Origin of the sequence: Halobacillus massiliensis, assembly GCF_900166625.1 — a bacterium.
Lineage (GTDB): Bacteria > Bacillota > Bacilli > Bacillales > Halobacillaceae > Halobacillus_A > Halobacillus_A massiliensis.
The window spans coordinates 3602884-3660554 of the sequence record NZ_LT800499.1; the positions used below are offsets into that span (position 1 = coordinate 3602884).

General features: G+C 40.1%; 51 protein-coding genes, 2 pseudogenes and 1 riboswitch (1 of these 54 running past the window's edge). Of the genes and pseudogenes, 18 read left to right on the forward strand and 35 right to left on the reverse strand.

The features are described from left to right. Window positions 1-98: 98 nt before the first annotated feature. Entirely contained in the window at window positions 99-1175 is a 1077-nt protein-coding gene (locus B7E06_RS17865; protein WP_143414520.1) for a hypothetical protein, read from the forward strand. A 146-nt stretch (window positions 1176-1321) separates the two neighbouring features. Here B7E06_RS17865 and B7E06_RS17870 read toward each other — a convergent pair whose 3' ends face one another. Further along, window positions 1322-2260, reverse strand: a complete 939-nt coding sequence (locus B7E06_RS17870; RefSeq protein WP_179134087.1) for a CsxC family protein — start codon at window positions 2258-2260, stop codon at window positions 1322-1324. A gap of 251 nt (window positions 2261-2511) precedes the next feature. Next, window positions 2512-2745: a hypothetical protein gene (locus B7E06_RS17875; protein ID WP_082235292.1), complete on the reverse strand. Its 234-nt coding sequence runs from the start codon at window positions 2743-2745 to the stop codon at window positions 2512-2514. A gap of 233 nt (window positions 2746-2978) precedes the next feature. Between B7E06_RS17875 and B7E06_RS17880 the strand changes: the two genes are divergently transcribed. The 3 genes from B7E06_RS17880 (at window position 2979) to B7E06_RS17885 (ending at window position 4633) form a co-directional block, all read left to right on the forward strand. Then, a complete protein-coding gene (locus tag B7E06_RS17880; protein ID WP_082235293.1) occupies window positions 2979-3221 on the forward strand; it encodes a hypothetical protein in 243 nt (80 codons plus the stop codon). Window positions 3222-3279: 58 nt separating this feature from the next. Next, the gene (locus tag B7E06_RS21945) at window positions 3280-3441 is read left to right on the forward strand and encodes a hypothetical protein (protein WP_179133904.1); all 162 of its coding nucleotides are present in this window, start codon (window positions 3280-3282) and stop codon (window positions 3439-3441) included. A gap of 205 nt (window positions 3442-3646) precedes the next feature. Further along, the gene (locus B7E06_RS17885; protein WP_082235294.1) at window positions 3647-4633 is read left to right on the forward strand and encodes a LacI family DNA-binding transcriptional regulator; all 987 of its coding nucleotides are present in this window, start codon (window positions 3647-3649) and stop codon (window positions 4631-4633) included. 41 nt (window positions 4634-4674) lie between these two features. Here B7E06_RS17885 and B7E06_RS17890 read toward each other — a convergent pair whose 3' ends face one another. From B7E06_RS17890 to B7E06_RS17905, 4 genes are read right to left on the reverse strand one after another with little or no spacing between them, the layout of a single operon-like run. Next, the gene (locus B7E06_RS17890; protein WP_082235295.1) at window positions 4675-6165 is read right to left on the reverse strand and encodes a glycoside hydrolase family 32 protein; all 1491 of its coding nucleotides are present in this window, start codon (window positions 6163-6165) and stop codon (window positions 4675-4677) included. 31 nt (window positions 6166-6196) lie between these two features. Beyond that, on the reverse strand, window positions 6197-7036 hold the full coding sequence (locus B7E06_RS17895; protein WP_082235296.1) for a carbohydrate ABC transporter permease: 840 nt from the start codon (window positions 7034-7036) through the stop codon (window positions 6197-6199). Window position 7037: 1 nt separating this feature from the next. Next, a complete protein-coding gene (locus tag B7E06_RS17900) occupies window positions 7038-7952 on the reverse strand; it encodes a carbohydrate ABC transporter permease (RefSeq protein WP_082235297.1) in 915 nt (304 codons plus the stop codon). Next, on the reverse strand, window positions 7952-9241 hold the full coding sequence (locus B7E06_RS17905; protein ID WP_082235298.1) for an ABC transporter substrate-binding protein: 1290 nt from the start codon (window positions 9239-9241) through the stop codon (window positions 7952-7954). Before B7E06_RS17905 ends, B7E06_RS17900 begins: the two co-directional genes overlap by 1 nt. Window positions 9242-9607: 366 nt before the next feature. On the opposite strand from B7E06_RS17905, the gene B7E06_RS17910 reads away from it, so the two are divergent. Genes B7E06_RS17910 through B7E06_RS17925 form a run of 4 tightly spaced genes read left to right on the forward strand, consistent with a single transcriptional unit; the run spans window position 9608 to window position 13759 of the window. After that, complete coding sequence (locus tag B7E06_RS17910) at window positions 9608-11050, forward strand: amidase (RefSeq protein ID WP_082235299.1); 1443 nt, start codon at window positions 9608-9610, stop codon at window positions 11048-11050. Window positions 11051-11076: 26 nt separating this feature from the next. Beyond that, window positions 11077-12291 carry a M20 metallopeptidase family protein gene (locus tag B7E06_RS17915; protein ID WP_082235300.1) on the forward strand — a complete coding sequence of 405 codons (1215 nt, stop codon included), beginning with the start codon at window positions 11077-11079 and terminating at the stop codon, window positions 12289-12291. 17 nt (window positions 12292-12308) lie between these two features. Continuing rightward, a complete protein-coding gene (locus B7E06_RS17920) occupies window positions 12309-13019 on the forward strand; it encodes a DUF5058 family protein (protein WP_245807768.1) in 711 nt (236 codons plus the stop codon). 32 nt (window positions 13020-13051) lie between these two features. After that, on the forward strand, window positions 13052-13759 hold the full coding sequence (locus tag B7E06_RS17925) for a small-conductance mechanosensitive channel (RefSeq protein ID WP_082235301.1): 708 nt from the start codon (window positions 13052-13054) through the stop codon (window positions 13757-13759). Between the two features lie 249 nt (window positions 13760-14008). Here the strand turns inward: B7E06_RS17925 and B7E06_RS17935 are convergent, their stop codons facing one another. The 7 genes from B7E06_RS17935 to B7E06_RS17965 all read right to left on the reverse strand — a co-directional run bounded on the left by B7E06_RS17935 (window position 14009) and on the right by B7E06_RS17965 (window position 20872). After that, the gene (locus B7E06_RS17935) at window positions 14009-14656 is read right to left on the reverse strand and encodes a malonate decarboxylase holo-ACP synthase (protein WP_082235303.1); all 648 of its coding nucleotides are present in this window, start codon (window positions 14654-14656) and stop codon (window positions 14009-14011) included. After that, entirely contained in the window at window positions 14647-16326 is a 1680-nt protein-coding gene (locus B7E06_RS17940; protein ID WP_082235304.1) for a biotin-independent malonate decarboxylase subunit beta, read from the reverse strand. Before B7E06_RS17940 ends, B7E06_RS17935 begins: the two co-directional genes overlap by 10 nt. Next, a complete protein-coding gene (locus B7E06_RS17945; protein WP_082235305.1) occupies window positions 16313-16618 on the reverse strand; it encodes a malonate decarboxylase subunit delta in 306 nt (101 codons plus the stop codon). The genes B7E06_RS17940 and B7E06_RS17945 overlap by 14 nt, the downstream gene beginning before the upstream one ends. A 14-nt stretch (window positions 16619-16632) precedes the next feature. Continuing rightward, window positions 16633-17502: a triphosphoribosyl-dephospho-CoA synthase gene (locus tag B7E06_RS17950; RefSeq protein WP_082235306.1), complete on the reverse strand. Its 870-nt coding sequence runs from the start codon at window positions 17500-17502 to the stop codon at window positions 16633-16635. 12 nt (window positions 17503-17514) lie between these two features. Further along, the gene (gene mdcA / locus B7E06_RS17955) at window positions 17515-19176 is read right to left on the reverse strand and encodes a malonate decarboxylase subunit alpha (RefSeq protein ID WP_179134088.1); all 1662 of its coding nucleotides are present in this window, start codon (window positions 19174-19176) and stop codon (window positions 17515-17517) included. Between the two features lie 19 nt (window positions 19177-19195). Beyond that, window positions 19196-20122: an ACP S-malonyltransferase gene (locus B7E06_RS17960; protein WP_082235307.1), complete on the reverse strand. Its 927-nt coding sequence runs from the start codon at window positions 20120-20122 to the stop codon at window positions 19196-19198. Window positions 20123-20191: 69 nt separating this feature from the next. Beyond that, window positions 20192-20872: a GntR family transcriptional regulator gene (locus tag B7E06_RS17965; protein ID WP_082235308.1), complete on the reverse strand. Its 681-nt coding sequence runs from the start codon at window positions 20870-20872 to the stop codon at window positions 20192-20194. A gap of 350 nt (window positions 20873-21222) precedes the next feature. On the opposite strand from B7E06_RS17965, the gene madL reads away from it, so the two are divergent. Both madL and madM read left to right on the forward strand, forming a co-directional pair. Next, the gene (gene madL / locus B7E06_RS17970; RefSeq protein WP_082235309.1) at window positions 21223-21636 is read left to right on the forward strand and encodes a malonate transporter subunit MadL; all 414 of its coding nucleotides are present in this window, start codon (window positions 21223-21225) and stop codon (window positions 21634-21636) included. Continuing rightward, window positions 21617-22378 carry a malonate transporter subunit MadM gene (gene madM / locus B7E06_RS17975; RefSeq protein ID WP_082235310.1) on the forward strand — a complete coding sequence of 254 codons (762 nt, stop codon included), beginning with the start codon at window positions 21617-21619 and terminating at the stop codon, window positions 22376-22378. Before madL ends, madM begins: the two co-directional genes overlap by 20 nt. A gap of 68 nt (window positions 22379-22446) precedes the next feature. Here the strand turns inward: madM and B7E06_RS17980 are convergent, their stop codons facing one another. The 10 genes from B7E06_RS17980 to B7E06_RS18025 form a co-directional block, all read right to left on the reverse strand. Next, window positions 22447-22743 carry a phospholipase gene (locus tag B7E06_RS17980; protein WP_082235311.1) on the reverse strand — a complete coding sequence of 99 codons (297 nt, stop codon included), beginning with the start codon at window positions 22741-22743 and terminating at the stop codon, window positions 22447-22449. 81 nt (window positions 22744-22824) lie between these two features. Continuing rightward, window positions 22825-23589 carry a fumarylacetoacetate hydrolase family protein gene (locus B7E06_RS17985; RefSeq protein WP_082235312.1) on the reverse strand — a complete coding sequence of 255 codons (765 nt, stop codon included), beginning with the start codon at window positions 23587-23589 and terminating at the stop codon, window positions 22825-22827. Between the two features lie 118 nt (window positions 23590-23707). Continuing rightward, a complete protein-coding gene (locus tag B7E06_RS17990; protein WP_082235313.1) occupies window positions 23708-24262 on the reverse strand; it encodes a carbonic anhydrase in 555 nt (184 codons plus the stop codon). A 164-nt stretch (window positions 24263-24426) separates the two neighbouring features. After that, entirely contained in the window at window positions 24427-25476 is a 1050-nt protein-coding gene (locus B7E06_RS17995) for a Gfo/Idh/MocA family protein (protein WP_082235314.1), read from the reverse strand. Between the two features lie 26 nt (window positions 25477-25502). Further along, on the reverse strand, window positions 25503-26591 hold the full coding sequence (locus B7E06_RS18000; RefSeq protein ID WP_082235315.1) for a Gfo/Idh/MocA family protein: 1089 nt from the start codon (window positions 26589-26591) through the stop codon (window positions 25503-25505). 12 nt (window positions 26592-26603) lie between these two features. Further along, window positions 26604-27425 (reverse strand): carbohydrate ABC transporter permease, encoded by an 822-nt coding sequence (locus B7E06_RS18005; RefSeq protein WP_082235316.1) that lies wholly within the window; start codon window positions 27423-27425, stop codon window positions 26604-26606. After that, entirely contained in the window at window positions 27422-28369 is a 948-nt protein-coding gene (locus tag B7E06_RS18010; RefSeq protein ID WP_082235317.1) for a carbohydrate ABC transporter permease, read from the reverse strand. The genes B7E06_RS18005 and B7E06_RS18010 overlap by 4 nt, the downstream gene beginning before the upstream one ends. Before the next feature lie 54 nt (window positions 28370-28423). Next, complete coding sequence (locus tag B7E06_RS18015) at window positions 28424-29695, reverse strand: extracellular solute-binding protein (protein WP_245807769.1); 1272 nt, start codon at window positions 29693-29695, stop codon at window positions 28424-28426. 17 nt (window positions 29696-29712) lie between these two features. Then, window positions 29713-30483, reverse strand: coding sequence for a sugar phosphate isomerase/epimerase family protein (locus B7E06_RS18020; protein WP_082235319.1), 771 nt, complete (start codon window positions 30481-30483; stop codon window positions 29713-29715). A gap of 119 nt (window positions 30484-30602) precedes the next feature. Beyond that, window positions 30603-31622 (reverse strand): LacI family DNA-binding transcriptional regulator, encoded by a 1020-nt coding sequence (locus tag B7E06_RS18025; RefSeq protein WP_082235320.1) that lies wholly within the window; start codon window positions 31620-31622, stop codon window positions 30603-30605. A gap of 387 nt (window positions 31623-32009) precedes the next feature. On the opposite strand from B7E06_RS18025, the gene B7E06_RS18030 reads away from it, so the two are divergent. Next, window positions 32010-33200, forward strand: coding sequence for an MFS transporter (locus B7E06_RS18030; RefSeq protein WP_082235321.1), 1191 nt, complete (start codon window positions 32010-32012; stop codon window positions 33198-33200). 138 nt (window positions 33201-33338) lie between these two features. Further along, window positions 33339-34037 (forward strand): YetF domain-containing protein, encoded by a 699-nt coding sequence (locus tag B7E06_RS18035; protein WP_082235322.1) that lies wholly within the window; start codon window positions 33339-33341, stop codon window positions 34035-34037. Between the two features lie 80 nt (window positions 34038-34117). Here B7E06_RS18035 and B7E06_RS18040 read toward each other — a convergent pair whose 3' ends face one another. The 5 genes and pseudogenes from B7E06_RS18040 to B7E06_RS18055 all read right to left on the reverse strand — a co-directional run bounded on the left by B7E06_RS18040 (window position 34118) and on the right by B7E06_RS18055 (window position 41337). Next, on the reverse strand, window positions 34118-36670 hold the full coding sequence (locus B7E06_RS18040) for a GH32 C-terminal domain-containing protein (protein WP_425432232.1): 2553 nt from the start codon (window positions 36668-36670) through the stop codon (window positions 34118-34120). A gap of 3 nt (window positions 36671-36673) precedes the next feature. Beyond that, window positions 36674-37672, reverse strand: a pseudogene (locus B7E06_RS22450) (glycoside hydrolase family 32 protein); the annotation flags it as partial. A gap of 82 nt (window positions 37673-37754) precedes the next feature. Beyond that, window positions 37755-38747, reverse strand: coding sequence for an ABC transporter permease subunit (locus B7E06_RS18045; RefSeq protein WP_082235324.1), 993 nt, complete (start codon window positions 38745-38747; stop codon window positions 37755-37757). Between the two features lies 1 nt (window position 38748). Next, on the reverse strand, window positions 38749-40299 hold the full coding sequence (locus B7E06_RS18050; RefSeq protein WP_342743656.1) for a sugar ABC transporter ATP-binding protein: 1551 nt from the start codon (window positions 40297-40299) through the stop codon (window positions 38749-38751). Between the two features lie 78 nt (window positions 40300-40377). Continuing rightward, window positions 40378-41337 (reverse strand): substrate-binding domain-containing protein, encoded by a 960-nt coding sequence (locus B7E06_RS18055; RefSeq protein WP_143414521.1) that lies wholly within the window; start codon window positions 41335-41337, stop codon window positions 40378-40380. Window positions 41338-41787: 450 nt separating this feature from the next. On the opposite strand from B7E06_RS18055, the gene B7E06_RS18060 reads away from it, so the two are divergent. Next, on the forward strand, window positions 41788-42558 hold the full coding sequence (locus B7E06_RS18060; protein WP_082235325.1) for a DeoR/GlpR family DNA-binding transcription regulator: 771 nt from the start codon (window positions 41788-41790) through the stop codon (window positions 42556-42558). A 41-nt stretch (window positions 42559-42599) separates the two neighbouring features. Here B7E06_RS18060 and B7E06_RS18065 read toward each other — a convergent pair whose 3' ends face one another. Genes B7E06_RS18065 through mmuP form a run of 3 tightly spaced genes read right to left on the reverse strand, consistent with a single transcriptional unit; the run spans window position 42600 to window position 45276 of the window. Next, a complete protein-coding gene (locus B7E06_RS18065) occupies window positions 42600-42938 on the reverse strand; it encodes an avidin-fold protein (protein ID WP_179134089.1) in 339 nt (112 codons plus the stop codon). Between the two features lie 6 nt (window positions 42939-42944). Then, the gene (gene mmuM / locus B7E06_RS18070) at window positions 42945-43898 is read right to left on the reverse strand and encodes a homocysteine S-methyltransferase (protein WP_082235326.1); all 954 of its coding nucleotides are present in this window, start codon (window positions 43896-43898) and stop codon (window positions 42945-42947) included. Then, window positions 43861-45276: an S-methylmethionine permease gene (gene mmuP, locus B7E06_RS18075; protein WP_082235327.1), complete on the reverse strand. Its 1416-nt coding sequence runs from the start codon at window positions 45274-45276 to the stop codon at window positions 43861-43863. The genes mmuM and mmuP overlap by 38 nt, the downstream gene beginning before the upstream one ends. A 129-nt stretch (window positions 45277-45405) precedes the next feature. Then, window positions 45406-45508, reverse strand: a riboswitch (SAM riboswitch). Window positions 45509-45867: 359 nt separating this feature from the next. Here mmuP and B7E06_RS18080 point away from each other — a divergent pair. The 5 genes from B7E06_RS18080 to B7E06_RS18100 all read left to right on the forward strand — a co-directional run bounded on the left by B7E06_RS18080 (window position 45868) and on the right by B7E06_RS18100 (window position 53359). After that, window positions 45868-47643, forward strand: coding sequence for a cache domain-containing sensor histidine kinase (locus B7E06_RS18080; protein ID WP_082235328.1), 1776 nt, complete (start codon window positions 45868-45870; stop codon window positions 47641-47643). Then, entirely contained in the window at window positions 47640-48809 is a 1170-nt protein-coding gene (locus tag B7E06_RS18085) for a response regulator transcription factor (RefSeq protein WP_082235329.1), read from the forward strand. The genes B7E06_RS18080 and B7E06_RS18085 overlap by 4 nt, the downstream gene beginning before the upstream one ends. Window positions 48810-48813: 4 nt before the next feature. Then, window positions 48814-50076 carry an ABC transporter substrate-binding protein gene (locus B7E06_RS18090; protein WP_082235330.1) on the forward strand — a complete coding sequence of 421 codons (1263 nt, stop codon included), beginning with the start codon at window positions 48814-48816 and terminating at the stop codon, window positions 50074-50076. Window positions 50077-50259: 183 nt separating this feature from the next. Continuing rightward, window positions 50260-51720 (forward strand): glycoside hydrolase family 68 protein, encoded by a 1461-nt coding sequence (locus tag B7E06_RS18095; RefSeq protein WP_082235331.1) that lies wholly within the window; start codon window positions 50260-50262, stop codon window positions 51718-51720. A gap of 64 nt (window positions 51721-51784) precedes the next feature. Continuing rightward, window positions 51785-53359: a glycoside hydrolase family 32 protein gene (locus B7E06_RS18100; protein WP_082235332.1), complete on the forward strand. Its 1575-nt coding sequence runs from the start codon at window positions 51785-51787 to the stop codon at window positions 53357-53359. An 89-nt stretch (window positions 53360-53448) separates the two neighbouring features. Here the strand turns inward: B7E06_RS18100 and B7E06_RS18105 are convergent, their stop codons facing one another. The 4 genes and pseudogenes from B7E06_RS18105 to B7E06_RS18120 all read right to left on the reverse strand — a co-directional run. Then, window positions 53449-54108 (reverse strand): hypothetical protein, encoded by a 660-nt coding sequence (locus tag B7E06_RS18105; protein ID WP_082235333.1) that lies wholly within the window; start codon window positions 54106-54108, stop codon window positions 53449-53451. Window positions 54109-54402: 294 nt separating this feature from the next. Next, the gene (locus B7E06_RS18110) at window positions 54403-55059 is read right to left on the reverse strand and encodes a DUF4396 domain-containing protein (RefSeq protein WP_082235334.1); all 657 of its coding nucleotides are present in this window, start codon (window positions 55057-55059) and stop codon (window positions 54403-54405) included. Window positions 55060-55184: 125 nt separating this feature from the next. Next, window positions 55185-56441 (reverse strand): ergothioneine biosynthesis protein EgtB, encoded by a 1257-nt coding sequence (gene egtB / locus B7E06_RS18115; protein WP_342743638.1) that lies wholly within the window; start codon window positions 56439-56441, stop codon window positions 55185-55187. Between the two features lie 84 nt (window positions 56442-56525). Further along, window positions 56526-57671, reverse strand: a pseudogene (locus B7E06_RS18120) (BCCT family transporter); it runs 471 nt beyond the window's last position.

Consider the following 57671-nt stretch of genomic DNA (forward strand, 5'->3'; position numbering starts at 1 on the left):
AAATAGAAGATAGAACTAACGAAAAAGAAAATAGGACTAATGAAAAAGAACTAAAATCTTCCCGCCTAAAAGAAAGGATAGAAAATGAGCGTTCACTAATGAATGATTATCTATTTAAATTAGTGGATGCTCCCTTAACGGCGAAAGATATATTTATTCCAAGTAACAACATAAGAACTGACCTGGAAGAGAAAAGAGATGATTTCTTTCATGAAGAGAAGCTTTCGATTTTAAGAGATGTGGTTTCATCTATGGAAGGCGAATCATCGGAAGAAAGTTTTAAGGATTATTACTTTTCCCAAAAAGAAATGACAGATTTTACAGAGAAAGTATCTTCTCCCCTTCATTCACCAGAAGAAGATAGTCCTTTTACAAACGAAAAAGATCAGTCATTATACGACGAGTTCTTTTCCATGTTAAGTGAGTCTTCAAATACAGATAACCACAGTGACCATTATGAACGAATGGGTGACGATACTTTAGATGAATCATCCAGCTCTTCTTCTGAGCAGAACCTTCATTATAACAGTGAATGCCAAACACTGGCTGATGAGTTCTCTAAAATACTGGAAAATTCATCAACTATTGATGAGGAGTCTAAAGAGGAAAGGACAGAAAGTTTAAAGGTTAATCACCAAATCGTTAAAGAACATACCTATATTGTTAAAGCTCCCGTATTGTTGTCCCATGTTACTCTTAATCTAGACGTAATGGACTCATTCCATGTTACAGATGATATAGTTGAAATTTTAAACATCGACTGGTCTCTCGACTCCGCTGAAGCTAAAGTACTTTTACCCTCTTCCCAGGTTTTCTTTAGCGGCGTGCTGATGGCCGACATAGATTATATTAGTACTTCAGAATTAAATACTATCCATTCTGTTAAAATACCCATTCACTGGAGCAAAACGGTAAACGTCAAGTGGCAGACCGCTCCTATACTTTCGACCTCTGACGAAAAAGAATATACGTTTTCATCTCATGACAAACAGCAGGAAATTACCCACTATGAATTTTATCAGCAATTTGCAAACCCACTGGAGGATCAAGTAAAGAGCATTCAATTCACATGGCATAATTCTTCTTATCCTAAAAATAAAGACCAAAAAATTTCTCTTCAAGGAACAGCCGAAGTATGTATTGACCTATTTCAAAACCAATATGTCTATTATTAAAGTAAAACAAGGCATATAAATACAGATAAAAGATGGCCATTGGGTCATCTTTTTAGTTCCTTCGTATCGATTTTTTATATAATAACCCCGAACAAGGCACTATTTTATTAGTATCCTTAGCTCGGAGTATAGTACAACTGCCTTTTTTACCTTCCAAATCTTTGGAATAAAGTTTTAGCGGATGTCATATTAGCGGCAGGAGCCGAATCTAAAGGACATACTTTTTTTTCCTTAGGACATTTAGGAGGCTGTGGACAATAACCACCACCAGGCGGTGTGTCTCCATTCATTGGAGGATATTTACCATCCATAGGAGGGTGGTTTCCTTTTGCTGGCGGACACCCTCCATTTGGAGGCGTTCCCCATCCATTCTCATGCTTTTTCTTTTTCTTCTTTTTCTTTTTCTTCTTCTGTTGCAATTGAGACAGTTTAATAACAAGGGTAATATCCATTTTTTCTGTTACCTTGTTAAAACGTCCGCATCTATCGAAATTCTTAACAATATCGATTTCGTTTATAGCAGAAGCAAGAAGCTTACAGTGAATTTTTTCATTGTAAAGCTCGTAAGTTAGAGAACCAAATTCACAGCGGTCCGCTCCCATTCCATCCTTGGCAAGTTCTCTATATTGAAGAACATTATCTTTAATGCTGTAGCCTCCAAGATCAAATGGAAAGTCTACCGGATTAGCAAGTTTGACTTTGTCATATGCTTTAAATGGAATATCAATACTGTAGTCTTTAACTACTCCGTATGAATCTTCCACATATTGAATATTTTTGTGTACATATCCCTCAACAAACAATTTTACATACTTCGGATTATCTACAACAGGAATAGCTTTACACTGAGTCAAATAAACATTTTTCTCAATGTTTTTAATAGCTGTTGCGTAAGTTGGAAGATAGAAATCAGCTTCAGTTAATGACTGAATATAAACATCCCCAAGCACGACATTAACTTCCTCCATGCCTTTATGTGCTAATTGTTCTGTTTCCGTAAACAAGCTCCTGGATTTCGCCTCATCGTTCGGCGGAAGTGGCGGGCATTTATCATGACCATAGCCGCATCCTGTATTTCTCTTCATATTGTTCACTCCTTTATAAAATATTGTCAAAAAGTCAGACTCACTATTACTTCTTGACTCAGTATTAATATATGTATGGTATTTAAAATGGAATGGACGGGTGTCAGTATGCTTTTCATTCTATTAACATTTTATAGGAATTTGGGCTTATATAAGAGACACCACCTAATAAAAAGCAAAAAAAACAAGCAGTCCAGCTATGCCAGACTGCCCAATCCCTCCCCCCTGCTATTTTACATCCCTGGCCCTTTTCAATCTTGTAAAACTTCATCTAATATTTCCAGGGATTGATGTACTTGTTCCTCCAGTTCTTCTTTTTCCTTTTTCAAATCCTGAAAGGCCGATTTTAACTCCTTATTCTTTAGCATCATTTCTTCAAATTCTGCTTTTTCAGCATTTAGTTCAGCTTTCAATCGATCAACTAAATTCACAGCCTCATCGTAGGTCATTTCTTGTATGGAAGGAAAACTCACTCTTTTTTTCATATGCTGACCTCCTTAAATTTAAACCTGATGTATAAATCTTTCTGTTTCAAACTCCTGAATCCCGGGTTAAAAATCCACCTGCGCACCATACAACTATCTTATGATCAAAATTGCTGTACTGCTATTACTTAAGTAAAAGTACTGCCCCACTTTTTTACAACTGAAAAATGAGTATTTAAATAAAAAATACACATATTAAAAAAGTGGAATCTTATAGAAAAGGAGGACAAGACATGAAAAAGAAATGGACCATGATCACATTGTCCCTTGCTCTTTCTACCGGAGTACTGGCAGCGTGCAATTTAGATAACAATGATAGAAATGAAGGACCTGCTGATGTGAATTATAACCCTACTCGTTATAACGATAACTATCCTGATAATCTTGATGAGCGTGACAGACCTTTTATAGATGAACAGGATATTGCTCCTGGCGACGAAGGACCTGTACAGCGACGTGACCGCTATGTTCAATAATTTTATAAAGTAAGAGCAGGTCATCCTGCTCTTTTACTTTTAATGGAGGACCTCAGTGATGGAAAAAAATAAAAGAAAACAAAAAGAGTCCGAATTTAAAGAAGCTCCCACTTCTAATGACGCTGATTTGTTTGGTAAAGATGCTTCAGAAGAAGAAATTAGAGAGGGAGAATCCACGAAGGTTACGAAATTGGTTTATGATGAGTATGATCCAAGCTAGAATACAAAAAAGGCTGCTCTTGTGGCAGCCCTTTTAATTCACCTTAAATTCAGTTTAAGTTATTGCCGATGAACCTTGAAATAATAATAACTCAATCAGACGTTTACTAATATAAACATGCGTGTTGAATCCATATCTTTACGTCGATAATATATTGTATACTAGAATGGATTAAATACTTTAATAATAAAGGAGAAACACACTAATGAAGCCGAAGATCCAAGACGTGGCAAAAGCGGCAGGAGTCTCTCCAACTACCGTTTCACGGGTATTGAATAACCGTGGATACATAAGTGAAGAAATGAAGAAAAAAGTATACACGGCAATGGAAGAGATTAATTATATTCCAAATGATTTGGCCCGATCACTCTATAATAAAAAGACTTATATTATAGGATTAATCGTCCCAACCACTAAGAATCCTTTTTTTGGCGAGTTAACAGCAGATATTGAAAATTACTGCTCGCAGAGGGGATATAAAGCCTTGATCTGCAACAGTTTAAACAATGCAGAAAAGGAGAAACAGTACTGGGAGATGTTAAGAAGAAATCAAGTGGATGGTGTAATTGTATGTACATATAACCGAGGCCTGCTGGACTATAATCAACACCAACTGCCGACGGTGGCCATCGACCATTATTTATCAAAATCCATCCCTGTAGTAGGCTCAAACAATTACCAGGGAGGTGAAATGGCGGTTCAGAAACTGTTAAAAGCTGGCTGTAGAAAAATCATACACTTAAATGGTCCTAAAGAATTGCAGACACCTGCAAACTTTCGCAGGAAGGCATACGAAGATATCATGATAGAGAACGGCCTTTCCCCTATTACTTATGAAATCCCGGAAGATTTTGTGGAAGCAGGGGAAAAAGTAAAAATCATCAACAAAATGTTTGATGAGCATTCTAATATTGAAGGCGTATTTGCCAGTGATGATATGATCGCATTAGCTGTGATTAGAGAAGCTGAGAAAAGACATATACAAATTCCTGAACAGTTAAAAGTTGTGGGCTATGATGGCACAGAAACCATTCGCACCATCTTCCCCGCATTATCTACGGTGAAACAGCCCATCAGCGATATTGCCGAATCTGCTGTATCACTTTTGATTCAGCAAATGGAAGGAACAAAACCTGTGAGCAAGGATGAGATTAGACTTAACGCCACTTTCCATAGCGGAAAAACAATATAAAAAGACCAGATGCTGAAACAGCATCTGGTCTTTTTATTGATTTAATCGATGACTTTTCTCAATGTCCACATATTAATATCTTTAAATATCGCATAAGCATTCTCCGTAAACGTGTAAATTCCTGTACTTTCTTTTGATGGGTAAATTCTTGAAGTAATCCACGTTCTTCCGTCATCCGTTAAAACCTCTAAAGAACAGGTGTCCATAAACAGCCTTAGAGTCAAACAATCTCCAGGATTCTCTACTTTAGCCCTGCTCACTGTAGGGTTTGTCTTCCCACCCGCTAATGTCGTATCTACCACTAATTCCTGCTCGTTTATATCATAATAAACTTTTGCTTTTGCTTTTCCATCTGCTGAGATTCGAAGATATAGTCCCGCACTCCCTGTTTTACCTGTATTTCTTAAATCAATAGTAACTTTCATTTCGTAACTGTCCTTAAATGTATTCTGAGTATTTATATCAACTGTTTCATTAGGAGAGAGCTTTATTTTCTTATATGTTGTCAATTCTTCCCTAAGATTCTTCAGTTCATCTACAGGCAGGAATTTCACTTCCCCGTTCTCTAATATAATCTCCCTCGGGATTGTCATAGCTCCTGCCCATCCTTCACTTTTTGTCGGAAAGTCTGTCTGCCACGTATCCATCCAGGCAATTAAAATTCGTCTTCCTTTTTCATCTACAAAGGTCTGGGCTGCATAGAAGTCATCTCCTTCGTCAATTTCTTTTACTGATTCAGGAGTAAATCGACCATTTTCATAATCCATTTCCCCTGCCATAATAATATTTTTACCATTGTCCATATTCATTGGAGATACAATAAGCAAATGCTTATTTCCAATAGGAAATAAGTCAGGACATTCCCACATGTCCCCCTGGGTTCCATCTCCTGTTAAAGCAGGGCCCATATAACTCCATTGAAGTAAATTTTCAGATTTAAATAAAGGAACAGCACCATTTCCATCAATGCTAGAGCCAATTACCATATACCAGGTATCACCCTTTTTCCACACTTTTGGATCACGAAAATCTTTACTTACGCCTGCGGGCGGAAGAATCACAGGGTTTTTTTCTGATTTTCTAAAATTAAGTCCATCTTTTGAAAAAGCTACAGCCTGAACTTCTTTAGGTGACTTTCCTATGACATGGCCCGTATAGATTAAAGCTATCTCTTCACCAACCGAAACAGCGCTTCCTGAAAAACATCCAATATCTTCATTTCCTTGCTGAAAATCATAACTTTCAGATGGAGCAAGCGCAATCTCTTCATGTTTCCAATTGATTAAGTCAGTGCTGACAGCATGTCCCCAGTGCATCGGTCCCCAGTTTACACTGTAGGGATGGTGCTGATAAAACATATGATAAGTTCCATTATGCTGAATTAATCCGTTTGGGTCATTCATCCAGTTCACTGGTGCCATAAAATGATAATTTAAGCGATACTGTGCATTTACTACATTCTTTTTTGAAGTTTCTAGAGCATCCATTGCTTTGTTGATTTGTTCTTTATGTGTCACATTCGTAATTGTCATATATTTATTTTTCCCTCCAGTTTAATTAGCCTTACTTAGATCCTGATCCTGTACTCCCCAACCCTTGAAGTAAGTACTTTTGTGCCACAATATAAACGATGATCAGTGGTATAGTTGAAATGGTCAAAATGGCCATAATTTGGTTAGTAAATACCGGCTCGGTTGAATTAATATTCGTGATCGCTACTTGGAGAGGAAATTTCTCCCCATCTGTTAAAATCATCAGCGGCCAAATATAATCATTCCAGCTGGCTATGAAAGACAGCGTCCCAACAGTTGCAACTGCTGGTTTCGACATTGGCATCATAATTCTCCAAAAGATTTTCCAATTACCCGCTCCTTCCAGCTTTGCTGATTCTATCACTGAATCAGGTACAGCGATAAAGAAGTTCCTAAAAAGATAAATAAAGAAGGCATTGGCAAGCAACGGTAATACAACAGCCAAACGACTATTCACCAGACCTAAATTATGAATGATTGTAAATTGAGTAATGATTATTGTTTCTACCGGCACAATTAACATGGCTAGAAGAAGGCTGAACAAAAGGTTTTTTCCGAAGAAGCTGAACTTAGCAAATGCATAGCCCGCCATCCCATTAATAATGATCGAACCTACTGTTACAATCGCTGCATAAAGCACACTATTAAATAGGTAATTAAAAATATCAAAGCGCTCAAATAACTGCTGGTAAGAATTCAGCCATTCAGCTAATTGAAAAGAAGGAAGAAGCGCTTGAATGCTGTTTAAATCCTGATAAATATTTTCCTCAGACTTCAACGAAGAGGACACCATCCATATAAGAGGAAATATAAAAAAGAAAGCAAGCAGTATCAGCAGTGCATACTTTATAGTTTTGATTAACCCTTTCATTTTAAATTTCCTCCTTCGCTAATTTCCTCTGCATAAAGCTTACTATCGCAATCAGCACTCCAAACACTACCGTCATGGCGCTCGCGTAACCAACTAAACGATCAGTAAAACCAGTCTGATAGATATAATAAATTGGGGTCATCGTTGCATTTAACGGCCCTCCCTGTGTCATAATCATTGGCTGAATAATTAATTTGAAAGCAGCAATTAATGTAGTGAACATAATTAAAGTAGTCGTAGGTCTTAACAACGGCAGGGTAATATGAAGAAAGCTCTGCCACTTATTTGCCCCATCAATTTTAGCCGCTTCATAAACTTCTTTTGTTATATTCTGCAGGCCAGCCAAAAAAATCAGCATTTGATAACCTGCTCCCTGCCAGGCTGATACGAAAACAATAGCGAAAATAGCCTGGTTTGGACTTGTTAGAAATGGTTGAGCATCAATTCCAATTCCTTGAAGAAAAGAATTTATAAGACCGTCCGATGGATTTAATAAATAAAGCCACAAGACAGAAATAACGACTAATGACATTACAACTGGAGAAAAAAAAGCTACTTTTAAGAATAAACCGCCTTTACTCTTGTTGTTATTAATTAGTAAAGCGAGCCCAAGAGCAGCGCCTACTTGTACTACAATAATACAGACTACAAACACGGAGATATTTTGAAAGCTTGTTAAAAAAACAGGATCACTGAATAACTGTACGAAGTTACTGAAACCTACAAATTGGCGCTGATCGGGTGTTAATAAATAATAATCTGTAAACGCATAGTAAATAGTCAGCAAAGAAGGCAGAAATAAAAATATCCCTAGTAAAAGCAAAGCCGGAAGTAAGAAGTAAAGAGGCTGGAAGTGGAATTTGATAGTATCCAGGCTCCTCGACTTTCTTCTTGAATAACCCACTGTATTCTCCATTATTTATTCCTCCTGTCTATTGCTGTCTGCATCTCCTGAGCTTTCTCATCTAGCAATTCCTTTAACTCTTTCTCATTTTCATAGAAAGATAGGCCGGCAACCGTCTGCTGGAATGCCCTTGTCACTTGAGGGTAAGCTGGTAGGACAGGACGCGCTTTCCCAGAAGCCTGGTTTTGTTCAATTAAGGTATTCATCTGTGGTGTAACCAGGTCCTTTAACTCGTCTGCCGCTGAATATCTTGCAGGAAGAACGCTATTTCCAAGGCTTATATCTACCATCGCTTCAGTGCTTGTCATAAAATTTATTAATGCACCGGAAGCTTCCTTATTTCTGGCGTTTGTTGTCATTGCATACTGCCAGCTCCCTGTCGGGGAAACAAGCTCATTTGTTTCAGGAGAAACAGGATAAGGCAGGATCCCATAATCGATATCCTGATAATTTGTCTCCAACTGTTGAATTGACCATGAACCACTCATCATCATGGGATATTTCCCAGTTTCAAATCCGCTTTCAGAGGGAGAAATGGTAGTATATTTTTTATTTTGCATCTCTTGAATAAATGCCATCGCTTTTAAACCATCTTCATTATTGAAGTAACCTTTAGCTTTTTCCCCGTTATCTGAAACGACCTGCCCTCCTTGCGACCAAAGAAAAGGAGTAAATGCATACATCAGCCATTCACTTTTGTCATCCAGTCCCATGTCTATCGCAGGTTCCTTGAAAGTTTCCGTAAGCTTTTTCGATATGTCCATAAATTGATTCCAATCCCACGGTTCTTCAATAGTGGGCAGATTCTCTAAATCTATGCCGGCCTTCCGAAACATCTCTTTGTTATAATAGATTCCTACTCCAGATTCAGAATATCCTACAGCAAAAAGCTCTCCATCATATGTACCCTGATCAATAATGCTTGGTAAAAGGTCTTCCCTATCTGTAATGTACGACCCTACCGGTGCAATAATTTCAGCTTCTGCATAAGCAGCTGTATTCGGCCCGTCTAATGTTAGAACATCTGGCAGCGTATCTGTAGACACAGCTGCATTGACTTTATCTTCATAACCGCCTCCTCCCCCGCCCCGTGGAATAAATTCAATATTAGCCTCATACCTGCCTTCAAATTCTTCATTAAACTCTTGGACTGTTTCATACATTACCTGTCCTTCGGCACTTTCTTTAGAAGTTTGAACCCAAAGCTCGATGATTTCTTCGCCATCGATCACACTAGCTGGCTCTTCATTACATCCCGAAAGAACGAGGGTGCAGATTAATGCTAAAAATACAACTCTCATACAGAGGATCCTCCTTTTATGAAAACGATTTATTTGTATGGATTGTACTCCCGAATCAATTCTATGTCAACCGGATGACATACAATTTCTCATTTATTTTTCACTCATCAAAATATTTTAAATAGTTTGACTTTTAAGTGACATACATGTATTCTAACTTTTAAATAACTTTATTAATATAACTATCATTGAATGACAACCTCAAAGATTCTCTTAAACAAACTGTTCACTCTTATCATCTTGTTTCCAAACTCCTCTGTTGTAATAAAACTTCCCAGCTTAAATTCAAATTAGTCCCAATTATTTATTTTTGTAAAGTCGACAAACGACTAATGGCCTAACTAATTAAATAAAGGAGCCAAAAGTATGAGTGATGTCAATTGCTTTTCTTCTGCACGCCATCTTTCTCAGTCGATTCACACGAAAGAAGTTTCCGTTCGTGAGGTAATGGAATTTCATTTAAACCAAATTAGAAAAATAAATCCAAAGGTTAATGCTATTGTTTCGCTGGATGAAGACTATGCCTATAAAATGGCAGATCAAGCGGATAGTACTCTGTCATCAGGCCTTAAAATAGGGCCTTTACACGGACTGCCTATTGCTATAAAGGATACTCATAATGCTAAAGGGTTCCCAACAACTAGTGGTTCTCTTGCATTACGGGACAATCTTTCACAAGAGGATGACTTAATTGTTGAACGGCTTAAGCAAGCAGGTGCAATAGTTATTGGCAAAACAAACGTTCCGGAGTTTGCAGCAGGTGCCCATACTTTCAATGAAGTATTTGGTATTACTAGAAACCCTTATAACTTATCCTATACAGCAGGCGGAAGCAGCGGGGGTGCAGCAGCTGCTGTTACTTGTGGAATGCTGCCTTTTGCAGATGGAAGCGATATGGGAGGCTCCTGTCGTTATCCCGCCGCTTTTAATAATGTGGTCGGAATGAGAACTTCACCAGGACGTGTTCCTACATATCCGAAACCTGCTCTTTATTCACCTCTGGCTGTCCAGGGACCTGTTGCAAGAAATGTAGAAGATGCGTCTTTCATGATGTCCGTAATTTCCGGCCCAGATTCCAAGTCCCCTCTATCCATTGATGAATCTGGTTCGTTATTTAATCAGCCTTTTTCTAATAAACTTTCAGGTCTACGAATAGCCTGGTCTGCAGATTTAGGAGGCCTATTACCTGTAGAGGAGTCCATAAGGTCCAATGTAGAGCAACAAGCAAAAATTTTTGAGAAGTTAGGATTTGAGGTGGAAGAAGCTTGTCCTGCTTTGTCTGAAGCTGATGAAGTCTTTCATACTCTTAGAGCCTGGGAAATGGAAATGTCACACAGAGAGCTGTACGAAAAATTTAAAAGTGTTATGAAGAACAGTTTTAAATGGAATCTCGAGAAAGGACGAGGGCTCAGTGGAATAAATATTGGAAGAGCTGAACTATTAAGAAATGAGCTATTTCACAGAATGAGGGGATTTTTTGATAAATACGATGCTCTCATCCTGCCAGTTAGCCAAGTTCCCCCTTTTCCTGCTGATATTGAATATCCCGAACAAATTAATGGAGTAAAAATGGAATCATATATCGATTGGATGAAGTCCAGCTATTATATTTCTGCTGTGGGTAATCCTGCTTTGTCTGTACCGAGCGGGTTCACTTCCGATGGGCTGCCATTAGGAATTCAAATAGTTGGCCCTCACCGCGCGGATTATGAGGTATTGCAGCTTGGCTACATATTCGAACAAGCAACTAAATATGGCGAAAAAAGACCGGAGATTTCAACACTTTCTAAAATTGCTGATTATAAATAAAAAATATAAAAGGAGAGAGATTTTTTATGAAAGAAAAATTGTTTTCCAGATTAGAAGAAGTGTATCCAGAGTTAGTTGATATCCGTAGAGATCTTCATATGCACCCGGAACTCTCCCACAAAGAAATTCACACACCTAAAAAAGTCGCCAAATTTCTAACAAACTTAGGATTGGAAGTTAAAACAGATGTAGGCGGGCGCGGCGTGGTCGGTATTTTGAGAGGCCATAAGCCTGGAAGAACGGTTGCTTTGCGGGCAGACTTTGATGCTCTTCCCATTCAGGACGAAAAAGATGTAGAGTACAAATCTACCGTCCCTGGTGTAATGCATGCTTGCGGTCATGACATTCATACAGCTGGATTGCTAGGTGTTGCAAAAGTATTAAGTGAAAATAAAGAGGCAATTGAAGGTAACATTGTATTTATTCATCAATTTGCGGAAGAGGTCATTCCCGGAGGAGCCAAGTTCATGATTCAGGATGGCTGTCTTGATGGAGTTGATGTTATTTATGGAGCCCATGTCAGCTCTCGTGATCCTTTAGGAGTGGTTGGGGTTAATAAAGGATATTCCATGGCCAATGGGGACACCTTTGATATTGAGGTTTCAGGAAAAGGAGTCCATGCTGCTACACCACACCTTGGTGTCGACCCTCTTATCATCGGGAGTCAGCTGATGTTAAACCTTCAGCAAATTGTTAGCCGGCAGGTTGATCCGCTTAAGTCGGCGGTTGTGACTGTAGCTTCGTTTAATGGAGGAGACAGTTACAATGTTATTCCTGACAAAGTGAATATTCGGGGAACCGTCCGAACATTCGATGAAGAAGTGCGTGATTGGGTGGAAGAATCAATCGGCAGAATAGCACATTCAACATGCAGCGGATTGGGGGCTTCCGTTAAGTATGAATACGTTAGAGGATACCCTGCCGTTGTAAATGATGAGAAGGAAACTGACAGAGTTCGTGAAATTGCCTCGGACTTATTCGGCAAAGAAATGGTCCAGGAACTTCCCCCTCAGATGGGAATGGAAGATTTCGCTTATTATTTAAAAGAGGTCCCAGGAACATTTTTCTGGGTTGGCGGTGCGTTAGAAAACGATGCTGAAGTTTATCCTCATCACCATCCCATGTTCAATGTTCAGGAAAAAGCGATGTTATATATAGCGAAACTTTTTATCGCTTCTGCTTTTGATTATCTGGCAAGTAATAATCCATCTGTAGCCCCAAAAAAAGAATCGATTAGATAATTAAGGGAGGAATTTTCTTGAGAAGTGAGGTAATGAATCTTGCTAACAGTGCTCCTCTATGGATTATGGCTTTTATCTTCGTTGGTATTGTTATCTTCCAAGCGATCATGTTTTTGATGATAGCCAAAAAAACAGCACCCGAGATTGGTATGACGCCTTATGAAGTAAAAACTTCGATAAGAACAGGATTTATAAGTTCAATAGGTCCTTCTTTCGCCATAGCTATTGTCCTTGTTTCACTTATTGCCATTCTCGGTGCTCCGTTAACCTTAATGAGAATTGCTATTATTGGTTCAGCCGCAACTGAATCAGCGGCAGCAGGAGTAGGGGCTCAAGCGTTTGGAGTAGAATTAACCTCCGACAACTTTTCAACTCAGGCTTTTACTACAGTTGTCTGGACAATGTGCCTGGGCGGGATGGGATGGCTTCTCTTTACTGCTTTTTTCACCAAATCCTTAGGAAATACGCAGAAAAAAATCGAAAAACGAAATCCAAAAGCCATGAGAATTATATCAACAGCAGCTATGCTAGGGGCTTTCGGATACCTTGCCAGTGACCAGATGGTATTGAGTCTGAACCATTTGGTTGCAGGTGTGACTGCTCTCGTTTCTATGGTTATGATTATGATAATTGCTGATAAAAGAAATACCGCTTGGTTAAAAGAATGGGCCCTTGGAATTGCCATGGTTATTGGTATGGTAAGTGCTTATGTTTCTACACTCGTTTAACTATTCATAAAAATTCACAAGGAGGAAAATGAATGAGTCTTAGCCAGGAGAAGATTATTTCACAAAATGCCGAGAATGAATCCAGAGCCGATCATTCGATGGAAGCCTTTCATAATAGCGCACATTTTTGGGGTCGTCTAACTCTTTTTGTACTGATATTTATGAGTCTCGTTCCTCCCCTGTATATGTCCTTTATCGTTGGTGCCCATCCAGGATGGGGAGCTGTTTTTACAGGGCTTGCAGGTTATGCGGGATTCATCGGGATTATGTGGGTGCTTGAACCGATCACATACTACCCTACTCTAGGTGTGGCCGGGACTTACTTAGCTTTCTTAACAGGAAACATCGCCAACATGTGTTTACCTTGTTCTGTTGCTGCACAAAAAGCTATAGGAGCAGAGAGTGGTTCGAAAAAAGCTGAAATTGCCGGAGTCTTCGGCATCGCCGTTGCTTCCTTAGTGAATGTCGTTGTCATTGTTTTTATAATAATCGGAGGTACATACGTTATCTCTCTTATCCCCCCTTCCGTAGAGAGTGCTTTTAATTTTGTACTGCCTGCCATTTTCGGCGGGGTACTTGGTCAGTTTGCCTATAAAACACCTGTCTATGGATTAGTTGCTGTAATCGTTGGAATGGCTGTCCTTTTTTCTCCCATCTTCGGATTGATTAAAATTGCTTTATGTGTTGCCCTTACCATTACTATTATATTATTCCTTGAAAAGCAGAAAACTAAATCTTAGAGATCCTAAGCAGGCCTTTGATGAGTAACCACATGCACAAACCAGTTCCAGTTCCTTTTCTTAATTTGAAGAGCCAAGGTGAGAGTCGCGAGTAAAACTAGCTCCCAGCTTCGTTCCTTTTTATACAGTAAAAGGAATAGCTTTTTCTCTTCTCCAAAATGAGAAAGAGTATGGAAAACCGTGGAAAGCTTCCATATATAACTAGGAACCATAAACACTTTAAGGACAGCAGGTCTGCTGTCCTTTTTATTAGTCATATGAACTCTCAAGGATTACTTGATTCCACGGATCTTTTACCAAAACTGCCCCTGCTTTTGTTTTCAATAATAAGGGGAGTGTTCCTCTTACATACTCTTTAAGGGAAAAAGCACCATAAGGGGTCTCAACCTGTACGTCTATAGATATACTCAGCAGATTTTCTAAACGATACATCAAGTCTGACGCTTCAACTAATGAAATAGCTTTTTCTGAATAAATGATGATATCTAAGTCACTCGACTCTTTAACTGCCGGATGTCCGGTTACCAGTTCAAAACCTACACTTCCCCCGGGTCCCCACATCAGATTGAATTCTTCCATTATTTTTTGAACATCCTCCAAGGCTATTACAGCCGGGAGAGGACTGGAAGTCTTTATTAGTTCCCATATCTCTTTAAGTACAATATCAGGAGGGGCAATACGTTCTAAAATTGCTTTTGAATCAATATATGCCCCAAACCGTTGGGTCCTGTCTTTCCCGCGGACTCCTATGGGAACTTTTCCATTCATAATAGGAGCTCGCCGGACAACAACAAAAGGAGCTTCCCGTAAAGATTGATAAACCCAATTAGGGATAGAAGAAGCCTCTAGATCGACCGTTTTATTAACTCTTAAAAGGTCATGAGGAGTCAATTCCATAAATCTGCTAGCCTCTGTCGAACTTCAATCGAAGCTTTTCGGCTGCTTTTAGCTTTATCTGCTTCCAACCTGTTTCTTAAATCCTTTTTTCCGCTTCTTGCAGATTGTATTGCTTCTTTTATTTTACTTTCTAACATTTGTATATCATTACTATCCGGATGGTCTGCATCTATTCCATCAATTAGTTCATATAGTGCGCCTAATTCAGCAAAAGAAGTTACATCATAAGCCATCGCAGGTGTCTTCTTCGTAGCCTCTTCAAGTTCATGAATCGTACGGCGTGTAATACGAGCGGCAGACTGTTTTGACATAACATGGACGTTTACCCCTTGGTCATTTAAAGCTAAAAGAATATTAGACTGGAGCCCATGAGTAAGAAAACCGCCTGAAATCGCATTACCTACGATTAATGTAATAATTGGATGACCGGCCCGCCGTGCTTTAGCATAAGCATCAACCGCTGCTGCTCCCGCTTGATGTAATCCGAAAAATTCTTCATTATACCCATAGGCCTGACTTGGTACATCCACAATGGCGACAATGGCTCTTCGCTTCCCATCTTTATCCTGCTCCATGGCTTCCTGTACATAATGAGCAATGGCCCATCCTTCCTCTAAGCCTACTTCCCCTTTTCTCGCACGTGGAAATCTACTGTTTGGGTTTGGTACAACAGAGATAAAACGAATCATTTCACCATCTGATTCTTTATCCGTACATAGTACAGATGGTGTTTCTTTATTTTCTGATTCTCCAGTCAATGAAGAAAACCATGTTCTTCCTCTGCTTTCCACATGACTGGTTTCAATAGAAGAAAGAATGCTTGTCTCAGATTGAGCAGCATCTATATGATTCCAATTTTTCTTTGTTTTACTTATATTCTCTGGTTGTGACGGATCAATAGACTTTAAGCGGGTACGATATAAATCCACTTGTTCACTTCGAAAAAGTGTTGCATGATCCTGCTTTATTTCTTTCTTAACTATTTCTCGTACTGCCATTAAGTCATCCTCAACTAAATGATCTACAAACCCCATGGAAAATCGCTGTTCTCCCCCTATTGTGTTCCATATCAACCTTCTGTTTTTGGAATCAAATTCCTCGATCCCTGCTTCCTGTTCGATAACTTCCGGCCCATTAAGTGTAAGTCTTCCCTCTTTGGTCATAATTAGAGAACTGCATAATGCGGCTGTTAAAGACATACCACCAAAGCATCCGATTTTACCTGGGATAATGCCGATTACTGGTGTATATTCACGAAGTGCAGAGATCGCCGCACCAATTTCAGCGATCGCTAACAGGCCATAATTAGCTTCCTGAAGTCTAACTCCGCCTGTATCGTATAGAATAACAACCTTTGTGGGAAGACCATTCCTATTATCCTGTAGGGCTAATTCCAGCGTTCCAGCTATTTTCGCTCCAGAAACTTCCCCAATTCCTCCGCCTTGAAAGCTCCCTTCAATAGCGATTATCACGGCAGGCTCCTGATTGAATTCACCTTTACCTACGACCACTCCGTCATCGCTTTGAGGTACGATTCCCTGTGTTTCTAAATGGGGGGATTCCACTCCTTCAAAGGGATCTAACAGTTCCCGAAACGTCCCCTCATCTAATAAGGCTTTTGCTCTCTTTCTCGCAGTTAATTCTGCAAAACTCGTTTTAAGCATCTTCATAGCTATTACTCACCTCCAAAGCCTGAACAAGTCGTAAGGACACTACACCTGGAGTGGCACCAAAATCATTAACTTGAAAGTCTGCCCGCACCCCATGCTGATCACAAAAACGTTCAATTACTTTCTTCCAGGTATCATTGAAACCCGTCATCCCAGTTCTTACTTTAATTTGAATACGCGGTTCTTTGGCAGGAGTTACGAGCACTTCTAAATCTCCAGACCCTACCACCCCTACATGGGCTTTTTTAGCAATTTTCTTTTCAGCAGGATATTCAAAAATCATAGTTTCCACCTTTTTATCCTCCCTTAATTTACAGCCATCGTTCGATCTTTAAGAGAACTATGACTGTTTAATCGATCCAGAAATAAAGCAGCAGCAAGTAAATCAGCACTTCCACCAGGGGAACTATTGTATTGCAGCAGTAAATGATTCAAATCATTTAACTCCATCCTGCCTTCCGGCTTAGAAACCCCACCGTTTTGTAATACTCGCCGGGCTTTTTCCTGAATTAAACGCAATGCCAATATTCCACTGCGATGAAGAATGCAAGTATCTTCTAAACATGCGATTAAAGCTACTAAAGTATCGAGTCTTGCCGAAGATTCAGAACTTCCTTTTCTCCTCGATTCACTAAGCTGAGGTAAAGCTACATTTATTAAGCGAGGAAATCCCGAAGCTGCCTCTCCTCTCGCTCCCTTTACACCAAGTTTCTTATAAAGCTTATAACCATTGGTGGAAATTTCAGGCGCAAAACGATCTGGAAAACGTGATATGAAAGAAGCTGTCTCAACAACTTTTTTAATATTCGTTCCTGGTGTATTTACAGCAGCTCCGGAAGTTAAAAGACCAATCCCCCAAATAGCACCTTTGTGAGTATTTACACCACCTGTAGCTTTCATCATCTTTCTTTCGCCCTCACGGCCAATCTCAGCAATTTGTTCACGAAGTTCCTGGCTTGGCTCCCTCTTGTAAGAAATCTCGGCTATATTTGCAAACGTTTCTTTTAGAGACAAAGATGATTTAATCATTAATTCAAAGTTCATATCTTCATGGGCCCCTTGATCTTGTGGATCTACAAGTCCTGGCTTAGGAGCGAGCTCCGCTTCTTGTACCAATGAGTCAACCGCCCAATCACTTAATATTTTCCTGCACTCTTTAGCACTGCTCCAATTCATTGGTTATCCTCCTTACCAACTTTGAAATTTCTGAGGAGGCTGATAAAGACCCCCTGACCATTCCACAAGTTCTTCCACATTTTTTGCGGCCAGCAGAGATCTGGTTGCTTCAGAACGACGGACTCCAATGTCCTCTGGAAAGGCCACGATTCCTTCTTCTCGTAGACGATTCGTTAATCTGCTGGAATGGTTTAGGCCAACTGGAGTAACTCCCGCTATCGCAGCTAATGCCTGGCGGCGTTCTTCTAAACTTTTAGCTTTATACAAATAAGCGATTCCTTCCTCTGTTACTATGTGAGTAACGTCATCGCCATAAATCATAATGGGAGCCGTAGCTAAGCCTGCCTCATTTTTCACATCAATGGCATCCAGTGATTCAACAAAAACTGGCGCATTCCCTGTTTGATGAGTCTCTACTACTTGTACCACCAGCTTTTTCCCCCGTGCAAGAGGGTCATCTGAATTTATCATATTTAACCATGCCGGGGTCGAGTGCCGTCTTCCTCTAGGATCATGTCCCATATTAGGGGCTCCCCCAAACCCTGCCAATCTCCCTTTCGTTACTGTAGACGAATTTCCATTGGCATCGATTTGCAAGCTGGAGCCTACAAATAAATCAACTGCATACTGCCCAGCCAGCTGTGAAAGGGTGCGGTTCGATCGAAGGCTTCCATCCGGTCCTGTAAAAAAAACATCAGGGCGTTGGGATGTGTAGTTTTCCATTCCAACTTCTCCGCCAAAGCAATGTATACTTTCCACCCAGCCTGATTCGATAGACGGGATCATAGTAGGATGAGGATTTAAAGCCCAATGCTTGCATATCTTCCCTTTTAAACCTAGTGATTCTCCATAAGTAGGAAGCAGGAGCTCAATAGCTGCTGTATTATAGCCCACCCCGTGATTAAGAGACTGGACGTTATGTTTCTCGTAAACACCACGAATGGTCATCATAGCTAATAGAACCTGGATATCGGTAATATGTCTTGGATCTCTCGTAAATAAAGGCTCAAGCTGATAAGGCTCATCTGCTTCCACTACAAAATCTACCCAGGAACCTGGAATATCTACACGTGGGAGGTCATCTGTTATTTCGTTCACTTGAGCTATGACAATCCCATCACGAAAGGCCGCCGATTCTACCAGTGTAGGAGTTTCTTCCGTGTTGGCTCCTGTATACAAGTTTCCATCCTTATCTGCTTTATCCGCAGCAACCAGAGCTACCGAAGGTATTAAATCTATAAAAAGACGTCCATATAATTCAATATAAGTGTGTATTTCCCCCATAGTTAATTCTTTATCTTCAATCATTTGTGCAATCCTCAAGCTTTGCGGCCCTGCATAAGCAAAATCTACTTTACTAGCAATTCCTTGTTCAAAAATGTCCAGATGCTCCGGTCTTGAAATGCTTGAGAGAATCATATGTAAATCATGAACCTTATCAGCATTTACCTGGGCAAGTGCTTGTGATAGAAAGGAAGCCTGTTTCTGATTATTCCCTTCCAGTACCACCCGGTCTCCAGGTAAAATAACACTTTCTAAAACTTCTACAATTTTGTCAGTTGGAATAATTCTTCCGTCTGTAACCATATTCACTTGATCAATTCGTTTCTTTTTAGCATCTCTTCTAGTCGTCCAGCTTCTATCTTTATTCTCTGTCACAATATTAATTGTCATTTTCTTCTCTCCTTTTCGGTTAATTGTTCAACCTATGAGCAAGCACTGCAGCTGTATGCGGCCCGCTGTCTGAGATAGACAGCCCTCTTGCTGCAGAAAAAGACTGATTTACTAAGCCTGTAAGGACATTACCAGGCGGCATTTCTATAAACAAACGCACACCCAGTTCGTATAATAAAGATGTCGCTTCGTGCCATTTAACAGATTGGGATACATTCCAGGCCAAATCTCTTTTGATTGCTTCGCTTGTTCTTAATATTCGTCCTCTCCTATTTCCAGCAAAAGGAATGGCAGGCTTTCTCAGAGCAAGCTTTTCCAGCTCAGCTTCCAAGCTTATAGATACATCAAGAAGCAGTGGACAATGAGAGGGAACACTGACTTCAAGAAGTTCTGCTTTCTGTGCCTTGTTTTCCAGAGCCAGTTTCGTAAATTGCTTTAATTCATTAAGAGAGCCTGCGACCGTAATTTGTCGAGGACAATTAATATTTGCCAGATAAACAGATTTATTTTTATTGGTAAAATCCATTAGAAGATCTCTCACCTCGAATTCCGTTAATCCCAGGATAACAGCCATTCCATACCCTATTGGAAAAGCACTTTCCATCAGTTCCCCTCGCTTACGTACCAGACGAACGGCATCTTTAAAATCTAAGACGCCTGAAACAACAGCTGCTCCGAATGTCCCTACAGAGTGACCTGCTACAAAGTCAGGTACAGCTCCTTCCTTTAGCATCATCCGTGCAGAAGCTACCCCCGAAGTCAGCAAACATACTTGAGCCGCAACCGTAGACTCTAACTTAATAGGATCACCCCAATGGTAAACGCTTTCATTTAAAGCTTCACTCGCCTCATTCAAAGTTTTCCTAACTTCTGCGTGTTCTGGTAAATTGTTCAGCATGGAAGGCTGTTGTGAGCCTTGTCCTGGAAAAAGAAAAGCAGTTGACATAGAATCCCCCTCTCGATTGACATTTAGTCGTCAGTCGACCAAATACAATATAAAGAAAAAGGGATTGTATTACCCTTCTTTTTCTTTATATTGTATTTGATTATCAAATAGCTGAGATTGGATGCTGGAAATAACGTCATAGTTATGCTGCTGTAGTATTTCTGCAGCTTCTTCAACCTTATTTTCATTTAGAAGATCTACTAAAATTTTATGCTCCCTCACGGACTTTTTAATATTTCCTTCGCCTCCAAAAGAAATATTCTGTACCCGTAGTAAAGGCAATTCCAAACGGGAGTACATTTTTTTTATGGTTTCACTTTTACTCATATTAATTAAGCTTAAGTGAAAGGCATGATTTAGTTCTGTATAATGAGTGGTGTCTTTTTCCGAAATCATTTTCTCATAAAGAGCTTCCATTTCATTTAAAATTTTATGATCTACACCTTTTTCTTGAATTCGTTTCATTGCCAAAGCTTCGAGCATAATTCTTACTTCCAGCAAATCGTTAATTTCGTTTTCAGTATGCTCTTTAACTATTGCCCCTTTTCTGGGAATCCTTTCTACTAAACCTTCAATTGTGAGCAGATATATAGCTTCCCTAACCGGGGCACGGCTTGTTCCATACTCTGTAGCATATACATTTTCTACTATTTTCTCTCCCGGTTTTAATTCCCCTGAAATAATTTGTTCACTAATACGCTCAGCAATTTGATTAGATAGAGCATTATGATTAAGACTCGATTGACTCATAGGGAACCTCCTTCAGCTGTCGACTGTCGATTAAATTGTACAACAAATAGTTTAATGATTCAATATTTTTAGAAAATTTGTAAAAAAGGTTTGCATTTCCATTCATCTTTATCTATGATGAGGAATATGAAACGGTCGACAGTTGATCATCGGCTAAAATGTAAACGCTTTCTAAAAAGGAGGGATAGTCTTAAGAATCTTTTTAGCACCGCAATAAATTTCAAAAACCTTTAGGACACCCTGAGAATTACTTTATCTGCTGTTTGTGTTGTTGAATTTATGAATTTTAAATTGTTGGTTGAAATCAGGAACACGTGGATAAAAAAAATTCAAAGATGAGGTGAAATAACTTGGTTATTTACGGAGTGGCTCTATTAGCCATTTGTATGTTGCTTGGTGTAGTTTCCGGAGAGTTATTAGGAGTAGCTATTGGTATTGATGCTAATGTTGGCGGTGTAGGTATTGCAATGCTGATTCTTGTTCTATTAATAGACTATCTTAGGAAAAATAATAAATTAAATATTAAATCCCAAGAAGGCATGTCTTTTTGGGGAGCGATGTATATTCCAATTGTCATCGCTATGGCTGCCAATCAAAATGTAGTAGCAGCTCTTGATGGAGGACCATTGGCTGCAGTCGCTGGAATAACTGCTGTTATTGCAAGCTGGGCCATGGTCCCATTACTTAGCAGCATTGGGAAAGAAGAATCCACTTTTTCGAATGAAGAGCTAGGAGGAGCAGACAATGTTAGAAATATTAAGTAATACATTTTCAGAAAATGGACTTATTGTTTCCTTTGCCGTTGTTGGAATTACAATCTATATTTCCTATTACCTGTCAGACAAGCTTACTCGCGGCAGAATTCATGGGTCTGCCATCGCTATTATAGTGGGGCTTGTTCTCGCATATATCGGTGGAATTAGCACCGGTGGCGAAAAAGGGCTTGCCGATATTGGGATCTTTACTGGTATCGGTTTAATGGGCGGAGGAATGCTAAGAGATTTTGCTATTGTCGCTACTGCTTTTGGAGCCAACCTGGATGAAATAAAAAAGGCAGGATTGCCAGGAATTATTTCTTTAGTAGTGGGAGTCCTATTGTCATTTATAGTTGGTGTAATTATAGCTTTTTTGTTTGGATATACAGACGCAGTGAGTCTGACTACAATTGGTGCGGGGACAGCCACCTACATAGTTGGACCTGTGACCGGAACAGCTCTGGGAGCAAGTTCAGAAGTCATAGCTTTAAGTATTGCAGCTGGTTTGATTAAATCTATTCTCACAATGATTGGTACTCCTTTTATTGCTAAATATATTGGGTTAAATAATCCTAGATCAGCTATTGTTTACGGTGGGCTTATGGGAACTACTAGCGGTGTAGCAGGAGGATTGGCAGCAACTGATCCAAAACTTGTGCCTTACGGAGCCATGACAGCGACTTTCTATACAGGGCTTGGATGCCTGTTAGCTCCATCTGTGTTGTTCTTAATAACTAGAACCATTTTTTGATCGTTTATATACAAAAGGGCGCTTCCTTTTAAGAAACGCCTTTTTGTATGAAGTAATTTCAAACTTTATTAGAAACCACATGTAAAGAAACGCTGTATCTTCATATAACGCAGCATCGTTCTTGCATGTCTTCCCTCTATTGTATAAGGATTTTGCAGATAAGACAGCCTGTAAATAAACTGTTCATCACACAAACAATAATTTCTCGTTGTTAGATAACATTCATCGTGCTCCTTACATGCTGCATCGACTTCGTTAAGCGGCACACCTGGTCCGCTGCATCCCGGGCCACAATATTTATAGCTGGGGAACACACAGAAACCTGGTTTAAAACCTCTCCTTAGACCGCTGTCATCATATTTCACTAGCTTGCACCTCCCTGCCGGACAGCCTTAGGATATTACATTATATGGCCAATAAGGCAGGAGAGTGTGGTCGTGCATTTACTAGCTTTTTTCTTTTACGTGATTTTGTAAAATTCCAATACCGCCAACCTCTGCTTCAACAACATCTCCAGGGGAGAGTGGTCCCACGCCTGATGGTGTACCTGTATAAATCACATCACCCGGCTTTAGTGTCATGACTTCAGTGACTTTTTCAATTAAGCCAGCAATATCGTGAATGAGATCATTGGTGTTGGACTCCTGTTTAACTTCTCCATTCAGCTTCAGCTTTATAGGAGCGTTGTTCGGATCAAGTTCTGTTTCAATCACTGGTCCTAAAGGTTTAAATGTGGCAAAAGATTTCGCCCGCGTAAACTGCCCGTCTTTTTTCTGAAGATGACGATCAGAAACGTCATTTCCGACTGTATAACCAAAGATATAAGAGTAAGCCTCTTCTTTCTTCACATTATTCGCTTCTTTTCCAATAACGATTACAAGTTCTGCTTCATAATCGATCCGATGCTCCAGCGTTGGCAGCTCGATGGACGAGTTGTGTGCAATTACAGCACTAGGCGAAGCCATAAACATCATGGGTTCTTCTGGAAGGGGCTTGCCCGTTTCTTCCGCGTGGAGTTCATAATTTAATCCAATGCCAATGACCTGACTTGGCTCCACAGGTGGAAGCACTTCTACTTCGTTTATATTAAATTCTGTAGAAAGTGGACGAGTTTCTCCCATTATGTAATCTCCATCCAATTGAGTGATGGAATTTCCTTTCACCACACCATAATAAATTTCTTCGTCTTTTAGAAAACGGATGTACTTCACTGTATCTCCTCCTCGTTGAGTCTCACTCAACTATTTCGATAGGTGTCCTTTAATTTCCTCTTTACTCGATCTGCAAGTTATAAAGAATCCTGCCTATTCGGCAGGATTGATCTCACTTTTATACGTCTAACTTTTCAAGCTTTCCGGAGCCAAGGTGGAATAAGTAGCCTTCCACTTCGGTGTCTTTCCCGTATTCTTTATAGACAGGGTGCTGTCTCATCTGTTCTACTTGTGCTTTAACGTTCGCTTTGACAAGTTCATTTAAGTCATCCTCCGTAGAATGACCCTGGTTGGTAAAACCTTCTTTTATACCGCCGATCCAGCTTTTCAAGTATGGTTCTTCATTACCTGCTTTTGCAGCCGCTACTCCTCCACACTCTGTATGTCCTTTAATAATAACCTTTTTTACTTTAAGATGAGCGAGGGCGTAGTAGAGACTTGATGTAAGACTTTCGTCATTCTCCCTCACCTGGTTGGCAATATTTCTATGAACGAACATAGTGCCAAGCGGGGATTCTGAGATTACGGATGGGCTTACACGAGAATCACTGCAGGAAATGACGAAATACTCAGGAGACTGTCCAGTCTTTAAGTTTTCAAAAAATATCGGATCCTGCTCTAAAATTTTACTGGTAAATGATTGATTGCCTTTTACTAATCGATCTGATGACATTGCAAATTTCCTCCTCCGCCTTGTTAATTCTGAAAAACATATTTATTTAAAATATGTCTCTACTTAATTATTAAATAATCCAGCAATTACGTCAATTCGACAATAAAAAAACCCGGACGATAAAAAATCCAGTTTGATAGGGAAAAAGAAATTCAGCTGACGTTTTATTTAGAAATATGTGCCGGTTCTTTTGGAATGGACGTAATTTTCTTTGTTTCACTGGAGTCTAGAGCTGATAGAATGACCTGTAATGATTTCATTCCTTCTTCTCCTGTAATTAAAGGAACTGTATCCAGAACAATACTTTCTACAAAGTGATCAATGACGTGTGTATTTGTCGGTCCTTTATCATCATTTGACTGAATTTTATCAAGCTCAAAATGTGCCTTTTCTCCACTCTGATAATGAACCTTCAATGAGTAATCAGGATCATTCTCAAGCTGGATGATTCCTTTCTCACAATAGATCACTGTCGAGTTATCATTTTCTGAAACATAGGACCAGCTGGCCGTAAGCGTCCCTACAACACCAGATTCCATCTTAAAAATACAGACCGCATTATCATCGACCGCTGTATTTTCTTTTGCAGTTGTTTCTACAAAGGCCCCTACCTCACTGACTTCTCCTAATAAATAACGGATTAAGTCGGCTTTATGTACACCAAGATCTCCCATAGCTCCTACAAAGGCTTCCTCTTTCCTGAAGAACCAGCTGTTACTGCCATCAATGCTCCACTTCTCCGGCCCGCGGTGCCCGAAGGTCGTTCTGAAACTATAAACTTTCCCGAGTTCTCCTGATCCAAGCAGCTGCTTTGCTCTTTTGTGTGAGGAAACAAATCGCTGGTTATGAGCAATCATCAGCTTTTTATTGTTCACACGTGCTGAATGATTCATAGTTTTTGCTTCTTCTATAGAGACAGCCATAGGTTTTTCACATAACACGTGTTTTCCGGCATTTAAACTATCAATAGTGACTGGTGCATGCAGATAATTAGGCAGACACACACTAATTGCATCAATATTTTTATTATTTAAAATTTCCTTATAAGAGGTAAAGGGTTCTGCCTTATACTTATGAGCCATCTCAATTGCCCGCTCTTCCTTGATATCACACACCGCCGCAATTTCCACTTGAGGATTTGCTTCATATTCTGGCAAATGCCGCTTTTGAGCAATGCTTCCACACCCTATTACGGCTACTTTTATTTTTTCCATATCGATTCCTCCTGGATTAATTTAATTTAAGTAATGGATTCTCTGATAAAAGGGGGAGAAGGTATGCATGAGCTTTTAATTATCTGCTTCTGCCCGCTTTCTGCTGATTCCTGAAAAGCATGCATTGTTTCTAAAACGTGAAAAGCTATTTCACTGTTGGCTCGAAAGGATGTTTGATTCTGGATCGCCGTAACCATATCCCAAACTCCAATCCCCCGGCTGTTGTCTGAATAAGGAGAAGTCAGCTCGACATCCCTCCACGCTTCCTCTCCTTTTTTCTTTAACAACACAGGTCCGCCAAAATGGTTAGGGTCCGGGATTTTCAGCGTTCCTTCCGAACCGTAAATTTCCAGCAAGGGGGGGTTAGGTACTGCCACATCAAAACTCATAACCATAGTAGCTGCAGCTCCCCCTTCGAACTCAAGTACCCCTGTATAGTGAGTAGGAGTTTCAACCCTTATGACCTGTCCTTTCTTTTCACCTGTTTTTATCACCCGTTCCGGAAACGTGATAGAAGCTGAAGCAGAGACATGCTGGATAGGACCAAGCAATTGAACGAGTGCTGTTAAATAGTAAGGGCCCATATCAAATAATGGTCCGGCTCCTTCTTTGTAAAAAAATTCAGGATTTGGATGCCACTGTTCAGGACCGGAACCCATCATTGAAGCAGATGCTGCAACAGGACGGCCGATTTCTCCCTTCTGAATCAGCTGCAGGCATGTCTGAATTCCCGCACCAAGGAAGGTGTCCGGAGCCGATCCAGCTAATAGCCCTTTCTGCTTAGCCAATTCAACAATACGGGCTCCATCCTCTTTCGATACAGCAAGAGGTTTCTCACTATAAACGTGTTTTCCATTCTCCAGCGCCTTTATCGATATTTCCGCATGCGCTTTAGGCGGTGTTAAGTTTAATACAAGGTTAATGTCTTCACGGCTCAGCAGTTCACTTACAGATATGGCATCAGGAATGCTATATAGGTCAGCCTTCTCCTCTGCTAAAGACTTTACAAGATCAGCACAGGCCATTACCTTAAGATTTTCAAAGCCCGCCATATTTTTAAAATAAATATCGCTAATATTTCCACAGCCAATGATTCCTACTTTTACAATATTCACTAATAATCCTCCTTATTCTTTCACGGCTCCCCCGCCTAAACCTTTGACTACTTTTTCTTGAGAAAATAGGTAAACTGCTAAAATCGGCAGGCTTGCCAATGTCAGAGCTGCCATTAAACCTGGTACATTTACAGAAAATTCACCTTTAAAGTCCTGCAGTCCCAGAGGAAGAGTCATACTTTCAGGACTGGATATTAATACGAGAGCAAAAACGAACTCGTTAAAAAGATGAATAAAATTGTAGATGAGCACTGTCATTAAGGCCGGTGTCAGCATTGGTAAAACCACGCGCCAGAAAATCCCAAAATGAGAACATCCATCAATTTTTGCTGCTTCTTCCAAAGCCTTAGGAATTTCCCTCATAAACTGAGTCATTATAAAGATCGAGATTGGGAGACTAAATGCAATATATGGACCGAGCAGGGCCCAGAGCGTATCATAGAATCCAATATTTTCCGTTAATTTAAAGATGGGGATAAGAGTGGCATGAATAGGGAGCATCATACCAGAAATAAACAATAGGAATACCACCTTGTTTAACCGGAAATTCATCCGGCTTAACGGATAACTGGCAAGTGCACCGATAAACATTACAACAACAACTGCCACAACAGTTACAAGAATACTGTTGAAGAAGTAGCGGGTCAGCCCCATTTCAAAAACAGATGTAAAGTTTTCTAGATTAAATGAAGTAAAGAGGGCAAAAGGTTTCTCAAAAAAATCGCTTTGTGTTTTAAAAGAAGTAGAGATCATATAAAGAAATGGATATCCTGTAAAGATCAGGAGCAGAATGGCAATTAGATATAGTGGAATTTTCTTTATCGTCGCTGTCATGATAAGGCTCCTTTCTGCTTCCGGTAATAATCCATAAATTGAATAACTATCGTGACTACTAAAGCAATTGCAAACATGAGAAAAGCAATCGCACTGGCGTATCCCATATTAAAATTAATAAACGCTTGTTTGAACATATACGTTCCGAGTAACTCCGTGCTGTGATTAGGTCCTCCGCCCGTCATAATATAGAAAATGTCGAAGGCCTTCAGGGAACCGACGATAGCCAGAATAGAGGAGCTCACAATGGTGGGCATCAGCATCGGAAACGTGATATGAATAAACTTAGTAACCGAGTTAGCACCGTCCATCTTAGCCGCCTCATACAACTCCTCTGGAATTCCAACAATTGCTGCTTTAAATAAAATCATGTAAAAAGGAGCGAATTGCCAAACGACAACAAGAAGTACAGAAAACATAGCTGTGTTTGATGCACTAAGCCAGGCAACACTGTCAAAACCTAAAGATGTGATCAACTGATTTATAACCCCATTGATCGGATCGTACATAAGCACCCACAATAGTCCGATTGCTACAGTAGACATTAAAAATGGAAAGAAATAAACACTGCTCATTAAGCGTTTCCCACGTATCGGTGCAAACAGCATGAGAGCCATAATCAACCCGAGGGGGATCTGAACAAAAATTGAAATAAGAACGACCCATGTATTGTTCGTCAAGGAGGTCCAGAAAACCGTATCATTAAACAGCTGGATGTAATTCCGAAATCCAATAAACGTTCTTTCACTCATTCCATCCCACTCATATAAGCTGTAATTAAATGTGGAAATTATAGGGTAGATGACATAAACCGCATAGACAATGAAAGCTGGAGCAATAAATAAAGCAATCGTTAAAGCATTTCGAAACGACCTCTTTCTTCTCGCTTCTACGTGTGAACGGTCTTCCGCACGAGCTCTCGCAACATTAACATGTGTTTCCACAAAACCCCTCCTTTAGGATGTGAAGAGGAGATAACCTCCCCTTCACAAACTTAATTATTCTAAGGCTTTCTCTGCTTCTTCTTCCATCTTTTGCGCCGCTTCCTCTGGCGTCATTGATAAGCCAAAAATGGCTTGTGTTGTATCCTTATGAAGTTCTGCTAATTCAGGAGGAAGTGTCTGGTCGTAAGGCATCTGCAAATGTGTGGCGTTTTCTACTACATCATTAAACTGCTTGGCAAATTCATCGGACGGTTCTACCCCGCTGATTGCATTAAGTGATCCTGTACGATCCGTATACTGCTGAGCTGTTTCTTCACTTGTTAATTCCTTCAGCAACTCCGTCGCAAGCTCCGGGTGCTCCGTGTTTTTCGATACAGACCATACCGGTCCGGTAGCTGCGCCTAATTGGGTTTGGTCCCCTTTTCCTCCTTCAACCGTTGGAAAAAGGAAAAAGTCTAATTTCTCTTCAAACTCAGGAGCTTCATTTCTCACGTCGTTTAATAGAGAAATCGTCATATCCATCATGGCAGCCTGACCGGAATATAATAATTGACGGCCGCTTCCCTCATCATAAGGAACCCCATTAAATCCTTCGTTAAAAGCATCTTTCTTAACCATTTCCTGTATGTACTCACCTGCCTGCACATACGCATCATCATCAAACCCTTTGCCTTCTCGATTGAATGCGCTTTCAAATAATTCAGGACTTCCTACGCGGCTGGCAAAATTCATAAGGTAATAAGCACCAGGCCATTTCGTGCTGTTTGCTAAAGCAATAGGAATCACATCATTCTCGTTAAGAGTGTCGATTATATTGAGCCATTCTTTATAGGTTTGAGGTTCTTCCAGGCCATATTCATTAAAAATTTCTTTATTATAGAAAACTACGTCAATTGATAGTCCTAAAGGAAGACCATAAACTTTATCCTCAAATGTTCCATTGTCTAAAGCAAGCTCATTAAAGTGAGACTTATCGATATCTTCCGTTACCTCCAAAACCTTATCCTGGTCGACAAACTGTTTTAACCATCCGCCGCCCCAGCTTGTAAACACATCAGGTGGATTTCCGCCGGACATGGCCACCGAAAGCTTCTGCTTATAAGCATCATTAGAAATTCGTGTCATTTTCACATTCACATCAGGGTTGTTCTCTTCAAACCTGTCAATAGCCTCCTGGTAAACCTCTTCTTTTTCCCCGCCGTCGATTTGCCAGAATTCGATTTCTTTTTGCCCGCTTCCTTCTCCTGAACTAGTAGATGAACCTCCACAAGCTGCCAGCACGAAAACAAAACTTAACATAAACAGTCCAAGTAATTTCTTCAACATCATCTCTCCTTTTTTAGTTAGATGGAAATGACTTTTTGTTCCTTCAAATACTGATAGCTTTCTTTAATGCTTTCAAAAGGTGACTTCCTAGACTGATCCTGCTCAACAATCCACCATTCTACCTGATTGTTATCTCCTCTGTTTAAAACGTCTGAGAGATCAACACCGCCTGTGCCTAATTCTGCAAAAAACTGCTCTTCATCATTCGTCATGTCTTTCAAATGAACAAGGGGTGTTCGGCCTCTGTACTTTTCAAGCCATTGTCCTGGGGATTCTCCCGCTTTCGTCAACCAATAAATATCAAATTCTGCTTTTACCCAGTCTGGATTCGTTTCCTCTAATAGGAGTTCCAGCGGTGTTCTTCCATCCTTCATTTTCGCAAGCTCAAAATCATGATTGTGATAGGATAATGTAATACCTTCCTCCCGGCATATATGCCCTGCTTTATTTAGAATGTCGACAAGCTCTTGATAGTCTTTCTCTGTTCTGCGGTCTTCCGGTAAGAACGGACAGACAATGTGCCGGCTCCCTAAGTTGTGTTGATCTTGAATCACCTGCTTTAATTCCCCCTCTGATTCTATCGCTGTGAGAGGAATATGACTGGAAGCAGCCTCCAGTCCTAATTGATCGATTGTTTTCCTTACATCTCTTGAGGACATCCCTCCATATCCTGCAAATTCAACCCCATTAAACCCAATATTCGCGACTTTTTCTAATGTGCCGGTAAAGTCTTTTTGGCTCGCCTCTCTTAATGTAAACATTTGCACAGCAACTGGTATATTACTCAAATTAATTTCTCCTTCCAAGTGAAATGTAATCGATTACAAAAATTTGTATATTCATTTACTTACAAAACCCTTAACCACCTTCCTTTATTTGTAATCGATTACATTTTTATTTAAAAATTTTATTTTTTAATTAGTCCTTCTTCTATTTCCGCACCGCATGAGGCCCGGACAACAAGCTCATCATCTAAAATGTATTCTGTCTGAGACAGTGGAACATTGTTTAACTTCTTAATAAGCAGCTCCATTGAGCGCTTGCCCATGTCAAAGAGCGGCTGGGCAATGGTAGTAAGAGGGGGATCAAAGATCGAAGAAAACTTAACATTATCAAACCCTACAACAGCTAAATCTCCCGGCACCTTAAGACCGTGGTGTTTAGCTGCATTAATAACACCCATAGCCATATCATCACTCGCTGCAAAAATAGCTGAAGGTACCGTTTTTTGACTTAGAAGAGACTTCATTTGTTTATAGCCTGATTCATAAGTAAAGTCTCCTTCCCTGACCATGTTTTGATCAACCGGGAGATTATGTTCCTCCATCGCCTGACAATACCCTCTATATCTGTGTTTCGATATAATTGAATCTAAACGCCCCGTAATGTGGCCGATTCTCTTGTGTCCTAGTTGAATTAAGTAATCTGTTGCTTTTTTACTGCTGCTCACATTATTAATAGAAACTGTCGGTACCTTGGAGCTGTGTAAATTAGCAGTAGCCATCACCATAGGATATTGTTCACTGATCTCTTCCAAAAGCCGTTCATCCATTTTTGGTGAAAGCATTATAATCCCATCGGCCTGTCTTTGCTTTAAGTGTTCGATCGAGCTGTATTCTGAATCCACTTGATTGTTCGTATTTCTAAGCAGTACTCTATATCCATTTTTAGATGCTTCGTCTTCAATACCTCCTACAATTTCAGCAAATACTGTATTAATAATATTAGGTACGGAAACGAGAATCGTGTTGGTCTCTGTTCTTCGAAAATGACGGGCCAGCATATTCGGCTGATATTTCAGCTCTTCGATTGCCTCCACCACCTTCTGTTTTGTACGCGGTGTCACAGCATCCGGATTTCTTAAAACCCTAGAAACCGTAGCCGTTGAAACGCCTGCCAATTTAGCCACATCACTCATCTTTGCCATTTTTAAAAATCTCCTGTTCTTCCCTGAAGTCAATTTGTAATCGATTACATTCAGCTTAAGTGAAGTGTTTTAAAATTGCAAGACTATTTCGTAAATTAATTTTTCTCTCTTGTTACAACACCATTCTAGCTATATAATAAATATATTCTTATACATAAAGGAGGGAAAACCATGCATACGTTCACTGTAGACATCAAGGTCGTGAAAAAATACCTGGTATTTATGATGTCTATTTTTGGAATTTCAGTCGTCCTCGGGACAAGTCTGTCCTTTTTTAGCTGAAATTTCATAGTATTGAACGTCAAGTATGATTTCCTGAAAAAATAGTAAAGCCGCAGGAGTATACTTTCCTGCGGCTTTTTTGTGTAAAAGAGAGGACAAAATTTCATGTTTAAGACAAAACAAAATATTTATATGCTGTATTTTTATATCTTCTTTGCCCAGTTATTTTTTGACCGGGCCTTATGGGTCATTTATCTCGGAGACAAAGGAATGGGCTTCGGCCAAATTGGTATACTGGAAGCTCTCCTCCATTTAGCCATTGTATTATTTGAGGTTCCTACCGGAATGGTTGCTGATTTGTACGGACGTAAAATCAGCCTGGTGATCGGGAATATATTTAGTTTATTGTATGGGTTGTTTATGCTGGTCAGCGGTACATTTTCCATGTTTACCCTTGCTTTTCTATCGATGGGACTTATGGTCACATTCCATTCGGGTGCAGAGCAGGCATTTGCTTATGACACGCTAAAAAATAATAAACGGGAACAAGACTATACAAGAGTGGTTGGCAGCATGACGGCCATTGCTCTTCTATCATTGAGCCTCGCCAAATTTCTCGGCGGTTTTATGGCGGATATCAGCTGGGAATTAGTTTACGGTTCAATGATTTTTACTCATCTGCTCGCAGTGGTTCCCCTTATCTTTTTAAAGGAGCCTGAGCGTGAAAAAACAGAAGCCATCAGCGGGCGCTGGTACAATCAGTGGGTTCACCAATTTAAGCTCGGTCTTAATGTTTGGAAAAACAATCCTGTCATTCATCAGCCGGTTCTGTTGTTTATTTTAGCAAGTGCCGTAATGGTCATTATTGTTTTTTATGGGCAGGAATATTTTATACAGCTGGGCTACTCCCCTGTAGTCGTTGGCGCTGTATTTACAGTTGAGGGTTTGCTTGGAGTCGTTATGGCGAAGATTGCTTATAAAGTGGAAAAGCGATTTAAGTTTTTTAAGATTTTATATTACGGCCTTGGACTGTTTATCTTTTTTCTCGCTTTGTTCATCTTTTCCAGTGACTGGGCCATTCTGTTATCATTTCTTTTTCTGGCCCAGCTGTTAAGCTTATTTGATCCGATTTTCAGCGCTTTCGTGCAAAATGTTCTGACGAGTAATGTGCGTTCAACTTTCTTTTCGCTCATTGGGTTAACAGAGAGCTTCGTCATTATGATCAGTTTCCCTCTGTTTGGTTTTGCAATTGAACGGACAGGATTTACCGACGGCTTTGCAGGTCTAATGCTCGTTTTTACCGTGAGTGTCAGTATAACTTTTTTGTTCCAAAAATTTAAAAGAGCTTCTCATTAAGTGAGAAGCTCTTTTTTCTGTATTAAGCTCTTCTTTATACTTTATGGTTTTCTCTTCCTAATTGAATGTTTGAAACCTAGATATGTAAATAATACGGAAGAGAATAGGAACAATAAAAACTAAAGAAAGGAGCAAAATATGGCACTTCCTGAATTAATGCTTAGACTGGCCATTGCTTTTATAACACTTCTCCTCCTTACAAGGCTAATGGGCAGAAAAGAAATTTCACAGATGACTTTTTTTAATTTTGTGTCAGCTATTGCTATTGGGACTCTCGGAGCTTCCCTTGCGATTGATTCCACACTGAGTGTCCGCAATGGAATCATTGCATTAACGGCCTGGAGTGTTTTTACCATCTTTTTAGGGTACTTAGATATTAAGTCAAAAAAGATACGCTATTTCGTTGAAGGTCAGCCGATTATCCTTATTCGAAAAGGAAGAATTATGGAAGAAGAACTCCGCAAGACACGGCTTGATGTAGACGCCCTGATAGTATTACTCCGCAAGAAAAATGTATTTTCTGTTGCAGATGTCGATTATGCTATTTTTGAGACAGATGGCTCTCTTTCTGTCATGAAAAAGAATGATAAAGAACTGGTTACTAAGAAGGACATGAACATACAAGCCAGTTCACCTGCTCCTTTTTCTATGCCTTCTGTAGTTATCGCCGATGGAATTGTAAACAAAGAAAACTTAAAGGAATTAAGTCTGGACCGCCAATGGTTGGAACAGCAGCTTCAGTCAGCCGGAGGTTATTCCATAAAAGAAGTATTTTTGGCGGAAGTTCAGAAAGACGGGACACTATATATTGATACTACTCAGGACATGGTTCATTAATGAAAGCTTTTAATAAAATATAAATATAACAGGGGCTTCTTTAGAGGAAGTCCCTGTTAAGAATGCCTAAAAGCCCTTATTCACTTCTTTTCCACATTATTAAATACAGCTGTAGAATCCCACACATTCAGCCCAAAATAACCTTCTTTATAGGCACTATCCCTTTTTTCAATTACAAGGTTTCCATCCAGGTAAGCTTTCACTACATCACCTTTTGCTTCTACCATTAATTGATATTTTTGATTGGCTTTTAGCTTCAGGTTTCCACCGTCATTATAAATGGACAAGTCAGTCCCTATTCTGTCTACAAATTTAATAAGTTTTATCATATTATTCTTCACATCTACATTTACAGCGTATCCATTTTCAGCTTTGGGATTTGCACGAAATACTAAAGCACCAGCTCCCACTTTGTTGTCCACTAAATCTTTATCGGGATCGTCAGGGTGTGAGTCAGAATCGAGAATTTTAATGTCCGCTTCATATCGGAAATCACTCTCCTTTTCAGCTGCAAGAATAAAAGCATCGCCGCTGCCTTGTCCCTGTTTTCCATTGATAGTATCTGCCCACTTTCCTGAAATAGCATCCCAGCCCGTTAGATTAGATTCAAATGAACTTTTATCTGCCCAAATCTTTTTCAACGGATAAATATCAAGAGAAGTTAATTTCACTTCACCTCCCTCGCTGTATATTTCAAGTCCTTTACTTGCGGGATCAGGGAAAATCTGATCTGTAATTACTACTTCCCCATTAGCACCAAATAATTCAACAGCTGATCGATCGACGAATATGCGCATTTTTAATTTACCATTCGAAACAGATAAGAAGGCTTCATGTTTATCTTTAACGTTAGGCCCATAATTAAAATCATCAGAGTTTGCCCGATCAATAAATAATTTTTCTTCACCGACATTGTATCCAACAGTAGTGTATTCTCCGCCTTCTCCCTTACGGACTTTAAATCCGAATTCTTCGGCGTCCGTACCAGATATATCAAATTCCGCCACCATCTCATACGTATCACCTGAAAAATCTGAAAGAAGACTGCTCGCTCCTGAAATCTTTTCATTTACGAAGGAAGCTTTTCGCCTTTGATCCGTAATGCTATCAAAAGGAATCGGCGTTTGTTTTAAGCGGGTGCCCGCTTCTGTTTCGGTTAATTCCAATGTTCGAGGAAGTGTCATAGAGCTTCTCCACGTTGATGTTGGGGTTTCATTCGCATACTGCCAGTTGCTCATCCATCCCAGCCAGTATTTTTCACCGTTTTCTCCTTCAATCCCGCTCCATTCTACTCCCGCATAGTAATCTGCTCCGTAATCAGTCCATAGAACCTCATTGGAAGGATTTTCATTCGTAAATGTCTCCCCGTCAAAATCACCGACAAAATATTGCATACCCGATCCGCCAGCGGAAGCACCATCGTTAATACTAACCTGTAGGACCCATTTGGTATTATTAGGATCTCCGTCAATCGGCAGTTCTACTAAAGCCGGACACTCCCAAATACCTCCATTGCTTCCGTGAGTTGAATCACTCCACTCTCCGGAAACTGACGACCAATCTTCAATCCTGCCGCTTTGCTTCATTTCTTCTTGATCCAGTTCCTCAGCCGTTTGGTCTACCTTGTCAGGCAGTGGGCCTTCATTGTACACGTTAAAGTCATCGATATTGATATGACCCCATCCCCCTGAAGCCTGATCTACTGCTTTAACATAGAATACTTCCCCTATAAAATCAGAAGCGTCCCATACATAGCGTTTATATGTTTCATCTTCATTAAACTTCGTATTTGACTGACGAATTATTTCTTTGTTATCTGAAGCCCTGACTAAAGAGACATAGCGGTTAATTGGATCATTTCCTCCACCCATAAGAAAATTAATCTCTCCGGATCCGCCGAGTTTAAAGTTAGAGGAGCGCAGCTGGCCTGCCGCGTTGTCACCTTCATGTAAATCGGAGAATCCCCATAAATGATACGTCCCCTGCTGATCAAAAGTCCCGCCCCAGTATGTTGCTGTATCTGTGATATGGTCCTCTGTAAAAGAGCTGCCTGTTGTTGTCCACCCTGTAAGGTCTCCCGTTTCAAAATCATGATTGACGATCTCCTTTTCAGAAGTCTGGATGTTCTGGCCTTTCCTCACATTTTGAAACTGAGCAGACGCGTTCCATACATTTAATCCAAGATAACCTTCTGCAAATGAACGATCAGTAATATCATGGACTAGGATTCCATCCACATAAACTTTAATGCTGTTCTCATACGCCTCTGCAGCTAATTGATAGGTTTTCCCTGTTTCCAGCTTTATTGATTTCTCCGCCAGCACGGTTATCCTGCCATCTTCTACCTTCATCAGTTTGACGACATCATGTAAAGCATCGACATTGGCAAAATACCCGTTGCTCGCGTCTTTGTCCGCTCTAAAAACTAGTGCTCCAGCTCCGCCTTCTCCCTGTTCGCCTGATACTTTTATATCCGCTTCATATAAGAAGTTCTCAGCTGTTTGATCACTTATTATAAAGGCATCTCCTTCAGCCCTGCCCGTTTTTCCATTTAAAGTATCTTCCCATGTTCCACTTACGTCTTCCCATCCGGATAGATTCGTAATAAAATTCGACTTGTTCGCAAACTCCACATTGCGAAAGGAGGCTGGCGATTCTGATGACAGTAAGCCGTAATATCCATGGGCGTATGTCTTATCTTCCTTCTCTATTACCAGTTGACCATCAATAAAAACCTTTATATTTTTACCATCTGCTTCCGCTTCTAAATGATAAGCAGCATTCATGTCTAATTTCATATTTTGAACGTCTAACTTCTCTGTAACTCCATCTATAATCTTATAAAGGGTGACCCTATTATTTTTTGCATCAATAATAGCAGAATAGCCATTGGCTGCACCTTTATCAGAACGAAAGACTAATCCCCCGGATCCTTTCCGGCCGTTTTTCTCGTTAAGTGTGATATCTGCTTCATAAGAAAAAGAGCCTCCGCTATAGTCAGACATCGCATATGAAACTTCATCAAGACTGTTGGACTGAATACCGCCATCCGGCCCAAACTCACTGGCAAACTCCCATTTCTTTAAATTGGGGGACGTATAAAACATAATCTTATCCTTAGCTGCCAGTGCCATCACCCATTGACTAGAGTCTTCATGCCAGAAGACCTTAGGATCCCGCCAGTCGGCCACTGGCGGATCGGGCATCACGGGGTTTCCTTCATATTTTTTCCACGTTCTTCCTTTATCCACGCTATAGGCCAGGCTCTGCACCTGTCCCTTAGGACCGGAATGTGTAAATATTGCCACCATAGCTTCTTTACCAAAACCAGCCGTATTGTTCCAATCAATTACGGCACTGCCTGAGAAGATCTGACCATGTTCATCTGGTGACAAAGCGACAGGCAGATGCTCCCACTTTATGAGATCTTTACTGACGGCATGCCCCCAGTGCATCGGCCCCCATGTTGTACCATAGGGATGGTACTGATAGAACAGGTGGTATTCACCTTTGTAATACACCATTCCATTAGGATCATTCATCCAATTGGCTTCCGGCGAGAAATGGAATTGGTTTCGATCGGGTTCTTCATAATATCCTGCACCTTCTGCATGTACAATAGATGGCAGACCCATAACCAGAAAACAGAGTAACAGCGGAAATTCTCTTTTCCATCCACCCTTCATCCAAATCGTAATCCCTCTTTTCTATAGTTTTTTAAGATCTCAGCCGATCAATTAAAACAGCTGTAATTATAACTCCTCCTTTTACAACTAACTGCCAATAATAACTGACATCCATTAGCGTAAGTCCATTTGTAATTACTCCCATAATCAGTACCCCAATGATGGTTCCTTGGATTTTACCGACCCCTCCGGTCAATTTTGATCCCCCGAGTATAACGGCAGCAATAGCATCCAGTTCATACATATTCCCCGCAGTCGGCTGACCTGAATACAGACGGCCCGCAAGGATAACACCTCCTAAACCGGCAAGCAGACCGCTAATGGAATAAACATTGATGAGCGTTTTTTTCACTTTAATCCCTGTCAGCCTTGCCGCTTCTTCATTCCCGCCAATGGCATAAACATGGCGGCCAAACATTGTATACTTTAAAACATAGAACATGATGATATAAACGAAGGCCATTACATAAATAGGGATAGGAATTGATAAAAATGAACCAGAACCTATAAATCGGAAGGTATTTGATTCCAGAACGACAGGGTACCCCCCGCTTGTTACATAAGCAAGACCTCTTACATAAGTCATACTGGCAAGCGTAACTATAAAAGCCGGAAGCCCAATTTTTGCAGTAAACACTCCATTAATGAAGCCAACGAGATATCCGGCTCCTATACCAGTCAGCATGGCTAATATTGGATTTAATCCTGCCTGTGAAGCCATAACCGATACAACACCGGAAAGAGCTACAATGGAACCTACTGATAAATCAATCCCGCCGGTTAAAATCACTATCGTCATGCCGGCAGCTAAGATTGCAGTGACAGACACCTGTTTTAAAATATTGGTGAGGTTGGCGGAGTCTAAGAAATTCGGGGCCATTATGCTCATCACAATACAAAGCAAAATCAAGATAAGAATCATACCTAGCTGATTCCATAGTACGGATACATGATGAGCTAGTTTAAATCCCGTTTGTGCAGGTGGCTGGGCCGGCTGCTGATTAGGTGATACAGTCGATCTCATTTTATTTCCCTCCCGTAGCGTAGTACATAATTTTTTCTTGTGTTGCCTCCCGCTTCTGAAGCTCACCTGCTATGCGTCCTTCATGCATAACAAGAATCCGATCGCTTACTCCAATGACTTCAGGGAGTTCAGAGGAAATCATTAAAACAGCCAGACCCTCATCGGCAAGCTGAGAAATAATTTTATGGATTTCGGTTTTTGCTCCGATATCAACTCCGCGTGTAGGTTCATCAAGCAGCAGGATTTTAGGTTTTGTCGACAGCCACCTGGCAATGACTGCCTTCTGCTGATTTCCGCCGCTTAATCCTGAAATTGGCTGTTCTGAAGAAGCAGTCTTGATATTCAGGCTGTCGATATATTGCTCTGCTGCCAGATTTAAAGAGCCCCAGCTGATTCGCATGTTCTTTCTGTGCCTTTTCAATTCGGCCATCATAATATTTTCCTTTACTGACATATCAAGAAATAGCCCCTGTTCTTTACGGCTTTCCGGAACAAGAGCAACTCCGTGCTGGATCGCATCAATAGGTGAATGGATCTGAACAAACTCCCCATCTATCTTCACTTCACCTTTCTGAATTTCAGAAAGTCCGAAAATTGTCCGAACCAGCTCTGTACGTCCCGCTCCCACTAGTCCTGCAAAACCGACGATCTCCCCAGGGTGGATTTTGAAAGAAATATCTTTTACAAAAGCAGCATCACTTAAATTCTTTACCTCTAAGGAAGGTTTAATTTTCGTTTCATTTGCCGTGTAGCTGCTCTGTGAACGTTGAAATAAATCTTTTAAATCGCGCCCAACCATAAGGCTCACTAATTGTTCTGGAGTGGTTTCATAAATAGGACCGCTTTGAATCCATTTACCATCGCGAAGCACCGTGTAACGATCTGATATCTTGAAGATTTCCTCCATACGGTGGGAAATATAGACAATCGCCACACCCTGCTTTCTCAAGTCTTTTATAATAGAAAATAAACGATCAATCTCTCTATCTGTCAATGAAGCAGTCGGCTCATCCATAATTAAAACTTCAGCTTTGCAGGAAAGAGCTCGTGCGATTTCTACCATCTGCTGCTGGGCGACACTTAGAGTTGAGACAAGTGATTCAGGCTTTAAATCAGAGCCCATTGAAGCCAGCACTTCCCCCGCCCGTTTATGTACTTCTTCCCAGCGCACCATTCCCAGTTTATTACGCGGATATTTTGTTCCCATTAAAATATTTTCACTGATAGTCAGATTGGGAGACAAATTGAGTTCTTGATGAATGACCCCTATCCCCATCTTTCTGGCAGTCAGCGGATCATTCCAAGTTACCTGCTGATTTTTATAAGTAATCATCCCACTGGTTTCATCAGGGGTATAAACACCAGATAAAATTTTCATTAAGGTGGATTTCCCGGCTCCATTCTCCCCCATTAATGCATGAACTTCTCCAGAGTAAAGTTCCATATTTACGTTCTTTAGAACTGTAGTACCTGAAAACGTTTTATGAATTCCTTTCATCTTTAAAAGAGGATGAAGCAATTCTTGATGCATCTTAACTTTTTCTTGTATCACCAAAGGATTTCCCTCCTTGCTTAGAGTCTAATGACGGCCCTTGCTGCTACAGACAAGGACCGTTCATGGCAAGAAAAACTACCAGCCTTTATAGGAAGCTACGTTATCTTCTGTTACCAAATCAACGGGGATCTTGGTTACTTCTTCAATGGATTCACCGTCTAAAACCTGAATGCCAACATCGATAGCTTTCATCACCATTTCATCAGGATGCTGGGCGGATGTACCTGCAATGGAACTTCCCTCTTTCTTCATTGCCTCAATAACATCCGGAGATCCATCAACCCCAATAATATAAAACTCATCCTGGCGCCCAGCCTGCTGCTGGGCGATCTCTGCACCAATAGCAACAGGGTCATTATTGGCAAAAACAGCATCTATCTTTCCTGGCTCATTTGCCTGTAGAATACTTTCCATTACCTGTAAACCTTTTTCACGGTTCCCTTCTCCATTCTGCTTGGCAATTACTTTAATCTCCGTTCCTTTAATCGTATCTTCAAACCCAGCAATCCTGTCCTTTACAGCAGTTACAGGAGGTCCATCGATGACTACGACATTTCCTTTTCCTCCAAGATCCTCTATCATATACTCAGCTGCCAAAACACCTGCCTGGTAGTTGTCGGATGTAACAGTTCCTTCAATTCCACCATCAGCACCAACATCAACCGAAACAACAGGGATACCAGCTGCATCTGCCTGAGCTACCGCTCCTGCAATCCCTTCAGAGTCCACAGCGTTCAGTAAAATGAGGTCTACACCTTGAGTAATAAAATCCTCAATCTGTGAGGTTTGTTTAGCTAAATCTGCATCTGCCGCCTGAACCACAATCTCTGCCCCAATTTCATCGGCATAATCTTCAGCTGCTTCACTCATCGAAACAAAGAAGGGATTTGCCAGATTATTAAGAGTAAGACCGATTTTAACTCCACCCTTATTGTTATCGCTTTCATTTTCCTCCCCAGAAGTTTCATTACTTGCACATCCCGCCATAATAAACAAAAGAAGAATACCAATACACCACATTTTCACACTTTTCACTTGTCCTTCCTCCTTTAGTTATAAATTTTAATCATTAATGAATGCGCTTTCATAATTGAGTGTTAATCTCCCCCTTTTCATTACGCATATATCATGCAGATGAAAGTATTAATTATGAATATTGCGTAATTTTTCCCAAGATTGGTTATGATTGTTTTTGCTTATTAATGATCATAAATGCGCATACATAAATTGTCAATAAGTTTTCTAAAAATTGAAAATTTATATTAATACCTAATTACAAAGCTCAAATAAGTTTTAATCAGCTTATTTCTTATTCGGTGATTTAATTTTTTATGACTATTTATGATTGTTTCTTTATAAACAATCGAAACTGCACTAAAACTGAGCATAAAATGCAGCTACCATATAAGTTATCATTTTTCTTTTGATATCAAGACTAGTTTATAATGGGATAAGGAAACGCTTACGAAAGGAGAATAGCTCAATATGTTTATGGAAGAACGCAAGGCTCAGATTCTCGAATATCTGCGTCATTTATCAAGGGCTTCCGTCCATGATTTAAGCCAGCAGTTTAATGTATCTGAATCAACGATTAGAAGAGATCTTAAAGAGCTTGAGGAGACAGATAATATAAAAAGAACCCACGGGGGAGCCATCCTTCTGCAGCCTGTCAGTTTTGAAGCATCTATTGGAGACAGGCAAAAGGGGTACATAGCAGAAAAGCAGGCGATTGCCAGGAAAGCTGTCGAGTTTATCAATCCGGGAGATGCGATACTTCTCGATTCTGGGACAACTACCTATGAGCTTGTAAAAGAGCTGAAATCATTTACTAACCTATCAATCGTGACAAACTCTATCATTATAATGCAGGAGCTTGCAGACCTTCCCGGACTGGAGGTCATGCTGTTGGGCGGAATTTTACGTAGGGAGACTTCAGCCCTTGTAGGCCCCTTTGCTGAACAATCTCTCAATATGATCCGAATCGATAAATCATTCATAGGTACAAACGGGATAGACGTAAAAGAAGGAATTATTACGACTCCCAACCTTACAGAAGCCCGCATAAAGCGAATGATGATTACGAACTCTCGCCAAACCATTCTGCTGACAGATCATAGTAAGATTGGTAAATTAAACTTTGCCAAGGTTGCGGACTTATCAGAAATTGATATGTGCATCGTAGATGAACATGTTCCCTCCGAATTCGAAAAAGACATGCAAAGATATAATGTGAACTTACATATGGTTAATCCGTAAAAAAAGAGAGGACCCTTTAAAAGGATCCTCTCTTTCTCTATTTAAACTTCTTTAATTATTGACTCGCCTTCTGTCTGCTCTTCGTCAAGCCACTGCCATCTTTCGTGAAGTTCAATACTACCGTCATTCTTAATGACAGGAGTAGAGATGCATTTACCGCCTCTTATTTCATTGGAAGTGTTGATATGGTTATAACGAAACTCTAATGTATTATCTTCTTTTACTATACCAATCAACTTTCCTTTGACGATCTCTCCCCCTTCATAATCGGCATATAGAATTTGCCCCTCCTGAAAGTAATGAAAATAAGTTTTCGAGGAAACTTCTCCATTTTGCGTATTTTGTACAGAAATGAACTTTCGATTATGGTAATTAATCATCCTGTCTCAACCTCTCCATTTTCTATAAAGGGATTCAATATGCTCCGGTGATGTCCGGCAGCACCCGCCTATGATGCGTGCACCGTTTTTAAACCAGACTTCTGATTGAGTCTCGAATGAACCATCCGTACTTCCACACCATGTTTTAGTTTCAGGGTTATACCTTTCCCCGGAGTTTGGATATACAATTATCGGTTTGTTTGTGTATTTATAAAATTCCTCAACAGCTGCTGAAGCATCTGATATAGGGGCACAGTTCACTCCAATGGCAGCGACTTGTTGACGGTTATGTACGGCAGACGCACATTCCTGGAGACTTGCCCCATCACTTATAGACTTTCCATCTTTCAGAGTAAAAGACAGCCAGGCTGACGTTTCCGGGAACTCTTCCAGTAAAGAAATAAGTACCTTCGCTTCCTGAAGAGACGGGATCGTTTCCAATGCTAATAGATCAGCTCCTGCTTCAATCAATGCTTCCAATCTGGGACGGTGAAATTTTTTCAGTTCCACATCTGAAATCTTATAGTTTCCTTTATATTCTGATCCATCAGCAAGATAAGCACCATAAGGCCCGACGGAAGCTGCAACTAACGGCTTAGGACGGTTTGTTTTTTTTATTTCCTTCCAGACTTCATCTCTGGCGCCCCTGGCTAATAACACTGTCTTTTTTATTAGTTCAATGGCTTTCTCTTTTCTTATCCCTCGCTGTGCAAAACCTTCAATTGTCGCCTGATAACTTGACGTAATGGCCACATCAGCTCCCTTTCGGAAGTAATCTGCATGAATTTTGGCTATGGCATCTGGATTTTCCATCAGGACACGAGCAGACCAAAGCGGGTCATCCAAATCGAATCCCTGTTTTTCTAACTCCGTGGCCAGGGCCCCATCAAGTATAATAGGCGAAAACTTCTTTAAAATTGAATCAATAGGATTGAATTTTTGATTCGTATGTTTCGGCATGATTGGTTCCTCTTTTCTTATATTGTCCTAAATAGTAACTCCCGTAGCAGAATAGGATAAATGGAATTCCACAATAAAGAGCAATTCGCTGGGTAGGATCGAAAGCTATTCCAATACAGGCGGTAAGGCAAAGGATAAAAGAAGCAATCGGTACTAAAGGATAAAACGGTGTACGATAGGCCAAGTCTTCCAGCTTGTTTCCTTCTTTTAAATATTGCCTGCGAAATGTAAACTGAGCGGCGCTGATGCTCATCCAAACAACTACAACAGCAAGACCCGAAATAGATACAAGTACAATGTAGACGGTGCCTGGAGCAATAATGCTTGAAAGCAAAGCAAGCCCTCCGCCTAGCATACTGAATAGAATAGCGTTTAAAGGAATACCTCGTTTAGTTAACCTTGCAAAACGCGGTGAAATTGTTTGTTTATCGGCGAGCGACCACAACATTCGCGATGATGCATAAAGCCCGGAATTAGCTGCTGATAGAATAGCAGTGATAATAACAAAATTCATAATATCAGCGGAATATGGAATCCCAATATTCGTAAGCACTACAACAAAGGGACTTTCAATTACTCCAGCCTCCTTCGTTGGAAGCAATGCAGACAAGACAATAATGGTCCCTACAAAAAACACCACTAACCTGATTAAAGTAGTCCGAATAGCCTTAGGAATTGTTTTTTCCGGCTCTGCGGTTTCTCCTGCGGCAATTCCAATGAGCTCTGTTCCCGAAAAGGCAAAGTTTACCGCAAGCATAGTCATGAGAATAGCGAACGCACCATTTGGAAACAGGCCTGCACTCGTAAAGTTTGATAATAATGGCGCAGTTTCAGAATTATTTAATGGAACTAACCCCATTATTGCGGCAGCCCCTAATAATATAAAAAGAATAATAGCTAATACCTTGATTGAAGAAAACCAAAATTCAGACTCCGCAAAAAACTTCACAGTAAACGCATTAAGCAGAAAAATTAGTCCGGCAAATAAAGCACTCCAAATCCAAACACTGACTGTTGGAAACCACTTCTGCATCATTAAACCAGCTGCTGTAAATTCCGAGCCCAGTGCAACTGTCCAGGTGAGCCAGTAAAGCCAGGCAATCGTATAGCCTGTACCTGGACCAATATATTTAGCTGCATAGCTGTGGAAAGCGCCGGTTTCCGGCATATGTACAGAGAGTTCTCCCAAGCAGAGCATTACTAAATAAACAACCAATGCACCGATTAAATACGCAAGCACTGTACCAAAAGGACCCGCTTGTTGAATCGTATAACCGGAACTTAAGAAAAGCCCTGTACCTATAACACCTCCGAGAGATAACATCACCAGATGCCGTGTTTTCATTTCCCTTTTAAAGCTTTGACTTTGTAAATTCATAACAGTACTCTCCTATTGCTTTTAAAATGATTAACAAAAACTAAGACTGCTTTCCTCCTTTTCTCGAAAACTCACGAAACCACAAAAAAACGCACTCTAAACGAGTGCGTTTCCGACAAATAAAAGAAGCTCTTATCTATCAGGCTGATCACCCGCTGGAATTAGCACAGTGTCTTATAGACCTGCTGCTGAGGTTTCTGCGGGCCAGTCCCTCCACCTCTCTGGATAAGAATATTCACATTTTTTCCAACTCTATCAATCTATGAATTGATAGTCAAGCGGATAATTTCTTACTTTAACTTAATTGAATAAGACTTCCCTCTATTTATCTTTATTTTTTTCTAGTCTATTTGTTTCATTTTTCTAATTTATGTATGACGCTTTCATTTTTTGCGAGCGTTTTCAAAAGCAGACAATTACAAGGTATAGCTATACTCTCCCCGTTTCCGCTCACTCGATGGAGCAATTGACGCATCGCTTCCATTTGTTATAGTTTAGGGGATTACAGAGCAGACGGAATTTTTTTTAGAACTCGCCATATTTAAGTTTTTTAGTAAATCGGATTCTTTTTAACCGAAAGGGGCGCATAAGGTGAAAAGCATTCAAAGCCGCTTACTGTTAATGCTGCTTATGTTTATCATACTCCCCTATTTTTTATCTGTTTTTTTAATTTACAGCTATACGAAAAATAGTGTGGAACAGCATGAAATTGAGAACAGCCGAGAACAGCTTAAGGAAAGCTCAGATGAACTTGAGCAATATTTCAGTGAAATGGTTAGGCTTCCATATACTCTTTACCGTGATCCAGAACTATTTAAAATATTTACTGGCGAAAAAGTTAACTCAGCTTACCTGGAAAACAGCATGGAAAAATACTTTTTAATGCGAAGTGAAATTAGACAGGTCCGCCTTTACTTAAAGAAGAGCAGCGAATCGGTTGCTGTATATAATGGAATGGTCAGTGCACGAAAGTCAAAGCCTGGCTTTATGGAACAGGAAGATGATCTACAACAGCTTTATCATTCAAATGACATGTTTATGGTAGAAGCTCCCCATGAAATGGAAAACTACAATAACAGCGCGATTGTGCCGACATCTGACCATTTAATGGTCTTAACCATTCATCATAAAATCATAGATGTACCTTCTAACGAATTCCTTGGAATACTCACAACAGATATTGATCTTGACGCTTATGCTCAAATTATTGATGAACTGGTAAATCAAAATGAGGAAACCGTTCTGTTAACTAACGAGAAGAATCAAATAGTTTATGCAAATGATAAGGAGCTTATTGGTCAGCCCATTCCTTCTTTCATTCAAAAGCAGGTGGACGGAGGTAATGCCCAATCAGCAGATGATGATATTGTACTTTCCAAACCGCTTTCCGGCCCTCTTGAAGATTGGAAGTTAGTCAAAATGACACCAAGTGAGGTCTTGTTTGAAGATATTCGAAAAACTACCTTTACTAGTATACTGCTCGGAATGGTTGTTGGCATACTAGGAGTGATTATGATCAGCATGATTACTTATAAGATAACTTCTCCGATCAAGCGGCTGACCCAGAAAGTACGTACGGTAGAAGGCGGAGATATGAATGTTCCTTTTGATGAAAGCAGAAACGATGAAATCGGTTATTTGGAAAAACAAATGAAGGAAATGATTGATCGAATCAACACTCATATTGACCGTGAGTATAAACTTGAAATAGAAAATAAAGAAAACCAGTTTCGCGCATTAAAATCCCAAGTAAATCCGCACTTTTTATTTAATGCCCTGCAATCCATTGGTGCAGTTGCCTTACGCTCTAAAGCTCCGGACATTTACCAGCTTGTAACATCACTTTCAAAAATGATGCGTTATTCAATGAATGCTGATCAATGGGTTTCGCTACAGGAGGAAGTCGACTATATCGAAGCTTACCTCATCTTACAAAAAGAGCGTTTTCGGAACCATATACATTATTCGATTGATATCAGTGAGACCATTAAACAGAAAATAATACCAAGCATGATTTTACAGCCGCTCGTTGAAAACTTCTTTAAGCATAGCTATGAAGAAGGATACCGTAATGCCCATTTAACCATACGAGGAGAAATTAAAGGGGATTATTTACACCTGACAGCTGCTAATGACGGAGCCAGCATAACCGATCAGGAGCTGAATGAGTTAAGGAAGAGACTTTATGCGGCTCCCGGCTCTTCTCCGAAAAAGCACATTGGCTTAAAAAATATACATGACCGACTAATACTTAATTTTGGCAGGAATGCCAGACTATCAGTCGATCATATTCAAAGAAAAGGTTTTCTAGTTAAAATTATAATTCCAATAGAGACGAGACCAGGTCTCAAAGGAGGAATTTCATGAAGGCTTTAATCGTTGATGACGAAGTAAATGTACGTGATGTCCTCCGCTATTTAGGACAATGGGAAAAGCATGGCATTACTGAGATTTTCGAAGCAGACAATGGGAAAGAAGCCCAGAAAATTATTAATGAAGTAAAGCCCGAGCTGATTTTTACGGATATTAAAATGCCGGAAATGAGTGGTATGGAATTCATTGAGTGGCTGGATTCAAAGAATTATGTAGGAAAAGTAATTTTTATTACCGGCTATAATGATTATTCACTTATGCGCCAGGCCATAAAGTACAGCAGCTTCGACTATCTTTTAAAACCAATTGAGCCGGAATTTTTCAATAAGACATTAGCTGAAGCAGTAGAAAGCTGGAAAACAGATCAAAAATCTCCTAACTTCAATGAATCAATTGAAGAAGATTTTAAGAAACTGAGAATCGATCAAATCATAACATCCGCCTGTATGGGAGAGCCGTTTGAACCTGTTGACATACTCTCCTATCTGCCAGCCTCAGATCAGTACGAACTATCCTTAATATCATTTTATCAGATGCATCATCCCGAGCCATATATTGAGAATTTATCAAAGAGACTCTTTGATCAGAAAATTGGAAATGTATTTTCTCTTAAAAACGGAAGGAATTTATGTCTTGTGATTACTATAACTGGAGAAAGCCTTACAGCGGAACAGTGGATGAGCCAGGAGATTGACTTACCTGTTCGGCTTGTAAGCGGGAGAGCATTCACTTCTTTAAAACAACTCGCACGTCATTATCAAGCTTTACAGACAGCCTTAGACAATAATGATTATCGTTCCATCCACAGACTTAATGAATTAGATGCCGCCCGCCGTAACCAGGATATTGTTGCCTATGTCGATGACTATTACATGGAGGAATTAAGCCTGGAGAAGCTATCGAACTTGTTTTTCTTCAGTCGTGAACACATCTCAAGGAAATTCAAAGAAGAAACAGGACTGCCTTTGTCCAAATATGTGACGAAGCTTAAAATCGATCAGGCAAGGAAATGGCTTAAAGAGACTGAAGAAAGTATCTACTCGATTTCTTTAATGCTCGGTTATCAGGATGAGAAATATTTTTCCAAACTATTTAAAAAAGAAACGGGTACCACGCCTTCTGAATTCAGAGCACAATTCGTCAATGGATCAAAGGAGTGAGAAAGTGATCAAAAAGCTATCAGTCCTATGTTTAGTTGGTACTCTAGGCCTTATCGGATGCCAGAAAACCATTGACATTGATGAGCCGCCGGAAGCCGAGTCATCAGTAACCTTAGAAATTCGGAATCCAAAAGTAGAAATTGCTTCACAGTTTGAAGAAATGGTCCAGGCTTATGAAAAGGAAAACCCGCACGTCAATATAGAGGTTCATACCGTCGGGGGTGCCATGGATGATTTCTCAGATTTAAAAGCACAAATGGCTGCAGGCAATGGACCAGACATTTTCACTAATCCCGGATATGAAAGTGCAAAACTCTGGAAGAATTATTTAGAAGATTTATCTGACCAACCGTGGGTGAATGAAGCTTATGAAGAGTCATTAATCCCTATGAAATTTGAAGATCAACTCTTCGGAATGCCGATGAACCTAGAAGGATATGGTTTCATCTACAATAAAGATTTATTTGAACAGGCAGGTATTGAGTCACTGCCTTCAACACTTAATGATTTAGAAGCAGCTGCAGAAAAGCTGCAGAAGGCTGGTATTACTCCGTTTGCTACGGGCTACTATGAAGAATGGAAGCTGGGGGATCACCTCATGAATATTGCTTTTGCCCAGCAGCAGGACACCGAGTCTTTTATTCAAGGGTTAAATGAAGGTACATCCTCTATTACCCGAAACCAAAAATTTGAAGAACTTCTTAACTTACTTGATGTCACTTTAAAATATGGAAGTAAAGATCCCCTCGCAATGGACTACCAGATGGAAGTCCAAACATTTGCTGCGGGGGAGGCAGCTATGATTCTTCAAGGAAACTGGATTCAGCCAATGATAGATGAGCGCTCTCCTAATTTGAATATCGGAATAATGCCCATTCCAATTACGAATCAAACATCGAATAGTTCTTTAATTGTCAACACACCGAATTATTGGGTGGTGAATAAACAAACAACTTCTACAAAGAAAAAAGAAGCCAAGAGATTTTTAAACTGGATGGTTTCAACTGAGCAGGGACAGCGCTATATGACAAAACATCTTAAGTTTATTCCTGCCTTCCCCACCATAGCAAACAATCAATCGGGTCCACTGGCGGAGCAGACTCTAACCTATTATAAACAAGGACGGACAATGTCCTCTAACTGGTTTGATTTTCCTGTAGGTGTTCGTCAGGAATTTGGCTCATCCACACAGCAGTATATTAAAAAGGAACTTACCCGTGATCAATTACTTCAAAACTATCAAAAGTCCTGGGAAGAGGCTAAATAGGCCTTTGACTGGGACTTTTTTCTCTTTAAAATAGATACATTTTGGAAACCATTTTCCTATATATCAAAATAGGACGAAATATGAATCAATATCCTCCATATTCAATACTAAGCTTCCTCCCCTATAATTTAAATTGTCTTAATAAGGAATGGCCATTCCATAACAAATACTGGAGGAGAAACAATGAACTTTAAAAGACTGGCTAAAACAGCAACATTGATAACGCTTGGGACTGCCATTTTGGCAGGTGACGGCTTAAGTGCTCATGCAGCACCTAAGGATCATAAAGAGGATTACGGCATTTCTCATATTACTCGTTCTGATATGAAAGATATGATTAAACAGCACGGTGACACAGATTTTACAGTACCTCAATTTGATGCAGCTGGAATCGAAAACATCCCTGCAGCTGTTAAAAAAGATGAGAATGGAAATGAGATAAAAATGGACGTATGGGATACCTGGCCACTCCAGAACGCAGATGGAACAGTAGCAGAATATAAAGGCTACCATATTCTGTTTGGATTAGCAGGAGATCCTAAAAACCCTAATGACACTTTTATTTATTTGTTCTATAAGGAAGCTGACGAAAAGTCAATCGATGACTGGAAACTGGCCGGACGTGTATTCGATGATGAAGATAAATATAAAGCCAACGATAAATACTTAAAAGATCAATCTGAAGAATGGTCGGGTTCCGCAACCCTTACATCCGATAAAGAAGTTCGCTTATTCTATACAAACCGGACTGAATTTAATGAAGACAAAGAGCTTTTTGGTAAACAAACACTGACAACCGCACAAGTTAATGTTTCTGAGCCAAAAGACGGAACGTTGAAAGTAGACGGAGTTGAAGATCATAAATCTATTTTTGAAGGCGGAGATGGTTCTGTCTATCAAAACGTTAACCAGGCTTTTGGAAACGGAGAGATCAACTGGAAGGAAAATCATACATTCAGAGACCCTCATTACATTGAAGAAGACGGCAAAAAATACTTAGTATTTGAAGCGAATACGGGAACTGAATTTGGATACTCCGGTGAAGACTCCCTTTACAATCAGGCATACTACAGCAATAGCAAAAAGTTCTTCAAAGATGAAAAAGCTAAGCTTTTAAACAGTGATAAGAAAGAATATGCTGAGCTTGCAAATGGAGCGATTGGTATCATCGAAATCAATGATGACTATACTCTTAAAAAAGTGATGGATCCTCTCCTTGCATCTAATACGGTTACGGATGAAATTGAGCGTCCAAACATCTTTAAAAAGGACGGTAAATGGTACCTATTCACTAGCGCCCGTGGATCCAAGATGACAATTGACGGTATTGATGATGAAGATATTTATATGCTTGGTTACGTGTCAAATTCCTTAACTGGCGAGTTTAAGCCAATGAACAAGACAGGAATCGTTCTGCACCATGACCTTGATCCATATGATGTAACTTGGAACTATGCCCACTATGTAATTCCTCAGGAAGGCAGCGATGAGGCTGTAGTTACAAGCTACATGACAAACAGAGGGTATTTTGATGATCATAAGTCTACATTTGCCCCAAGCTTTAAGCTTGAGCTGAACAATAAAAAATCTTCTGTTGTAGAAGACAGCATCCTGGAGCAAGGCCAGATTGTTGACGAAAAATAAAACATAAAGAGAAAATGCCGGTCTGGCATTTTCTTTTTCATTATTTAAAAGTGGTGAATCTTCTATGAGTAATACAGCTAAGAAGTGGGGATCAGTCTTTCTTCTATTCTTCAGTCTATTTATCCTATATACTATTTTCTCAGACCACACGGACGATAAAGAGGAAGAGCCTAAAGAAGAAGAATCCTATCGGGCAGATTACCATTTCACAACGCCTGAACACTGGAAAAATGACCCGCAGAAACCGATCTATTTAGATGGAAAGTATCACTATTACTATCTTTATAATGGAGACTATCCAGACGGAAACGGAACTGAATGGCGCCATGCGACTTCCAAGGACCTCTTACACTGGAAAGATAAAGGAATTGCTATACCTAAGTACACAAATGAAAACGGTGATCCATGGTCAGGCTCTGTCGTTGTAGATCACAATAACACAGCAGGCTTTGGAAAAGATGCCGTGATCGCCATTGTCACCCAGCCATCCTCTGACGGTCAGCAGGAGCAATACCTTTGGTACAGTACAGATAAAGGACAAACTTTTTCCTCTTACAGTGACGAGCCGATTATGAGCAACCCGGGTGTTGATGACTTTAGAGATCCTAAAATTATTTGGGACGAAAACTCCAATAAATGGGTAATGCTAATGGCTGAAGGAACGAAGATTGGTTTTTATGAATCTGAAAACCTAAAAGACTGGGAGTATACTAGTGAATTTCAGACGGAAGGAATTGGACTTCTGGAATGTCCAGATCTATATATGATGCGGGCAGACGACGGATCGCTGAAGTGGATCCTTGGAGCGAGTGCCAACGGAAAATCAACCGGAAAGCCAAACACCTATGCGTACTGGACTGGAGAGTATAATGGAAAAGAATTTATTGCAGACGAAGAGGAGCCTCAATGGCTCGATTATGGATTTGACTGGTATGGCGGTGTGACCTTCCCGGATGGTGAAGCAGAAGATAAGCTTAGCAAACGGTATGCCATTGCCTGGATGAATAATTGGGATTATGCAGACAACACCCCTACAATGGACGAAGGATTTAATGGGGTGGATTCGATTGTCCGTACAATAGAATTACAGAAGCAAGAAAACGATTCATATTCCCTCCTCTCACAGCCAGTCGACACACTAAATGAACTCACGAAGTCAGAGGACTTTTATGAAAAAATTGAAGTAGACAGCAAAAAAACGTTAGAGGCTCAGGGTACATCCTATCAGTTTGAAGCTGATATCTCATGGGAAGAGGCTAAGAACATAGGTATACGAGTTCGTGAATCAGAAGATCAGTCTCGAAGCTTAGTTACAGGCATTACTTCTGAAGGCGGCTACTCTTACGTTAATCGTGAAGAAACCGGTCAACCTGACGACAACGGAGAATGGATAGAAAGCCGTGCTCCTTTTGACAGCAGTCAGAAGAAGGTTCATTTAAAAGTTTTAGTAGATAAAACAAGTATTGAAGTATTTATTAATGATGGAAGAGTGACACACACAAATCGAGTCTTTCCCCCATTAGAAGACGAAGGAATAACCCTTTTTTCTGAAGGTGGTTCCGCTGTATTTGAAAATGTGAAGATTAAGCACTATCGATCCATTCATGATGAGAAAACTACCGAAGAGGCTCCCTTTTAAAAGGGGGGCCTCTTTAATAATTTCTCTAAAGAACATAAACCGGATTCCCGAGTGAATAGAACTCTTTTCTCCGCTACTCCTGTGCTGAACTATATCTCTTGAAGGAGCTGCAGTGTCGCAGGGCCGGCTGATAGACAAAAATCAATCTCACTTTTTGATACTTTCTCTGCAAGAGCTACTTTATTTGTAATGCCCTCCATCACTTTCATTCCGCGATTTACCTCACTGCCGATCAGTCTTTTTTGTAAAAGCAGATCAGCCATTTCAGAAATAGGGATATTAGCAGTTTCAAGGTTTAAAGTAGATGAGGCGATACGCTTTAGCTCTTTCTCCAGCAAATACCGTATTTCCAACAGACTTGCTATCTCTTTATTAATATTATTTACGGTTTTAGCTTTCATAGTTTTTGGAGAGGAAACGATTGATTCCTTCAGCTTTCTGAGGTGTTCATCGCTTAATTCATTTGAAAAGTAAAGGTTGTTGGAATTCGTATTATTAATCAGTAACTTAATTTCATTTAAGCCTGTCTCTATCTGCTCTTCCAGCTCTTTTTTAAATGAAAGACCGAATAGGCTCATTTCTGCAAAAAAGGGCTGGAAGGCAAGGACAATAAACAGAGCGAAAATTAAATAATCGAAGGGCTGTGCATTATCTGAAGCCAGCGAATCGAACCTGAAGATTAAAAGAATCAAAGAATTGATTAATAAGCATCCCCACCAGATCATTTTAAATCTCGGATTCATTTTCACAGGCCTTTCTCCTTTAAAAAACGTTTTAAATACTAATTTCTATATCTTTCAAAATTCCCCTTCTAAAAAAAGACGATCCATTTGAGATCGTCTTCCTAAGCTATCGATTAAGGCAAACGGTACACTTTTCTTCGGTAAGATTCTTCAGGCTAAACTCTTCCGGGATCTCACTCTGTTCTTCTCTCTGAGGGAGTCTTTCCCTGTTATCTGGGAAGTAGGTCCCGTTTACCTAATCTAGAGAGACGGGCCTGGGGAAACAGCTCGCTTTCATGGGCGAACGATGGAACAGGCTATTTACATCGCTTCTTTAATTCCCTTTCTTACTAACCAGCTATTGGCTGGATAGCTTGTGATGAATCCTAAAATTAATGCGATCTGCATCATAAACCAAAACGATGGATCAGCAGGTGTCGGCGGATTAGTAAACAGGAGAAAATGAACGATGGCCATCCAGCCAAACATTCCTACTTCAAATGCGATAAGGGAAAGTGAATCAGCTTTAATTGAATCTTTAAAGTTCTCAAAAATCCCCTTATCTTTGTTCATCGGATAAATGGCAAAGAATTGAAATATAATTCCAAATAAATAGGCTAAAACAAACTCAACTGCAAAGTGTGCATATATTGCTGCTCCTGCAATCGTAATGCCGGTAATCGCCACGATAGGAACCCCGATAATGTCCCCAAAAGCACATCCTGAAGAGCAGTGACTCGTTGACATAAAGTTCATGGCTGCCGTACCGCGGTTATCTTCGTTATCCAAGTTTTTTGCTTTAATTCTTCCCCATTTATAGTAAGCCCAAATATTAATAGGACCAAAGAAGAGGCTGTTGATCGGCCAGACTATATTCATCACAGCCATCATCTGAGGGTGTTTAATAACATCTGCTAAAACTACAATAAAACTTATAAATCCAATCCCTAAAGCTATCCACGAAATGATTTCCAACATCCTATCACCTCCAGTAACATCTATAAATCCAATACCCCTCAACCGTATTTTAAAACATGAGATCTTTTTCAATAAAAAAGCCTCTAATAAATATTAGAGACTTTTCTCCGCTTCGGGTGATCTGCTTAACCATTATCAGCCAGTCTGAAACCGCTGAATGCCCACTTCATTTGAGGGTAGAAAAAATTACGATAAGTCAGACGGATATGCGATTGGGGTGTTACACACGATCCGCCTCTTAATACCATCTGATTGGCCATAAATTTAGCATTGTATTCTCCAAGAGATCCATCTAAAGGTTTGTTTCTTGGATAAGGAACATAGGGGCTCTGCGTCCACTCCCAGACTTCCCCAAATGCTTTATCATAAAGTTTATTATCATATTCTGATGTAGGATGAAGCTGATCACTTTCCATAAAATTTCCCTTTATAGACTCTTCTTTCATCGCATATTCCCATTCCTGCTCCGTAGGAAGACGCTTGCCGGCCCAGCGTGCATATGCATCGGCTTCATAAAAGCTGATGTGCACGACAGGTGCATTCATATCCAGTTTCTTCAACCCGGCTAACGTGAAAACATACCACTCACTTCCCTGCTTTACCCAATATTGAGGGTGAGTCCATTTTTCTTCATTAACGAGCTGCCATCCGTCTGACAGCCAATATTCTGTGGTTTCATAACCTTTATCATTCATAAACTCTATAAATTCTCCGTTTGTGACAGGGCGGTTTGCCAGACGATAGGATTCAAGGTATGTTTTGTGACGCGGATTCTCATTATCAAAAGCGAACCCTTCGCCGTCATGTCCGACTTCCACCAGTCCTCCGTTTATCTGATTGAATTTAAGTTCCGGCGCCTCTAATGACGGCTGATCTTCTTTAGCCTTAAAGACAGGAAATAAAGGATTAAACGAAAAGTTATATTTTAAGTCCATTAAAATTAATTCCTGATGCTGCTGCTCATGATTCAGCCCGATTTCCACCAGTTGGGATAAACTATCTTCATTTTCTATCTCATGTTCTGACATCAGGTTTTGCATATGTTTATCTACATGTTTTCGGTAATCCAAAGTTTCCTGGACTGTCGGACGGGTGATTAGACCACGATTTTTCTGTGGGTAAGGTTCTCCAACTGTTTCATAATAAGAGTTAAACAAATAGTTAAAAGACGTATTAAAATGCTTATAATCAGGTAAATAACTTTCTAAAATAAACTTTTCAAAAAACCAGGTGGTATGGGCTAAATGCCACTTAACAGGACTCACATGAGTGTCAGCCTGAACGATAAAATCCTCAGTATTTAAGTTAGATACCAGTTTCTCTGAGTATTGTCTTACCGCAGAGTATTCTTTTAACATGTCCCTGTCAGCTGTTTGAATCAAAATAACAATCCCCTTTCCTTTAATTGGATATACTTATACTTCCATTCCCAAACCACAATTCGTTCAATCTGCAACTTGATCTCATTAAGCATTTTTTCTTTCGTTTACTTTTTCTTCTTTAGAAGCTGATTTGTCATATAATGTTTGATTGGTTATTCCTTTTAAAGTAGAAATTATCTGAATGATTATAAAAAACAAGATAGGAAACCCGGCGACCGTTGCCATTTGTTTCACCGCATCAACTCCTGTAATCTCTCCCCCAGTGCCGGCTGTAATTGTAAGAAGAGCCATTAATCCCATAACTACGCCCCAAAAAACCTTGATCTTAGCCGGCGGCTCAGGCCTTAGGATTGTGTTTCCAGTAGTCGTTAAAGCAGATACTGTAGTAGTCAAAGAGTCTGCCAAAGTTGTAAACGAAATAAAAATTACCGCCAGCATTAACCAGCTGATCACGGTAGACAGTGGAAGGTGTTCCAGGAAAGCAAACAAGGAAAGTTCAAGTCCTCCACTTTCATTATTGATAAGATTCCATAACTGTCCATCCCCTTTCCAGTCATAGAAAATCGAAGCACCGCCAAAAGCCCAGAACCAGAGCATGCCAAATAAGGAGGGAAAAAGTAAGTTAACAGTTACAAACTGCTTCATCGTTCGTCCGTAAGCTAGCCTTGCGAGAAACATTCCGGTAATCGGAGCATAAGCCAGCCAGATGGACCAGTTAAAAATCGGCCACCACCGCGGCCATTCCGAGCCTTCCATCGCACTCATCCAGAGAAAGCGCTCAGGCAGATGTGTAAGGAAGTAGCCAGTCGACTGTGTTCCAATATTAAAAATAAAAATAGTAGGACCAAAAACAAACACAAAGACTAATAGAAATATAAAGATTTTCGTATTTTGGTCTGCTAGAAATTTAATCCCTTTCTGCAGCCCCGTATAACTCGAAATAATGTATGTAGCAGTAATAAGAATAATCAACATACTCCATTAGCCTGGTCCTGTTTCCAGTCCGGTCAAGTGGCCAATACCGCTGCCAATCTGAAGAATGCCTTCGCCAAGCACCGCTGCCATTCCTCCTGCAATAGCGAACATAGCGAGACAGTCAACAAATGACCCCACCCAGCCAAAAGCTCTTTTGCCTATCAAAGGATATAAAGTTGAGCTAATACTGTACGGAAGTTTCATATTATAGTGAGCATAAGCTACCGCAATGCCCGAAAGAACATAAATTGCATA

Excerpts from the sequence above, each read along its gene's own strand:
- B7E06_RS17965 (WP_082235308.1), bottom strand. The coding sequence starts at position 20,872 with ATGAGTCAATCGAGTCTTAATCATAATGCTCTATCTAATCAAATTGCT.
- B7E06_RS17890 (WP_082235295.1), bottom strand. The coding sequence starts at position 6,165 with ATGACAATTACGAATGTGACACATAAAGAACAAATCAACAAAGCAATG.
- B7E06_RS18015 (WP_245807769.1), bottom strand. The coding sequence starts at position 29,695 with ATGTTGAAGAAATTACTTGGACTGTTTATGTTAAGTTTTGTTTTCGTG.
- B7E06_RS17900 (WP_082235297.1), bottom strand. The coding sequence starts at position 7,952 with ATGGAGAATACAGTGGGTTATTCAAGAAGAAAGTCGAGGAGCCTGGAT.
- B7E06_RS18045 (WP_082235324.1), bottom strand. The coding sequence starts at position 38,747 with ATGAGATCGACTGTATCACCTAATCAGCAGCCGGCCCAGCCACCTGCA.
- B7E06_RS17870 (WP_179134087.1), bottom strand. The coding sequence starts at position 2,260 with ATGAAGAGAAATACAGGATGCGGCTATGGTCATGATAAATGCCCGCCA.
- B7E06_RS17925 (WP_082235301.1), top strand. The coding sequence starts at position 13,052 with ATGAGTCTTAGCCAGGAGAAGATTATTTCACAAAATGCCGAGAATGAA.
- B7E06_RS17935 (WP_082235303.1), bottom strand. The coding sequence starts at position 14,656 with ATGGAATTGACTCCTCATGACCTTTTAAGAGTTAATAAAACGGTCGAT.
- B7E06_RS21945 (WP_179133904.1), top strand. The coding sequence starts at position 3,280 with ATGGAAAAAAATAAAAGAAAACAAAAAGAGTCCGAATTTAAAGAAGCT.
- mdcA (WP_179134088.1), bottom strand. The coding sequence starts at position 19,176 with ATGACAATTAATATTGTGACAGAGAATAAAGATAGAAGCTGGACGACT.
- B7E06_RS18110 (WP_082235334.1), bottom strand. The coding sequence starts at position 55,059 with ATGTTGGAAATCATTTCGTGGATAGCTTTAGGGATTGGATTTATAAGT.
- B7E06_RS17995 (WP_082235314.1), bottom strand. The coding sequence starts at position 25,476 with ATGGAAAAAATAAAAGTAGCCGTAATAGGGTGTGGAAGCATTGCTCAA.
- B7E06_RS18025 (WP_082235320.1), bottom strand. The coding sequence starts at position 31,622 with ATGGCAAAGATGAGTGATGTGGCTAAATTGGCAGGCGTTTCAACGGCT.
- B7E06_RS18085 (WP_082235329.1), top strand. The coding sequence starts at position 47,640 with ATGAAGGCTTTAATCGTTGATGACGAAGTAAATGTACGTGATGTCCTC.
- B7E06_RS17990 (WP_082235313.1), bottom strand. The coding sequence starts at position 24,262 with ATGTCATCAGATCGATTAGTAAAAGGCAATCAATCATTTACCAGTAAA.
- B7E06_RS18065 (WP_179134089.1), bottom strand. The coding sequence starts at position 42,938 with ATGATTAATTACCATAATCGAAAGTTCATTTCTGTACAAAATACGCAA.
- B7E06_RS17875 (WP_082235292.1), bottom strand. The coding sequence starts at position 2,745 with ATGAAAAAAAGAGTGAGTTTTCCTTCCATACAAGAAATGACCTACGAT.
- B7E06_RS18035 (WP_082235322.1), top strand. The coding sequence starts at position 33,339 with ATGGCACTTCCTGAATTAATGCTTAGACTGGCCATTGCTTTTATAACA.
- B7E06_RS17880 (WP_082235293.1), top strand. The coding sequence starts at position 2,979 with ATGAAAAAGAAATGGACCATGATCACATTGTCCCTTGCTCTTTCTACC.
- madM (WP_082235310.1), top strand. The coding sequence starts at position 21,617 with ATGTTAGAAATATTAAGTAATACATTTTCAGAAAATGGACTTATTGTT.
- mmuP (WP_082235327.1), bottom strand. The coding sequence starts at position 45,276 with ATGAATTTACAAAGTCAAAGCTTTAAAAGGGAAATGAAAACACGGCAT.
- B7E06_RS18005 (WP_082235316.1), bottom strand. The coding sequence starts at position 27,425 with ATGACAGCGACGATAAAGAAAATTCCACTATATCTAATTGCCATTCTG.
- B7E06_RS18100 (WP_082235332.1), top strand. The coding sequence starts at position 51,785 with ATGAGTAATACAGCTAAGAAGTGGGGATCAGTCTTTCTTCTATTCTTC.
- B7E06_RS17905 (WP_082235298.1), bottom strand. The coding sequence starts at position 9,241 with ATGAGAGTTGTATTTTTAGCATTAATCTGCACCCTCGTTCTTTCGGGA.
- B7E06_RS17885 (WP_082235294.1), top strand. The coding sequence starts at position 3,647 with ATGAAGCCGAAGATCCAAGACGTGGCAAAAGCGGCAGGAGTCTCTCCA.
- mmuM (WP_082235326.1), bottom strand. The coding sequence starts at position 43,898 with ATGCCGAAACATACGAATCAAAAATTCAATCCTATTGATTCAATTTTA.
- B7E06_RS17895 (WP_082235296.1), bottom strand. The coding sequence starts at position 7,036 with ATGAAAGGGTTAATCAAAACTATAAAGTATGCACTGCTGATACTGCTT.
- B7E06_RS17950 (WP_082235306.1), bottom strand. The coding sequence starts at position 17,502 with ATGAATTGGAGCAGTGCTAAAGAGTGCAGGAAAATATTAAGTGATTGG.
- B7E06_RS17915 (WP_082235300.1), top strand. The coding sequence starts at position 11,077 with ATGAAAGAAAAATTGTTTTCCAGATTAGAAGAAGTGTATCCAGAGTTA.
- B7E06_RS17910 (WP_082235299.1), top strand. The coding sequence starts at position 9,608 with ATGAGTGATGTCAATTGCTTTTCTTCTGCACGCCATCTTTCTCAGTCG.
- B7E06_RS17960 (WP_082235307.1), bottom strand. The coding sequence starts at position 20,122 with ATGTCAACTGCTTTTCTTTTTCCAGGACAAGGCTCACAACAGCCTTCC.
- B7E06_RS18095 (WP_082235331.1), top strand. The coding sequence starts at position 50,260 with ATGAACTTTAAAAGACTGGCTAAAACAGCAACATTGATAACGCTTGGG.
- B7E06_RS18060 (WP_082235325.1), top strand. The coding sequence starts at position 41,788 with ATGTTTATGGAAGAACGCAAGGCTCAGATTCTCGAATATCTGCGTCAT.
- B7E06_RS18030 (WP_082235321.1), top strand. The coding sequence starts at position 32,010 with ATGTTTAAGACAAAACAAAATATTTATATGCTGTATTTTTATATCTTC.
- B7E06_RS17865 (WP_143414520.1), top strand. The coding sequence starts at position 99 with ATGAATGATTATCTATTTAAATTAGTGGATGCTCCCTTAACGGCGAAA.
- B7E06_RS17940 (WP_082235304.1), bottom strand. The coding sequence starts at position 16,326 with ATGAAGATGCTTAAAACGAGTTTTGCAGAATTAACTGCGAGAAAGAGA.